38 protein-coding genes and 1 tRNA gene are annotated in these 43,020 nt (G+C 58.0%); 12 read left to right on the top strand and 27 right to left on the bottom strand.

What is annotated here, in order from left to right; genetic code table 11:
• Nucleotides 1-137: 137 nt before the first annotated feature.
• Entirely contained in the window at nt 138-920 is a 783-nt protein-coding gene (locus C6366_RS15720; RefSeq protein ID WP_199221535.1) for a hypothetical protein, read from the bottom strand.
• Nucleotides 921-960: 40 nt separating this feature from the next.
• A complete protein-coding gene (locus C6366_RS15715) occupies nt 961-1,314 on the bottom strand; it encodes a hypothetical protein (RefSeq protein WP_107739610.1) in 354 nt (117 codons plus the stop codon).
• A 105-nt stretch (nt 1,315-1,419) separates the two neighbouring features.
• On the opposite strand from C6366_RS15715, the gene C6366_RS15710 reads away from it, so the two are divergent.
• Nucleotides 1,420-3,078, top strand: coding sequence for a GNAT family N-acetyltransferase (locus C6366_RS15710; protein ID WP_107739608.1), 1,659 nt, complete (start codon nt 1,420-1,422; stop codon nt 3,076-3,078).
• Between the two features lie 26 nt (nt 3,079-3,104).
• Here the strand turns inward: C6366_RS15710 and C6366_RS15705 are convergent, their stop codons facing one another.
• The 7 genes from C6366_RS15705 to yedF form a co-directional block, all read right to left on the bottom strand.
• Nucleotides 3,105-3,395: a type II toxin-antitoxin system RelE/ParE family toxin gene (locus tag C6366_RS15705; RefSeq protein ID WP_107739606.1), complete on the bottom strand. Its 291-nt coding sequence runs from the start codon at nt 3,393-3,395 to the stop codon at nt 3,105-3,107.
• Nucleotides 3,392-3,655 (bottom strand): type II toxin-antitoxin system Phd/YefM family antitoxin, encoded by a 264-nt coding sequence (locus C6366_RS15700; protein ID WP_107739620.1) that lies wholly within the window; start codon nt 3,653-3,655, stop codon nt 3,392-3,394. The genes C6366_RS15705 and C6366_RS15700 overlap by 4 nt, the downstream gene beginning before the upstream one ends.
• 341 nt (nt 3,656-3,996) lie before the next feature.
• The gene (locus tag C6366_RS15695; protein WP_107739604.1) at nt 3,997-5,046 is read right to left on the bottom strand and encodes an AbrB family transcriptional regulator; all 1,050 of its coding nucleotides are present in this window, start codon (nt 5,044-5,046) and stop codon (nt 3,997-3,999) included.
• A 138-nt stretch (nt 5,047-5,184) separates the two neighbouring features.
• Nucleotides 5,185-5,517 (bottom strand): hypothetical protein, encoded by a 333-nt coding sequence (locus C6366_RS15690; protein ID WP_107739602.1) that lies wholly within the window; start codon nt 5,515-5,517, stop codon nt 5,185-5,187.
• Nucleotides 5,518-5,979: 462 nt separating this feature from the next.
• Entirely contained in the window at nt 5,980-6,144 is a 165-nt protein-coding gene (locus C6366_RS19710; protein ID WP_158269820.1) for a hypothetical protein, read from the bottom strand.
• Nucleotides 6,145-6,277: 133 nt separating this feature from the next.
• Nucleotides 6,278-6,354: transfer RNA gene (locus C6366_RS15685), tRNA-Met, on the bottom strand.
• A gap of 197 nt (nt 6,355-6,551) precedes the next feature.
• Nucleotides 6,552-7,163 carry a sulfurtransferase-like selenium metabolism protein YedF gene (gene yedF, locus C6366_RS15680; protein WP_107739600.1) on the bottom strand — a complete coding sequence of 204 codons (612 nt, stop codon included), beginning with the start codon at nt 7,161-7,163 and terminating at the stop codon, nt 6,552-6,554.
• Between the two features lie 167 nt (nt 7,164-7,330).
• Here yedF and C6366_RS15675 point away from each other — a divergent pair, with 167 nt between their 5' ends.
• From C6366_RS15675 to cobI, 3 genes are read left to right on the top strand one after another with little or no spacing between them, the layout of a single operon-like run.
• Nucleotides 7,331-7,960, top strand: a complete 630-nt coding sequence (locus C6366_RS15675) for a lysophospholipid acyltransferase family protein (RefSeq protein ID WP_107739598.1) — start codon at nt 7,331-7,333, stop codon at nt 7,958-7,960.
• 39 nt (nt 7,961-7,999) lie between these two features.
• Nucleotides 8,000-8,797: an undecaprenyl-diphosphate phosphatase gene (locus tag C6366_RS15670; protein WP_107739596.1), complete on the top strand. Its 798-nt coding sequence runs from the start codon at nt 8,000-8,002 to the stop codon at nt 8,795-8,797.
• 58 nt (nt 8,798-8,855) lie between these two features.
• Nucleotides 8,856-9,566, top strand: coding sequence for a precorrin-2 C(20)-methyltransferase (gene cobI, locus C6366_RS15665; RefSeq protein ID WP_107739594.1), 711 nt, complete (start codon nt 8,856-8,858; stop codon nt 9,564-9,566).
• A gap of 21 nt (nt 9,567-9,587) precedes the next feature.
• Here cobI and C6366_RS15660 read toward each other — a convergent pair whose 3' ends face one another.
• From C6366_RS15660 to C6366_RS15625, 8 genes are all read right to left on the bottom strand, one after another.
• The gene (locus C6366_RS15660) at nt 9,588-10,697 is read right to left on the bottom strand and encodes an ABC transporter ATP-binding protein (RefSeq protein WP_107739592.1); all 1,110 of its coding nucleotides are present in this window, start codon (nt 10,695-10,697) and stop codon (nt 9,588-9,590) included.
• Between the two features lie 60 nt (nt 10,698-10,757).
• On the bottom strand, nt 10,758-12,380 hold the full coding sequence (locus tag C6366_RS15655) for an iron ABC transporter permease (RefSeq protein ID WP_199221534.1): 1,623 nt from the start codon (nt 12,378-12,380) through the stop codon (nt 10,758-10,760).
• A 170-nt stretch (nt 12,381-12,550) separates the two neighbouring features.
• Nucleotides 12,551-13,594, bottom strand: a complete 1,044-nt coding sequence (locus tag C6366_RS15650; RefSeq protein WP_107739590.1) for a Fe(3+) ABC transporter substrate-binding protein — start codon at nt 13,592-13,594, stop codon at nt 12,551-12,553.
• A 245-nt stretch (nt 13,595-13,839) separates the two neighbouring features.
• On the bottom strand, nt 13,840-14,280 hold the full coding sequence (locus C6366_RS15645) for a hypothetical protein (protein WP_107739588.1): 441 nt from the start codon (nt 14,278-14,280) through the stop codon (nt 13,840-13,842).
• A gap of 69 nt (nt 14,281-14,349) precedes the next feature.
• On the bottom strand, nt 14,350-15,456 hold the full coding sequence (locus C6366_RS15640; protein WP_107739586.1) for an OmpA family protein: 1,107 nt from the start codon (nt 15,454-15,456) through the stop codon (nt 14,350-14,352).
• Between the two features lie 188 nt (nt 15,457-15,644).
• Entirely contained in the window at nt 15,645-17,096 is a 1,452-nt protein-coding gene (locus C6366_RS15635; protein ID WP_107739584.1) for a sensor histidine kinase KdpD, read from the bottom strand.
• Between the two features lie 77 nt (nt 17,097-17,173).
• On the bottom strand, nt 17,174-18,895 hold the full coding sequence (locus C6366_RS15630; RefSeq protein ID WP_107739582.1) for a 4Fe-4S binding protein: 1,722 nt from the start codon (nt 18,893-18,895) through the stop codon (nt 17,174-17,176).
• Nucleotides 18,892-19,890 carry a DUF362 domain-containing protein gene (locus C6366_RS15625; protein WP_107739580.1) on the bottom strand — a complete coding sequence of 333 codons (999 nt, stop codon included), beginning with the start codon at nt 19,888-19,890 and terminating at the stop codon, nt 18,892-18,894. The genes C6366_RS15630 and C6366_RS15625 overlap by 4 nt, the downstream gene beginning before the upstream one ends.
• 117 nt (nt 19,891-20,007) lie before the next feature.
• Between C6366_RS15625 and nadC the strand changes: the two genes are divergently transcribed.
• From nadC to C6366_RS15605, 4 genes are read left to right on the top strand one after another with little or no spacing between them, the layout of a single operon-like run.
• Entirely contained in the window at nt 20,008-20,886 is an 879-nt protein-coding gene (gene nadC, locus C6366_RS15620) for a carboxylating nicotinate-nucleotide diphosphorylase (protein WP_107739617.1), read from the top strand.
• A 7-nt stretch (nt 20,887-20,893) separates the two neighbouring features.
• Nucleotides 20,894-21,952 (top strand): quinolinate synthase NadA, encoded by a 1,059-nt coding sequence (gene nadA, locus C6366_RS15615; protein ID WP_255412106.1) that lies wholly within the window; start codon nt 20,894-20,896, stop codon nt 21,950-21,952.
• Nucleotides 21,949-23,532 carry an L-aspartate oxidase gene (gene nadB, locus C6366_RS15610; protein ID WP_107739576.1) on the top strand — a complete coding sequence of 528 codons (1,584 nt, stop codon included), beginning with the start codon at nt 21,949-21,951 and terminating at the stop codon, nt 23,530-23,532. Before nadA ends, nadB begins: the two co-directional genes overlap by 4 nt.
• The gene (locus tag C6366_RS15605) at nt 23,529-24,287 is read left to right on the top strand and encodes a UPF0280 family protein (RefSeq protein WP_233248534.1); all 759 of its coding nucleotides are present in this window, start codon (nt 23,529-23,531) and stop codon (nt 24,285-24,287) included. Before nadB ends, C6366_RS15605 begins: the two co-directional genes overlap by 4 nt.
• Nucleotides 24,288-24,350: 63 nt before the next feature.
• Here the strand turns inward: C6366_RS15605 and C6366_RS15600 are convergent, their stop codons facing one another.
• From C6366_RS15600 to C6366_RS15555, 9 genes are all read right to left on the bottom strand, one after another.
• Complete coding sequence (locus C6366_RS15600; protein ID WP_031385402.1) at nt 24,351-24,725, bottom strand: type II toxin-antitoxin system VapC family toxin; 375 nt, start codon at nt 24,723-24,725, stop codon at nt 24,351-24,353.
• Nucleotides 24,722-24,928 carry an AbrB/MazE/SpoVT family DNA-binding domain-containing protein gene (locus tag C6366_RS15595; protein ID WP_107739615.1) on the bottom strand — a complete coding sequence of 69 codons (207 nt, stop codon included), beginning with the start codon at nt 24,926-24,928 and terminating at the stop codon, nt 24,722-24,724. Before C6366_RS15595 ends, C6366_RS15600 begins: the two co-directional genes overlap by 4 nt.
• A 117-nt stretch (nt 24,929-25,045) precedes the next feature.
• On the bottom strand, nt 25,046-26,788 hold the full coding sequence (locus C6366_RS15590; protein ID WP_107739572.1) for a glycosyltransferase family 4 protein: 1,743 nt from the start codon (nt 26,786-26,788) through the stop codon (nt 25,046-25,048).
• A 17-nt stretch (nt 26,789-26,805) separates the two neighbouring features.
• On the bottom strand, nt 26,806-28,470 hold the full coding sequence (locus tag C6366_RS15585; protein WP_107739613.1) for an AMP-binding protein: 1,665 nt from the start codon (nt 28,468-28,470) through the stop codon (nt 26,806-26,808).
• Nucleotides 28,471-28,487: 17 nt separating this feature from the next.
• Nucleotides 28,488-29,057: a helix-turn-helix domain-containing protein gene (locus tag C6366_RS15580; RefSeq protein WP_107739570.1), complete on the bottom strand. Its 570-nt coding sequence runs from the start codon at nt 29,055-29,057 to the stop codon at nt 28,488-28,490.
• A 170-nt stretch (nt 29,058-29,227) separates the two neighbouring features.
• Complete coding sequence (gene pdxA / locus C6366_RS15570; RefSeq protein WP_233248533.1) at nt 29,228-30,301, bottom strand: 4-hydroxythreonine-4-phosphate dehydrogenase PdxA; 1,074 nt, start codon at nt 30,299-30,301, stop codon at nt 29,228-29,230.
• 3 nt (nt 30,302-30,304) lie between these two features.
• On the bottom strand, nt 30,305-30,514 hold the full coding sequence (locus tag C6366_RS15565) for an SAP domain-containing protein (protein WP_107739566.1): 210 nt from the start codon (nt 30,512-30,514) through the stop codon (nt 30,305-30,307).
• Between the two features lie 51 nt (nt 30,515-30,565).
• Nucleotides 30,566-32,032 (bottom strand): glycogen synthase GlgA, encoded by a 1,467-nt coding sequence (gene glgA, locus C6366_RS15560; RefSeq protein WP_107739564.1) that lies wholly within the window; start codon nt 32,030-32,032, stop codon nt 30,566-30,568.
• A 10-nt stretch (nt 32,033-32,042) separates the two neighbouring features.
• Nucleotides 32,043-32,549, bottom strand: coding sequence for an NUDIX hydrolase (locus tag C6366_RS15555; protein WP_107739562.1), 507 nt, complete (start codon nt 32,547-32,549; stop codon nt 32,043-32,045).
• A 1,268-nt stretch (nt 32,550-33,817) separates the two neighbouring features.
• On the opposite strand from C6366_RS15555, the gene C6366_RS15550 reads away from it, so the two are divergent.
• The 3 genes from C6366_RS15550 (at nt 33,818) to C6366_RS15530 (ending at nt 42,052) form a co-directional block, all read left to right on the top strand.
• Nucleotides 33,818-35,611, top strand: a complete 1,794-nt coding sequence (locus C6366_RS15550; RefSeq protein ID WP_107739559.1) for a GLUG motif-containing protein — start codon at nt 33,818-33,820, stop codon at nt 35,609-35,611.
• An 830-nt stretch (nt 35,612-36,441) separates the two neighbouring features.
• Nucleotides 36,442-41,013: a hypothetical protein gene (locus C6366_RS19385; protein ID WP_146164883.1), complete on the top strand. Its 4,572-nt coding sequence runs from the start codon at nt 36,442-36,444 to the stop codon at nt 41,011-41,013.
• Nucleotides 41,014-41,029: 16 nt separating this feature from the next.
• The gene (locus tag C6366_RS15530; protein ID WP_107739551.1) at nt 41,030-42,052 is read left to right on the top strand and encodes a hypothetical protein; all 1,023 of its coding nucleotides are present in this window, start codon (nt 41,030-41,032) and stop codon (nt 42,050-42,052) included.
• A 91-nt stretch (nt 42,053-42,143) separates the two neighbouring features.
• Here the strand turns inward: C6366_RS15530 and C6366_RS15525 are convergent, their stop codons facing one another.
• Nucleotides 42,144-42,536, bottom strand: a complete 393-nt coding sequence (locus C6366_RS15525) for a hypothetical protein (protein ID WP_107739549.1) — start codon at nt 42,534-42,536, stop codon at nt 42,144-42,146.
• Here C6366_RS15525 and C6366_RS15520 point away from each other — a divergent pair.
• Nucleotides 42,535-42,918, top strand: coding sequence for a hypothetical protein (locus tag C6366_RS15520; RefSeq protein ID WP_107739547.1), 384 nt, complete (start codon nt 42,535-42,537; stop codon nt 42,916-42,918). The genes C6366_RS15525 and C6366_RS15520 overlap by 2 nt on opposite strands.
• Nucleotides 42,919-43,020: the final 102 nt, after the last annotated feature.

Genomic DNA, 43,020 nt, shown 5'->3' with positions numbered 1-43,020 from the left:
TTTTAAGCGTGAACATCTTTGAACGAAATCCATTATTACAGATAGTTGGAAATTACAGCTACGAAAACGAAGTTCGGTCAAACACTAACCAGTTGAGTTTCTTTGATTAAACGTTGGGACACTAGTGCAAAAAAACATCAATTCAGATAATCCACGGTGGTTCGGACCGACCGGACGCCCACGGTGGAACCCGGCCAGATCACGAACTCGCTGAGTCCGATGTCGCAGCCCCGTCCGTGATACCAGTCGCAGGTATAACCCAGACGGGTCCAGGGATAAGGCGGGCTTCCACCATAGCTGGAAGCCCGATTGGCCTCGAACCATTGCCGGTATTCCGAGGACAGTTCCTGGAAGCGAGCTGGAGGGAAGTCCAGTTCGCAAACCGTGTCCGTGATCTCCGGATCCGGGCAGGGGCGGACCAGGTCGTTGGGGTTGACCCAGACCTCGACGAACTTGATGTTCTCCGTGTCCGGAGGCATGCCCAGGAGCTGTTCGACCCTGCGTTTCAGGATCGTCTCGCTGGAAGAGGGCCTGGGCGCGAAAAAAGCCTGGATTTCCGGCACCGCCGTCACCCAGAGCCGCAGCCAGCCAGGAAGGGTGTACTCCCGCCCCACGGAATCGTCGTAGTAGTCGCCGTCCACCCAGGAAACCATCAGCACCCGCGACGCACCCGGCTCCCCTTCCCAGATCAGGTCGGTATTGTACCCGACGATGGGGGTCAGCGAGGTCACGATCTCCGCGGGCTCGGCCACCATGGCGTCCGCCACGGCCCGCTGATACGCGGCCTGGGGATCGCCGCCGCCTGAACCGCCCCCTGAACCATCCGATGACCCGCCGCCACAGGCAGCCAGAAAAAGGAGCATTGCAAAAACAAGGGTGAACTTCATTCCTCTGCCTGATGGAAAGCTCTTGGGGGCCATGGTTGTTTCTCCTGTTCTTCGCCGGTTTCCCGGCATGATTTTACTCTGCTGAGCCAAGTTTTCCCAGTAGGGCCAAGGATACGCACAAACCAATCTGGATCACGAATTCGATGCCGATCCGATGGAATGTAAGCGCCGGGAACAAAATTGCCCTGGGCGCCGTGGTGAAGGTTCTTGTCATAGTCGCGCCGCGGATATATCCGCAATCTGGATCGCCCGCCAGTCCGGTCTTTGTTCTCGATCCTCGGGCGCTATCCGGATCGGTATCGAAATCGAAATCGTGATCGTGATCGAAATCGATTTCTGATATATTTCCGATTTCGATAGCGATTTCGATTTCGACTGATACTGGCCCACTCTGGAGACACACCTTGAACACCAAGGCGTCTATCATTCTTGGATTATTGCTTTTTTACAGATAACAAATTTGCTCCCGGCAACGGGATCACCACAAATCCAACCATGACCTTCAACACTTGCCCTCGTAGCAGATCCAACCATGCGCACGACACCGCACACGCAGCTCAGAGTTCCGGCGGAGGTACGTTTTCTTGTTCTTGTGCAGGGCCATGTCCGCGACGTGGCGCGCATTGCGGGCTTTCCGGCCAAGGACGTCCTGGCTCTGGAACTGGCGACTGAAGAGGCCTTTCAGAACATCTGCGCCCATGCCTATCCGGACGGAACCCCGGGGGACATGCTCGTAAACGGCGAACTGCTGGAAGGCGAGCTGCGCCTGGAGTTCATCGATGAAGGCCTGCCTTTTGACCCGGCATTGCTCCATCGCCAACCCAGGCAGGCGGAAAGCGAAACTGCCGGCCTGGGACTGAAGCTCATCCATCATGCGGTGGACGAGGTCCGGTGGGTGAATCGCGGTCGCCAGGGCAAGGCCTTGTGCCTGGTCAAACAGCTGCCCCGGGACGATAGGCCGGGAGGCGGGAGCGACACCTTCATCGCCCAGCCCGCGGTGCACCTCGATACAGAGGCCCACGCGGATCACGCTGCCGGGCGATCCCGGACATCCCAGAGTTCGGGGGCATCCCATGGAGCGCGAACCCCGGAGGTCTCGGAGGCCAATGGACATTCCATTGAAATCCGCCCGCTCCAGCCCGAGGAGGCCCTGGATGTGGCCCGGCTGTTCTGGCTGACCTACGGGTACTCCTACAAGAACGAGGCCTTCTACAGGCCCGAGGGGCTTCTGGATCTGGTCGCCCGGGGCGTCCTCGCCAGCTACGTGGCCGTAACCAGTGACGGCGAAGTGGTCGGCCATGCCGGGCTGTTGCGACCCGAGCCCGTGCCCATGGCCGAGATGGCCCTGCTGGTGGTCTCTCCGGCGTACCGGGGTCGCGGCCTGATGAAGCAGTTCTTCTCCGCCCTCTCGAACCGGGCCCGCGAGATGGGCCTGTTCGGCCTTTCCCTCAATCCGGTCACCAGTCATCCCGTCAGCCAACGCAACGTCATCAACATGGGCGGACGGCCCTGCGGTCTGGACCTCGCGGCCTGCCCTCCGCGTCAGTTCAAGGCCATGGGCCTGGAAGACGGCCCCGGTCATCGGGAATCCTATTTGCACTGCTTTATGTATTTGGCTGATACGCCTTCGGTCCTTGCTCCGGCCTTGGCCCCAGCCTTGGCTTTTGTCCCGGAACGGCATCGGCGCATCACGGAGCGCATCTACGAAAACCTGGAGCGACCTTTGATCCCGGCCCCGGCCCCAGCCAAGGACGCGGTGGAAGCCGACCAGGATTCGGGGGAAAAGCCCAGCGGCGTCTATACGGTGTCCTTTGATCGCGGCCTGTTGAAAGGCGTGGTCCGGGTCTCGACCGCCGATGCGCGGCAATGGCCGGAAATTTTGCGAGCGGGCACGGACCTTCTGGACATCGCCGGGGCCGAGGTGGTGCATATCGATCTGCCTCTGGCCCAGCGAGCCACGGCCTTGCTTTGCGAATTGGCCGAGGCCGAGGGTTTCTTCTTCGCCGGGGTCTGGCCTCATGCGGCGGAGGACGGCGACATGCTGCGGCTCAGCCGTCCGGCCGCTCCACTGGACATGAATCTGCTGCGTCTGCACTCGGATTTTGCCCAGGAGCTGGCGGAGTACGTGGGGACGGAGATGAAGAGGGCAGCCACGATATACGATTCTCATCGACGTGACCTGGAACACTGAATTCTCGAAGCATCCCCCCAGGAATCTCATTCTCTCTTCTCAATGCGCGCCGTTTCCTCATAAATCCGGTCACGGGGGCCGATGGCAATGATCTGGATTTCTCTCTTTTCCGTCAGGCTGTAGATGATCCGGAATCTGCTGACGCGAAAACTTCGCAGGCCCTCCAGTTCCCGCTTCAAGGGCTTCCCCAGTGTCGGATTCTCCACGATCAGCGCAAGCGCCTCGCGGACTTTTCGTTTCAGCTCAGGATGCAGACCGCGAATCAGTACAGCCAGATCGTCCGAGACGCGCAGTCGATACAAAGGACTTCGGCTCATTCGGCGAAAAGTTCGTCAATGGTGTACAGGCCGGCCTTGTTTTCCTTCATATCCCGCATTCCAGAGGCAATTTCCTCCAAAAGCCGGGGATCGGCCTGGATGAGCAAGGTTTCCGACCAGCTTGAAAACTCGTCAGGGCTGACCAAAACCGCGGCTGGTCGCCCATTTTTTGTGATGACGACTTCCTGGCCCGTGGCGTTGACCCTGTCCACGAGATGGCTGAACTTCATTTTCGCCTCAGAGAGGGAAAGGATTTCCATGATTCGGACCTCCATTCTGGTTGACCTGAATTCAGGTCAGAATTTCATGACATCGGTTTGATTGTCAAGCGCATCATGCGCCGTCATCCCGCATATTTCGTGCAGTGCTTTAGCTGAGTGTTGGAAAAGTCCGAACTCGACAGACCGTTCAAAAACCCCAAGTGCAAGGAGCAAGAAAAGCTACCGGACACGTCCTGTGTCCGGCCCTCACGGGCTGTGGCTTCGCCACATTTTCGATTTGCCGTCCTGGCAATCGAATCAAAATCGAAGCGTATTTATTCATACGTGAGAGTTTGAACTTTTCGCGGCGACGCAGCAATTGGGAGTTTTTCAAGGGGCTGTCAGCTGACCCGGCAAATCAGCCGGGCAATCAGCGGGCCGGTGAGCACCACGGCGAACAGACGCAGGGTTTGCAGGGAGAGCACGAAGGCCACGTCGCAGCCGCTGTCCGCGGCGATGATCGCCACGATGTCCAGGCCGCCGGGGCTGGTGGCCAAGTAGGCGCTCAGCGGGTCCACGCCGGCCCAGACGGTCAGGGTCCAGGCAGCGACGCCGCACAGGGCCATCAAAACGACGATGGCCAGCAGGATCTGGGGCAGGGCCCGCAGGGCGTAGCGCAGGGTCCGGGGCGTGAAGCGCAGGCCGATGTACCAGCCCAGGGAGGCGTAGGCGCTCCAGAGCAGCCAGGGCGGCAGGGTGATGTGCATCAGCCCCAGGGAGTTGAGCACGGCTCCGGCCGCCATGGGCAGCAGCAGCGCTCCGCCCGGGATGCCCGCCCAACGACCAAGGACCACGCCCGCGATCACCAGGGCCAGAGTCTGCGCCAGGGGAATCAACGGCGCATCAAGGCCGGGCGACCAGCCCGGCGCGGGGTGATCCGCGGCCTGTCCGCCCAGCAGGAGGTGCGCGACGGAAGATGCCGTGAGCACCACCACGAAGATCCGCAGGTACTGCATGAAGGCCACCATGCGGATGTCCGCGCCGTAGGATTCGGCCATGGCGGTCATGGCCGCGGCCCCACCCGGCGAGGTGCCCCAGGCCGCGGTGGTTCCCGGCAAAGTGCCGAAGCGCATCAACCCAAGCCCCACCACGGCCCCGAACACGATGACCTGAAAAATGGCCAGCAAAATTGCCGGCCAGTTGAGAGCCAGGGTGGCCAGCACGGCCGGGGTCATGCTCATCGCCACCATGCACCCCACCACGGACTGGGCCCCGGCAAAGGCCCAGCGAGACAGCTTCAGATCCGCCCCGCCCAAGGCGAAGACCACCCCGGCCAGAAGCGGGCCGAGCAAGGTGGCCGCTGGAAACGACGCCCACTGCAACCCCACGGCCAAGACGGCGGAGGCAGGGAGCAGCGCTGCCCACAGGCCGACATTTTTGAAGGAGGACATTATCTTGCTCCAACCGGGCATCCCCAATAACTTCAGACTGTCCGGTCGCTTGGCCAAAACCCGAAACAAATCCGAATATTCAAAGCTCCAAAGTGCCTTGCCGACTGGAGCGGACTTCAAAATAACGATGGCGAAAAATCAGTCTCGATAGTGGCAATTGGATGGATGGTTGCCGTTTCTGACATTCTGCCACATCCACATGCATCCGGACTTGCATGATTCCCGCTCCATGCCGACGTCGTACCATCCATCGCACGAGGCCCGGCACATGTTATAGGCGTCCCATAGCGAGTATTCACACGGAGGCGGTGCTGCCTGGGCATGGGATTCACGCGGCTGGAAGATCTCGAAAAGTGCCTGCAAACCAGAATCCTGGAACCTGTATGCACGTGTCTGGTCATGATACAAATCCGTCAGGAAGATTCCTGCTCCAAAACCAAGAAGGATAACTACCAGGGCTGCTTTTTTCATCTTTTCCTCCTAAGGATGATGATGTCACTGAAAAGGTCCAATGTCGACATTTGGGGTTCTTGCAGACGATCAGGTCGGGACAACCGTGGATGCAGTCAATATAGGAGCCGTGAGTGGCGGCATGAAGGTTGGGCGTTGCCACGATCAACAAGGGCAAGGGCCAGGGAAGGGGTCAGGAACAGTTTTCTCATTTCCAACCTCCTCCGCAAGTTGAAGGGTCGAAGACGGGCGGCGCACCGTTCGCCGATTACACTCCTGTAGCACGAAGCATGCCAAACTCGAATGTCTGTTTTATCAGTATGTTGAAAAAGCATTCCGTGGCGCTTGGCGACCACGTTTGCGCCAGTAACGTTGGCGATGCCCACGATGTTGGGGGAGGGTCAGGGCGGATTTGATCTTGTTCCTCCCCTGCGATCTGAATCGGTATCGAAATCGAACGTCATGCCCAAGAAGATAACGTGATCACAGGGTGATGCACAACATTGTTACGTTCCGATTCCGATTTTCCATCAGCTCCAGCCCGTCCATGCGTATCGCGCTCAGGGTGCAGGTCAGAAAGGCGGAATAGGAGCCCATGAGGAGCACGAACCCGCAGTCGATGCAACCCACCAGCAGGGTCTGAATCAAGGTGCCCAGGGCCGCGACCAGGATCGTGGCGAAGGTGACGAAGGCTTTACTTTAGATGGTTGGACAGGGGTTGGAGAAATTGCCCACAATAAAAAAGGGTTCCGGCCAACCGACCGGAACCCTTGATTTTGCTTGGTAGCGAGGGAGGGACTTGAACCCCCGACTCTGCGGATATGAGCCGCATGCTCTGACCACCTGAGCTACCTCGCCATTGGAGGATGTGCCTCCCGAACAAGAATTTGGTTACATATAGATTCGCGCTGCGCTTGGCAAGTGGTTATGGCCGAAAAATATTCGCGACAACTTTTTTCTCTTTCAATATATTGCAAATATTACACAAAAGGCCTCGATTTTCAACGTATAGATTTCGGATTTGGTCGAAATTGCGAATATGAGGTACCAATCCGTCAGGGCCGGATGACTTTTCCGGCCAGTTGGAGGCTGGTGACCACGTCCAGCATGTTGGTGGTCTGTCCCACGGCCTTTTTGTCCAGCAAGTCAAAGTGGGTCAGGCAGGTTCCGCAAACCAGGATGGTCACTCCGGCGGCTTCCAGTTTTTGGAGCGCTTCCAGGCACGGGCTGCCTTGTACGGCCAGCCGTACGGCACCGTTGACCAGGATAATCCGCCACAATTGGGGGCCCATTTCCGGCAGGGTGGCCAGGAAATTGAGCATCAGTTTTTCGCCCAGGACCGTATCACCTTCGCCAACACCTGGGGCCGTCAGGAAGATCAGTGTTTTGGGGTCCAGATGTGACGCGGCGGTCTGAGGGACCGGGGCATTTTCCGCCTGGGCGTCAGCTGCTCGTGCCGCCGTGACCCGCCATTCATTTTGGGCGGTTTGCACATTGCCGACTTGGTAACCTTGATTTTCCAGAAATCGAGTCACGTTTTGCAAGGCGGCCTCGTTGTCCACCGCGATGCTCACGGCTTCGGGCTGATGGACGTCGATATGCTGCTTGCACTGGAGAACCGGTTGCGGGCAGGGGAGACCTTTGCAGTCGAGATGCGTATTGTTCATGGGTGGGATTCCTATTGGGGTTGAGGTTCGGAATTGGAGCGTAAGAACAAGCACAGGCGGGAGGAAAAATCAAATTGATGATTTCTATCGGATGGGCTGGCGGTGATTTGTTTTTTCAATAGGACCCTGCCTTGTCTCCAACCTGTATCCGGTTTAGAAGCCTCGCCATGGGCTTTCGCGTCAATCCCCTTTGGTTCGTCCCTCCGGCTGTTTTGTTCACCAAAGTGCTGAGTCGGACTTTGCGGTTTTCCCAGGAAGGGTTGGAAGATGTTGAAGGGATGCGGCGAGAAGTGCCCATGGTCGTGCCGATCTGGCATGACGAGTTGTTCCCTTTGATCTATTTGCACCGCAACCAGGGCGCCGTGGCCGTGGTCAGTCAGAGTCGGGACGGGGAGTTTTTGTCCCAGGTCCTGACTCGTTTCGGCATTCAGCTCGCTCGGGGCTCCAGCCGTCGGGGCGGGGTGGCCGCGCTGATCGCGGCTCGCAAGGAGATGCGCGTGCGCAACGCTGACGTGGTGGTTACCGTGGACGGCCCGCGCGGCCCCCGGCACAAAGTCAAGGAGGGGGCCGTGTATCTGGCCGCCAAGACGGGTGCGCCCCTGATTCCCTTGCGGGTATTCATGTCCCGGTCCTTTGTCTTCCAGAAAGCCTGGGACAAGTTCCAGCTTCCCTGGCCCGGCGCTCGGTGCCGGGTGGTCTACGGGCGGCCGTACCGGGTTCAGGCGGAGATGACCGCCGAGGAAATGGCCCGGGAGTGTTCGCGCTTGGAAGGCCTGCTCAACGCCCTGGGCACGTAGCCCTTCAGCAATTCCAGAATAGCAAATCCCGGAGCAGTCATGGATTTTTTTCAAGCCGTCGTCCTGGCCCTGGTCCAGGGGCTGACGGAATTCCTGCCCATTTCCAGTTCCGCCCACCTGATTCTGGTATCCGTGTTCACGGGCTGGGAAGACCAAGGGCTGACCTTTGATGTGGCTGTGCATATGGGAACCCTGGCGGCCGTGGTCTGGTATTTTCGCCGGGATCTGCTGGTAATGGCCCGGGATTTTATTCGTTCCTTGACCGGCAAGGGGAGCGGTCCTGGGGCACGACTGGCCTGGGCCGTGATCCTGGGTACGGTTCCGGTGGGGCTGGCCGGACTGGCTTTTCGGGACGTGGTAGCCACACATCTGCGCGACCCATTGATTCTGGCCTTTGGGCTGATGTTTTTCGGGCTGCTTCTGGGCTGGGCGGATTGGCGGCACAAAGGGGGTCGCAACGAGCATGGCCTGACTTGGCTGGACATCCTCATCATCGGTTGCGCTCAAGCCGTGGCCCTGATTCCCGGTACGTCCCGCTCCGGAGCAACCATGACCGCCGGTCTATTTCTGGGCCTGAGCCGGGAGGCCGCGGCCCGGTTTTCCTTCCTGCTGTCCATTCCGGTGATTTTCCTGGCCGGGGCCCTGGAGGCCAGGCAGCTTTTCGGCCAGCCGGAGCCCACACAGTGGGGGATGATCATCGTGGCCACGGTGCTGGCCGGGATCAGCGCCTATCTCTGCATCCATTTCTTTCTTAAATTTATCCGAACGGTGGGGATGCAGCCCTTTGTGGTTTACCGGCTTTTACTGGGGTTGTTGTTGGCTTGGCTGTATTGGTAGCGGACGCCGGAAAGCGACTGAATCATCTCTATGTTACAAGGAAAATTGGAATATCTTGATGCAAAACGGCATATTGTACGGAATCGGCGTCGGCCCTGGGGATCCTGGATTGCTTACTTTGGCGGCGGTCAAGGCTCTGTCCGAGGTGGACGTGGTTTTTGCCCCGGCTTCGACCAAGAATGATTTTTCCGTGGCCCTGGACATCATCCGACCGCATTTACGGGCGGATGTGGAAATCCAGCGGTTGGACTTTCCCATGACCAGGGACGATGTCGTGCGCACTGCGGCCCGGGGAAAAAACGCCGAGGCCGTGCTGAAGTGCCTGCATGGCGGACGTCATGCAGCGTTCATTACCTTGGGCGACCCGCTGATCTACAGTACCTTCGGGCACTTGCTCCGGGAACTGCGGGCTCGTGACGATCAAGCGGAGGTGCGGATCATTCCGGGCATCACCTCCTTCCAGGCGGCCGCGGCCCGGCTGGAGCAGACGTTGGTGGAGGGCGACGAGAGTTTGGTGGTGGCCACGGGCAACAGCAACCTGGATCGACTGGCAAAGCTGCTGGACGCGGCGGATGCCGCCGTGGTCCTGAAGCCGGCCAAGCGTTTCCCCGCGCTCAAGGCGGCCCTGCAAGAGCGCGGACTGGCGGACCGGGCCAGACTGATCGAGCGATGCGGCCTGGATGGGGAGGCCGTGTACGAGAACCTGGATCAGGTCCCGGAAAAGTTGTCTTACTTTTCCCTGCTGCATGTCGCGCGCAAGGGCGCTTGAGCTATCAGAACACGAACTCAGTCAGGAAGATTCCGCCGGAAAGACGTAGACTTGGTCCATGGGAACATGGACCTGGACGCGCGCACCCTCGGGCATGGGGAAGAGGCAGGGGACCCGGGCATGCAGGTGGATGCCCTCTCCGGCGTTGTCAGGAGTGTGACCGGGTTTCTCCGGGGTCCCGTGCGCATGCGACGCAATACGCAGGTGGACCAGGGTCGCTCCGGGCAGGAGCCGGGTGGCCAGCACTTCCCCCGGTACACTGGATGCCGGCGGAGTCGTGTCCGCCTCGAATATCTGGACCGTTTCCGGTCGAAACATGATTTCAACCTCGGCCCCGTCCTGAAACCCGGCGGAGGCTACCCGTCCAAGCGGGGTGGCGACCTGTCCGCCCTGAACCATTCCCCTGATCACGTTCACATCACTGAAAAAGGTCGTCACGAAGGCGTTCACCGGCTTGGAGTACAGTTCCACGGGGGTGCCGGTCTGAACGATCCGGCCCTGGTGCATGAGCACGATCCGGTCGCCCATGAACATGGCTTCCTCGGGGTCGTGGGTGACCATGACCGTGGCCACGCCGCTGGACTTGAGCACGTGCAGGGTCTGGTCGCGGATCTGGACCCGGAGCCGGGCGTCCAGGCTGGAAAACGGCTCGTCCAGGAGGATGATCCGCGGGCTGGGAGCCAGGGCCCGGGCCAAGGCCACGCGCTGTTGCTGGCCCCCGGAGAGTTCGTGCGGGTAGACCGTCGCGAAATCCCGCATGTTGACCTGCTCCAGGGCCTGAAGCGCCTTTTGTCGGCGGGTTTCCTTGGACGCGACGGCCGTCAGCCCGAACATGGTGTTTTCCAGGACCGTCAGGTGGGGAAAGAGGGCGAAGTCCTGGAACAGAAAGCCGGTGCCGCGCCGTTCCGGAAGCATCTGGCGATGCTGGTCCGCGATGACCTGGTCGTCGATCAGAATCCGGCCGTGTTGGAGTTCCTCCAGTCCGGCGATCAGCCGCAACAGAGTGGTCTTCCCACAGCCCGACGGTCCGAGCAGACAGACCACTTCACCGGGTTGGACTTCGAGGTTGATGTTTTGCAGGACGGTCTTGGGGCCGTATGCATGGCGAATATCGCCGAGGATCAGGGACATGGAAAGGGCCTTTCGCTGTTGTCGTGGGTTGGGGGAAAAAGCTGTTGCATGAGTCGGTGGTTACGTCTGACCGGGTCTGGATCTGGCGATCATCAGGCTGGCCAGAATCACGGGGATGATCCCGGCCAGGACAATGGCCAGGGATGAGCTGGACGACTCCTTGAGCAGGCCGTCCGAGGCCAGCTCGTAGGAGCGGATGGCCAGGGTGTTCAAACCAAAGGGGCGCATCATCAAGGTGGCCGGCAGTTCCTTCATTACGTCCACGAAAACCAGGACTCCCGCGGTGAGCAGGCTGGCGCGCATGATCGGCCCGTGCACCCGGCGCAGGGTCTGACCGGCGGACAGGCCCAGGGTCCTGGCCGCGCCGTCCATGTTGGGCGTGACCTTTTGCAGGCTGGCTTCGACGGTATTGGTGGACACGGCCAGGAAGCGGACCACGTAGGCGAAGATCAGCGCGGTCCAGGTGCCGGTAAGCAGCAGGCCCGTGGAGTAGCCGAAGAGCGTGCGGGCCAGATTGTCCACGGTGTTGTCCAGAAAGGCGAAGGGGATCATGATGCCCAGGGCGATGACCGCCCCAGGGATGGCGTAGCCCAGGGAAGCCGTTTGAACGGCAATCCCGGTGACCTTGCCCGGAACCAGCCTGCGACCGTAGGCCAGCAGGACCGCGGCCCCCACCGCCGCTACGGCGCTGATCCCGGCCAGGGAGAGGCTTGTTCCGGCCATGCGCAGATAGCGCGGATCGACGAAATTCCAGGTTTGCCATGTCCAGATAACCATCGCGCCCACCGGGAGAATGAATCCAAAGAATACCGGCAGAAAGCAGACCGTGAAGGCCAACCCGGCGGAGATGCCGGAAAGCTGGAACCGGGGCAGTTGCCGATAGTAGCCTGTGGTGTGGCTGACCCGTCCCCGCCTGGACCAGCGCTCCAGAAGAATCAGCCCTAGAATGAAGAACATCAGCACCGCGCCCAGCTGGGCGGCGATGGCCGGCTGTCCCAGTCCCAGCCAGGTCCGGTAGATTCCCGTGACGAACGTGTCCACGGCGAAGAAGTCCACTGTTCCGAAATCATTCAATGTCTCCATCAGGGCCAGGGCCAGGCCCCCGGCGACCGCGGGTCTGGCCAGGGGCAGGGCCACGCCGAAGAAGGTGCTCCAGGCGCCTCTGCCCAGGGTCCGGCTGGCGTCCAGGACGCAGACCGACTGCTCAAGGAACGCCGCCCGGGAGAGCATGTAGACATACGGATAGAAGACCAGGGTCATCATCACGATGGCCCCGGGCAGGGAACGAATTTGAGGGAACCAGTAGTCCGCCGCTGATCGCCAGCCGAAGGTCTCCCGCAGCAGCGTCTGCACAGGGCCGCCGTACTCCAGCAGGCCGGTATAGGTGAAGGCAATGACGTAGGCCGGGATGGCCAGGGGGATGATCAGACTCCACTCGAAAAAACGCCGCCAGGGGAAGCTGGTCATGCTCACCAGCCAGGCCGTGCTCACCCCCAGCACAAGGGTTCCCGCGCCCACGCCAAGCATCAGGCCCAGGGAATTGCCCACGTAGCGGGGCAGGACCGTGGTGGCCAAATGTTGCCACACTTCCAATGAAGGAACGAACAGGTGGGCCATAATCACCAGGATCGGCGCGGCCACAAGGGCGGCAAGGCCCAGAACCATGAACATCCAGATGCGCAAGCAGAGACTCCGGTGAATGGAATGAGCCCCGACGCGGTTAAGGAACCGCGCCAGGGCTGGGGTTGGGTGTATCAGTTGTCAGGGTCGAGGGCGAAATCAAATCGCGCCCCAGGGCGAGAAATGTTTACCTCAGAGGTTGTTTCCGGGCAAACGATGCTGAGGCGGAGGATTTAGCGCCAACCGGCGCGGTCCATGACCCGCACGGCCTCGGCATTGAATTTTTCGATCAGGGACAGATTCAGGTCGTCGGCCTTGAACTCGCCCATCCGGACCACCGGACCGCTGGGTCGGACCTGGGGATTGACCGGATACTCGTTATTGTCCCGGGCGTAGATGTCCTGGGCCTGCTGGCTGGAGAGAAACTCCAGGAGCTTCACGGCTTCGTCGATGTTCCGGGCGCTTTGCGTCACCCCGCCGCCGCTGAGGTTCATATGGGCTCCGCGATCATCCTGGTTGGGCCACATCACACTCACCTTGGCTGTAACGTCCTGGTCCGCCGGATCTTCGGAAGCTAGAAGGCGTCCAAAATAGTAGCTGTTGGCAATGCCCACGGCGCACTCGCCGGAGGCCACGGAACGGATCTGCGCGGTGTCGTTGTCTTGGGGCCGACGGGCGAAATTATTCACGAATCCCCGTACCCACGCTTCGGTTTGTTCCACGCCGTGGTGGGCGATCATCGAAGCCACCAGGGACTGGTTGTAGATGTTGGAGGAACTGCGCACGCAGATCACCTTGCCCAGTGCCGGGTCGGCGAGGGCTTCGTAAGTGGTGATCTTCGTGGAATCGATCCGTTCCGGGTCGTAGTAAATGATCCGGGCTCGCGAGGAGAGACCGTACCAATGCCCCTCGTCGTCGCGATACTGGGCCGGGATGTTCTCCTCCAGCACTGCGGAGCGGGTCGCCTGCAGGACGCCGGCCTGCTTCGCGGCCACCAGATTGCCGACGTCCACGGTGATCAGCACGTCCGCGGGGCTGTTGCGGCCTTCACTGCGCAGCCGTTCCAGAAGCGCGGGGCCCTCGCCGGTGAGCAGATTGGTGGTGATTCCGGTTTGGGCTGAAAACTCGTCCAGAAGCGGCTTGATCAGATGCTCCTGCCGCGCGGAATAGATGTTGACCTCCGCGGCATGCGCCGACTGGACCGCGGGAAAGATCAAGGACAGGACAAGCAAGGGCAGGGTGAGAAATATGGTTTTTGTTCCTTTCTGAAGCGACATGTTCAATGAACCTCCGGTTTGATATGAGAGTAAGGCAATCTTTTTGGTCAAGAAAAAGTGAGAAAGAAATTGATAGGCGCTTTCATGATTGTTGTCAATGTTGTTTTGCGCGGTGTTGAAAACAGGGACTTGTCGGCCCCGCCATGTCCTGGGGCGAGAATGTGTTGAGCGGTTTTCCCAAAAAAAAAGCGACTCGGTGTAACCGAGTCGCTTTTTTTTGGAGTATGGAAGGTTGTTTTAAGCTGCTATTCCAGCCACCGATTGGCGTGATACTGAAAAATTTCCGTGACCTTACGGCCATGGACCTGCACGAAGGGGCCCAGGGCGGCGGCGTCTCGGTTTTCGGCGGCGCATTCATAGGTCCATTCAATGTATTCCAGGACGCCGATGTAGTTGCCGGGGCCGGTGACCGCCTGCTTGACGGACCAGGCCACGGAATCCCGGTCCACCTGCATGTAGCGCCCGACATAGCCGGAGCCGTTGTTCACGAATTCGACGTTTCCGAGTCGGGAAATGAAATTGCGGTCGATCTTGTCGATCCAGTTTTGGGAAAACAGTGCGAATTGTTGTTCAATGTAAACAGCCTGCGAGGAGACGGGCAGGGCGTCGAATCCCGAGGCGGCCGCCGGTAGAGAGGCCGCCGGAAGCAGAACAGCCAGCAACAGGAGCATGCGAAGGTGTCGCATAGGTGTCTCGTGAGGGGTTGAAGGCCCCCTCCCCGGACGGGGAGGGGGAGAAGCAGAACTGGAGAGGTGTTATTCGAAGCGAATTTCCACGCGACGGTTCAGGGAGCGTCCTTCGCGGGTGTTGTTGTCGAAACGGGGCTGGGTCAAACCGAAGCCCTGAGTCGTGATGCGATCCGCGGGAACGCCTTCGTTGACCAGGAAGTTGCGGACCGAGGAGGCGCGGCGCTCGGAAAGGCCCATGTTGTAGGTGGCTGGGCCGATGTTGCAGGTGTGGCCGTCAACGACCACCCGCTTGCCTGGGCGAGCCTTGATGATTTCAGCGGCTTCCTTGAGCAGGGGCGCGAATTCAGGCTTGATGTTGAACTTGTCGAAGTCAAAGTTGACGTTGCGGAAGACGATGACTTCTTCAACCGGGGCTGGGGGCGCGGCCACCGGAGCGGCGGGGATGACTTCCACGTCGTAGAACACCTTGCGCACGAAGTCGGCGCGCTTGCCGTCGTCCAGCAGGTCCATGAGGTCCGCGGTGACCGTGCAGGGGTTGATGGCGGCGATCTGTTCCACCAGGGCCTTTTCAGCCGCGGTCTGGGCGAAGCTGATCACGTGGAAGCAGATATTGTCGCCGTATTTTGCGTACATGTCATGTACCACCGGCAGCGGCTTGGGGCCGATGTTGGACTCGCCGTCCGTGACCAGGATCACGGCGCGTCGGTTGGACAGACCGCCGACCACGGCGTCAAGGGACTTCAGGCCTAGGCCCATGGGGGTCAGGCGACCGAAGATGTCGTATTGGGTCTGCAGGTCGTCGATGCCCTGATTCAGGCGATCCTTGGAGTACGGGGAAGGGGCGATGTACTCTTGGAACGGTCCGTATGTGTACAGGCTGGCGTTGAAGGCGATGGCGGGAATATCATTATTAACGGCCTTCAGGACTTCCTTGGCCACCTCGATTTTTTCCTGCTTGTTCGGATCGTGGCGGGCGGCCAGGGAGCTTTGGGACTCGGAAGGGGCACTCATGGCCATGGATCCGGAGTGGTCGATGAAAAAGAGAAAATTCTCCGCCTTTGGGACGTTCCGTTCGGTTTGGGCGACGGCGGTCGTCGACACGCCTAGGCAGAGGGCCAACAGGCCCAGGAGGGCCAAGAGGGAAAACAGCGGCTTCAGAACATGTTTACGCATAACTTCAACTCCTTTTGCTAAAAAACTTAGTAAGTGGTGCAGGGCACGACGCCCGTGGTGTCACGGAAAAAACCGAAAAGAAATACGGTTGGGTTACAGAAATGTCGCGAAAAACGTCACCTCCTTACTCATGACGGCAACTAATCGTTACGGCATAGGTACTAGAATATCGCACTCAGTAAAAAAGCTCAAGAGCCGGGCGAGTGACTTGGTGAAGAGTTTGGCGAATAATCGCATTGGGAAATCAGCGGCGAAGCCGGGGGAGCTTCTTTGGGCAGGATGAAATAAAAATTGTTGCCCATGGGGGTCGGCTCATAGCCCATTCTGCCGCCGTGCAGTTCCACGATCTGGCGGATGAAGAACAGTCCATGACCCGTCCCGGGTTCCTGACCGGTGTTCCCGGCCCGGAACCCTTCCTCGAAAAGGCGATCCCGTTCCTCGCCGGTGATGTGCGGTCCGGTGGTGAAGACGTTCAGCTTAACCCCGTCCAGGCCGTTGCCGAAGAAATTAGGCATGTCCTCCCATCCATAAGACAGGAATTTGACCCACCGGCCCCGGGCGTCGCGAACCGGAGCGGCGTACTTCACGGCGTTGGAAAACAGGTTGGCGTAGACCTGGGTGATCAGGCCGATGTCCACCACCACCTCGATTTCCTTGTCCGGAACCCCGGCCCAGGCGATTTCGATGCCGCGATCCTCAAACTGGGTCATGAATCGGGCGATCTGCGGATCGATGATCTGGTTCTTGAAATTGCAAACCCGCTTCTCAAGGACGTACCGTCCCTGCTCAAAATGACTTCTGCGCAACAATGTTTCCAGGAACAGGCTGGTATTGTCGTAGTGGCGCTGAATTTCCCGGAACTGGTCCTGGAGCGCGTCCTGAACGTAGTCCATTCTGGCGATGAGTTGCTTCCATCGCACGTCGTCGCCGGACAGGCCGTCCGTCGGGGGGTGGTGCATGTCCTCGGCCAGTTCGCCCAGGGCGTTGATGGTGCTTTCCAGGCGACGGTAAAACAATCTGAAGTACATGTTGGGCACGATGACGTTGTGCCCGATGTCCTTGACCAGACTGCGGATGAACTGGATGTGTTCCTGGTTTTTCTGGCTGATCATCCGGTTGTGCAGTTGAAATCCGACTCGATTGGCGAATTTTTCCAGGAAAAGACGGTCGTGGTCGGAAAGGGCGTCCGCCGGATGGATGTCCAGGATGCCGATCAGATGATTCTCGGAGTCTCCCGGTATATGAGATTGAAGGTCCTTGTTGCCTTTGATCGGGAGATAATAATGGCCCTCGTGGATCGTGGGAATGGAGAAAAATGGAATGTTCGGCGCGGGGTTCGGTTTCCGGCCCCTTTCCGGGCAAATGACGACGTGATCGACGCGGTGATCCTGGATCAAGTACAGGGTGCAGTCCAGGTTGAAAAACACCTTGGGGATCAGGGCGCAGACGGACATCAGGTCTCGAGAGGAATCGAACTCCTGGGCTAGGTCGAAAAAAACGTTCAGGGCCGTGCTTTGCAGGGAGGAGAAGTTGTAGTCCGCGTAGTCGTCGATCTTTTCATGGATGCGTTTCTGGACGGACAGAGCCCTGGAGTATTCCAGGCAAAGCGAGGTGATATCCAAGGGGGTGGGGCTATGCATGGTCTGGTCCGAAATAATCGTCTCTTCGCAATCCGCTTCGAGTTTTTTCCGAGGTGAGGTGATCCATACCGCGATGGTCAGGGAGTGAAGCCGGGAGGCAGGGCGTCCTCTTCCGACACGGCGCCGGGAAGAGGAGCAAAGGCGGTTTCCGGCGTTTCCAGACCGAGAGGGGCTGACCCGGCTTGGTCCGGCGGGACGATGTGCAGCATCAGCCCCATTTCTTGGCCTTGGGCTTTGTGGGATCCAACGCCTATTCGCAGCGCTTCCATGGAATCCACGACAATGGCCGAAGCGGGCCGGACCGGGCAGTGGTATTCACAGAACCCGCATCCCGAACATTTACGGCCGTCCACGAATGGTACGGGATGTGAATGGGTCGCCACCCTTCGCAAATCAATGGCATCATACGGACAAACTTCGTCGCAAACAAGACATTTTTTGTTCCATTCCCAGGCTAGGCACTTATGACGCAGGATCATCGCGGTTCCGACCTTGGCCCAGGTTTTTTCGGTCAAGGGCAGGTCGCGGATGGCCCCGGTGGGGCAGACCCGGCCGCAGGCCGTGCATTCCGGTTCGCAAGGGCCCCGGCGGGGGGTCAGGCGAGGACTGAACAGGGCGATCACTCCGGCTTGGAACCAGATGGGCTGCAAGGTGTTGGTGGGGCAGGCCCGCATGCACAGCCCGCAGCGGATGCAGCGGGCCAGGAAGTCGCGCTCCGGCAGACTGCCCGGTGGGCGAAGCAGGTTTTCCGGAGAGATGTCCCCGGGAAGCATTTCGTCCCGGACTTCCAGCAGTCCGGTGTAGGTCAGGGTCGCGGTCCCGGCCCCGGCCAGCCCGGCCAGCAAGGCCTCGCGTCGTTGCGGGGAAAAGCGCGGCGACGTCCTGACGGCTCTTTTTGGTTCGTGGTATGGTTGGAACGTCACGGCCTGAACCGGACAGATCCGGACGCATTCCTGGCAGGTGATGCATTCTTCGTGGATGGTCCGCAATGGGTCCGCCGGAATGGCGGCCATGGGACAACGCCGTTGACAGGCTCCGCAGTCGGTGCAGGCTTCGGAGACGTTTCTGCGGATCAGCGGCCGTCGGCCCACAAGGGCCAGCAGGGCCCCCGAAGGACAGAGATATCGGCACCAGAAGCGGGGACTCCATCTGGCCAAGCTGAAAACAGCCAGGAAGAACAGCAGAAGGAACCATTGGGACGTGAATCTGGGCTGATGGAGTTCGGCGTAGGCGGCCCAGGTCCAGTCCAAATGCTGGGCCAGGGGACGTAGGGCGTGGAGCGCGGCGTCGCCGAGCAGGGCTGCCGCCGGGTGGATCAGAAGCGTATAGAAGCGGGTGATCAGGGACAGGGGCGACGCGAAAAACACCGCGGACACTTCCAGGACGGCGGCACCCATGATGAAGAACAGGACCAGGTATTTGACTCGGCGCAATCCGCTGGAAGGTTGGGACGGAGGCGGAAGGAGCGGAGCGGCGGGATCGTCCTGAGTCGAGCGCTTCCCGGCGGAACCCGGGAAGCGGGCCGGACCGTCGGTAATGTCCAGGGTGGTGCCCATGGGGCAGAGATAGCCGCAGAAAAAGCGGCCCAGCACCATGGTAAGGACCAGGATCAGGGCAGCCGGGGCCAGGGCGGCGACCCAGGCCCGGTCCGCCAGAGTCGTGCCCACCAGGACCAAGGGATCCAGGCGGAGGAAGGCGTCCACCGGGGCCCAGTCCGGCACGGGGAAGAGGGCTAGGCCGAGCAGGATCAGGAAGGCGGCCAGGCTCAGGGTTTGGGCGATGCGTTGCAGCGAGGTCATGCCGTGATTTCGTCGATGCGCAATCCGGACAGATCCATGCTGCCTAGACCGCGTTCATGGGCCAGCAGGATGTGCCGGACCTGGCGCGGTTCGAAGCGCCGACCGTACCATTCAAAGAGGCTGACGGCCATGGCGTCCGCGGCCACCACGTCCCGGGAGGCGATCACCGTGTCTTCCTGAAGCACCTTGCCGGGGCCGAACGGCCCGTTGGTGGAAAGCACACGGGTGGCGTCCACCACCGTGAGGTCGGGCATGAGCAGGGTGGTCAGGTCCACGATGGCCGTGTGCAGATCGAACCGGCGGTGCAGGACGCCCCGGTCCAGGATCAGCCCGAGCATGCCCTTCATGGCCAGGCTGACCCCGGTGGCGGAGTGGGATTTGGCCACCGGCGCGGCGATGAGCACGTCGGCGCCCAGCACGTCCTCCATGACCTGGGTTTCCCGGAGCTGTTCACCCAGGGGGATCGGGACGGAGCGGAAAAAGCGAGCCGCGCTCAGGGTGTGCACGGAAACGTCGGGCAAGGCCGCGCAGGCTTCCTGGATGCCGGACTGGACCAGACACATTTCCGCGTTTTGCAGGGGATGGTCCAGGACGCGCACCCTGGCGGCTCCGGCTTCCCGGCACATCACGGCCAATTCCCGGACCACGTCCGGGTGGGTGTTGGTGGCTCGCTCCGGCGGTTGGGCGAAACTCATGTTCGGTTTGATCACCACCCGCTGGCCGGGGCTGACAAAGGCCACCATCCCGCCCAGGGCCTCCACCGCGGCCCTGGTCGCCGGGCCGGGTTCGCCCCGGGCGACGGTTAGGTCCGGTGCTTCGTCAGCGCTTTGGGCAGCGGCGAGAGGCCGGGTACGCAGCAGGCCGTGGCCGCCGACGGCCAATAGCAGGGCCGCCTTGCCCTGGGCTTTCAAAAAATTCCGGCGAGAGACGCGGAGAGGGAGATGGGGGCCAAGTCCTGGGCCGGTCTTGTGGTCAGTGGGATGGCCAGTGGACATGAGGAACTCCTTGGCTTGGGGGGCGGGAAGAGGATCGGAACGCGCCTTTACAACGGCGGACGGGGTGGCGTAAAAAGTTGGTTTGTCGAATTCGGACCGGCAAAGCCGACGGCGAATATGGAAAATCATTCATTATTTCATTCTTTTTTTCAAGGCCGCGCCATGGAGTACCTGGAGCGACTGATCGACCTGGCATTGGAAGAGGATGGCCGGGACCTGACCTCTGAGGCGTTGTTCACGGAGAACGACCATGCCAAGGCCCGGATCCGGACCAAGCAGAACACCCGGATCGTCGGGCTACCGATTATCCCTTTGATTTTGAGTCGGTTTCCCGATGCGGTGCGCGTGAGCTTTTCCACGGAGGAAGGGGGCTTGGTTTCTTCGGGAACATATGTCGCCCATTTCCAGGGTCAAGCGCGGGCTCTGCTCAAGGCCGAGCGGGTCATTCTGAACTTCATCGGTCGGCTTTCCGGTATTGCCAACCTGACTCAGGCCTTTTGCGAACGGATTGCCGGGACCGGCGTGCGGTTGCTGGACACCCGCAAGACCACTCCCGGTCTGCGCTACCCGGAAAAGTACGCCGTGGCCGTGGTCGGCGGGTCCAACCATCGCTTGGACCTCAGCGAGATGCTGATGCTCAAGGACAACCATATCGATCGGGCCGGAGGGATCACCCCGGCCGTGCGACGCCTGCTGGCGGCCTACGCCCCCTGTCCGCCCATCGAGGTGGAATGCCGGACACTGGAGGAGGTTGCCGAAGCCGCGGCCCTGCCTGTGCAGCGAATCATGCTGGACAACATGCGGCCGGACGAGATGGCCCGTGCCCTGGCGATGATCCCCAAGACCGTGGAAACGGAAATCAGTGGCGGGGTCGCCCTGGACACCATCGCCGACTTGGCCGCACTTCGGCCCACCTTCATTTCCGCCGGAGCCCTGACCCATTCCGCGGCCTGCGCGGATTTGAGCATGAGCATCGACCTTACACCCGACATATAATCTTTCCATTTGTTTCAACAGCAAGGATTCCTCAATGTCCGACGACATCTCTCAACGCATCACGGCCCTGCGCCGCGAACTCGGATCATCCCTGGCCATTCTCGGCCACCATTACCAGAGCGACGACGTGATTCAACACGTGGACTTTCAGGGGGACTCCCTGGAACTGGCCCGCCGGATTCCGGGGCTGGACGCCCGGTACATCGTGTTCTGCGGCGTTTCCTTCATGGCCGAAACCGCTGCCCTGCTGGCCAAGCCCGAACAGACCGTGCTGATCCCCGACTCCAAGGCCCATTGCTGCATGGCCGGGACCGCGCCGGACCGCAGGGTGGCCGCCGTTCTGAAGCGGATCACCGCGGCGGGGCGCAAGGTTATTCCCCTGGCCTACGTGAACTCATCCGTGGGGGTTAAAGCCCTTTGCGGGCGGTACGGCGGCAGCGTCTGCACCTCGGCCAACGCCGCGATCATGCTAAAATGGGCCATGGAACAGGGCGACTGCGTCCTCTTCTTGCCGGACAAGAACCTGGGCATGAACACGGCGGATCTGCTGGGCATTCCCAATCAGGACCAGGCCGTTTTGAACGTGCGCGAAGAAAGCGCCTGGAACGAGGATATTCTGGCCCGGAGGCTGCTGTTCTGGCCCGGGGTCTGCGCCATCCATTTCCGGCTCAAGCCCGAGGACGTGCTTCTGGTGTTGGAGGACAAGCCTCGCCCCCTGGTTTTCGTGCATCCGGAATGCGATCCGGCGGTGGTGGCCCTGGCGGACGTCTCGGGCTCCACCTCGGGCATCATCCGGGCCGTGCGCGAGGCTCCGTCCGGAGCGACCATCTATATCGGCACCGAGGATAATCTGGTTTTGCGACTGGCCAGGCTGCATCAGGACAAACATATTTATCCTCTGGGTGCCGGGTATTGCAGCGCGATGCTGAAGATCACCGAACAGAAGCTGCTGGATACTCTGGAAAATCCGGACCGGCATGAATCGGTCCGGGTGGACCCGGAGGTGGCGCCCGACGCCCGCAAGGCCCTGGAAACCATGCTGGCCGTGATGGAAGGCACGAAATGACCGACACCATTGAAACCATGGCCCTGGTCATCGGTTCCGGCATCGCGGGCTGCGTCGCGGCGCTGACCATGGCCGAGGCCGGCCTGGAGGTCACCCTGATCTGCGCCGGGGATCAGCTTGACGACGGGAACACGGCCCTGGCCCAGGGGGGGATCGTCTACCGCGGCCTGGACGATTCGGCCAAGCTGATGGCCTCGGACATCTTTACCGCGGGCTGGGAAATGAATTCGCCTTCCGCGGTGCGTTTTTTGTGTCGCAAGGGGCCGGAGATATTGCACAAGGTATTTCTGGAAAAGCTGGCCGTACCCTTTGCCCGGGAAGAACTCGGCGACTACCATCTGACCATGGAAGGCGGGCACAGCCGGGCCAGGGTGCTGTACAGCGCGGATTTTACCGGCCGGGTGATCATGGACAGTCTGATCGTGGCCGTACGCAAGAGTCCGAATATCCGGGTAATGACCGGAATGACGGCGGTTGATCTCCTGACCACCCACCATCACAGCGGTTCGCTGGAAATCCGCTATCAAATCACCAACCAGTGCGCGGGGGCGTACATCCTGGAAAATTCCACCGGGATCATCCGCCGTTTCCTGGCCGACTACACGGTGCTGGCCACGGGCGGCATCGGACAGGTCTACCTGAACACCACCAATACCCCGGGCTCCCTGGGATCGGGCTTCGCCATGGCCCACCGGGCCGGGGCCCGACTCATGAACCAGGAGTACATCCAGTTCCATCCCACGTCCCTGTTCCATCGCGGCCCGCGCAAGTTCCTGGTCTCCGAGGCCGTGCGCGGCGAGGGCGCGCGGCTGATCAACATGGATGGCCGCGCCTTTATGGGCGACTATGACCCCAGGGCGGACCTGGCCCCCCGGGACATCGTGACCCGGGCCATCGTCGATGAGATGCTCAAGACCGGGGAAGACTTCGTCTACCTGGACGCGGCCACATATATCCGTAAAAACCTTGCCGCCCGCTTTCCCACCATCCACCAGCGCTGCCTGGAGTTGGGCGTGGACATGACCAGGGAGCCGATCCCCGTGGTTCCGGCGGCACACTATTTCTGCGGCGGCATTCTGGTGGACCAGCGAGGTAGGACAACCATTGAACGCCTCTACGCCGGGGGCGAATGCGCCTGCACCGGGGTGCACGGGGCCAACCGACTGGCCAGCACCTCCCTGCTGGAGGGACTGGTCTGGGGCTGGGCCATCGGCCGGGACGTGGCTTCCCGAATGAAGCGCGGCACCATGCTGAACGCCAAGTTGAAAGCATCCATCGCGCCATGGAGGGTCCTGGGCCAGCGCCAGAACGAGGACCCAGTCCTGGTGGCCCAGGACTGGGCGGCCATCAAGCACACCATGTGGAACTACGTGGGCATCAAGCGGACCACTCCGCGCCTGAAACGGGCTTTCGACGATCTGCGCGACCTCAACAAGCGCCTGCATTCCTTCTACAAGGAAACCAAGCTTTCCAAGCCGCTGGTGGATTTGTTCCACGGCTGTCAGACCGCCTACATCATCACCACAGCGGCCATGCGCAATACCCAGAGCAAAGGATGCCATTTTCGGGTGGACGAGTGAGGCGGCACGCCTCTCCCTGGCGGACCTATCGGGCGCGCTGTCGACCGGGACCGGGGGAGGTGGGATTTCAGGCCGTGGTGGAGCAGACGGATTTGTGGGTCGTGGCTCAACGGGATCTGCGGCGAGAAATGCTCCAGGCGGTGAACGCCTGTCGCGGGCTGCTCCAGGCGCACATCGCCCGGCACCCGGAGTTCGCGACCAGCCTGGAGCCGGTGGACGTGAGCCCTGATGCGGCCCGGATCGTCCAGGACATGGCCCGGGCCGGACGGATCTGCGGCGTGGGCCCCATGGCCGCGGTGGCCGGGGCCGTGGCCCAATGGGTGGCCGCCTGGATCGCCGGGCACTGCCCGGAGGTCGGCCCGACCTTGCTCGTGGAAAACGGGGGCGACCTTTATCTGCGGTCCGACCGGGAGCGGATCGTCGGTTTGCTGGCCATGCCGGAAAACGGGGCCGGCCTCGGTCTGCGCCTCACCCCGGACGATTTCCCCTGCTCCCTGTGCTCCTCCTCGGCCACCATCGGCCATTCCCTGAGCTTCGGCCAGGCCGACCTGGTGGCCGTCCGCTCCCGCGACGCCGCCCTGGCCGACGCCGCGGCCACGGCCCTGGCCAACCTGCTCCACGCCCCCGAAGACATGCCCCTGGTCATGCGCCGGGCCGAAGCCCTGGCCGAACACGGCCTGGACGGCGTCTTCGCCCAGTGCGGGGACCGGGTCGGGGTCTGGGGGCGGATGGATTTGGTCTGCCTGGAGGCGTGATTCGGGCTGTTTGAGGCGGTTGCGGAAACTGTTTGGAATTGACCTTCCGTGTTTGTATGGCCGCTAAGGTTTTGGAAAATACCTCACGTTGTCCAGCTCCTTGAAGTCCGCGTCCTGGGTCCAAATTACAGCCTCGTATTCATGCGCCGTGGCCAGAATAATGGAGTCCGCCATGGGCAGGGAGTGCCGTAGACTCAAGGATGCCGCGGACATCGCGCGTCGTGAAGTCAACTCCACCACTTGTCCGCGCTGCATGGCTGACGCAGCTTGCAGGGCGGCGTCTTCGCCCGCCTCGCGAAGAATCACCTTGAACACCTCGTAGATTGAGATGGTAGGCACGACAAGCGAACTTTGGTCAGAGAGCGGCGGAATATATTGAGAAGCGTTTTCGCCTCCAGCGAAATACTCCAGCCACCCGGATGAATCGACAATGTTCATACTCTGTCCTTCTCGCGCTCAAAAGATATGTCGATTCCTTTGACAAAGCCCATGAGTTCAGAAATATCCCGCTCAGGAATAAGCTCCACCCGTCCGGCATGCTCGAGCACCTGCATCCTTTGCCCAGGGCGGAGGCCGAGGCTTTTGCGTACGGGACGTGGTATGACAATTTGGAATTTTGGTGATAAGGTCACAGTCTGCATCTCAATCCCTCCATCGATTAGTTCGTAAAACGATATCGGCATCGATTGATCGTTGTCAATAATTCGAATTAACCCGTTACCACGGCGAGTTTGCGGGTTCTTTGCGCTTGACGACGGTCACGCCGGACTCTCCACAATCTCCAATAAATCATGCTTCACGGCCCAGTGTACGATAAACCGGATTTGTTCCGGGCTGGGGGAGGTGCAATCGGAAGACAGCAGGGTCATTTTGTGGATCAGGCGATCCAGGGGGATGGGGTTGCGGGCGAGGATGAGGAGGGGTTTGAGCAGGTTCGGGGAAATCAGGTGTTCCAGGCCGGCATAGATCACGGGAAAGTCTTGTCCGGCGGCGATGCGGTCTCCGGTTCGGGTGCGGACCAGCAGTGTTTGGGGAGGGACTCCGGCGCTGGGGTAGCAGCCGAAGATTTTGGAGAAGGGCAGTTCCAAGGGGCGCGGGGTGTCGTGGGATGGGTGGGAATCTCTGAAAGAATGGGGAGAGGTGCGTTCCCAGAGGTTCTGCCAGAGCGTCAGGTATTGCCCGATTACCCGGGACCAGGAGAAGGTGGTTCGGACGTGCTCGCGGGCTTGGGTCCCCAGGGTGGCGCATAACAATGGGTCGTCCAGCAATCGACGCAGCGCGGCGGCGAGGTCCGGTACGTGGACGGCGGTTTGCTGGGCCAGGAGGAATTGGACTTCGTAGTCCGGGATCAGGCCGGAGAGCATGTCGATGTGCGACGAGTCCGGCGGACCCCAGGTGGGCACCAGCAGACCGGTTTGATCGTGTTGGATGATGTCCCGGTAGCCGCTATAGTCAGCGGCGATGGTCGGCAGTCCGGCCAGCCCGGCTTCCAGGAGGGTCAGGCCGAAGGTCTCCTGGGGGTTGTCAGCCAGGGAGAGGAAGATGTCCGCCGCGGCGTAGAGGCGCTGCTTGCGGGCTTCGTCCGGGCTGGGGACGAGGCGGCAGGGCAGGCCCACGTTGCGGGCCAGGACCGTGAAGGCGCCGGGGAAATCGTCCTTGGGCTCGACCCAGCCGGCTACAACCAGAACCACATCCCGCTGGGTGTCGGAGCGCCCGGATCCGGATATCCGCTGCCAGGCCCGGAGCAGGGGCAGGATATCCATTTTTGAATGAGGGGTGATCCGGCCCAGGACGAGCAGCAGCCGGGTTTCGGGACCCACTTCCAGTTCGGCCCGGCCCTGCTTGCGCAACGCGGCTGGGTCAGGGTTCCAGGGTTCATCCATGCCCAGGGGGATCACCGCGGTCTCAGGCTGGGGGAAACGCTCTTGATCCAGGTTGTAGCTCGCGCGGAGATGGTCGAAATAGGCCAGCACAGCGTTTTGTCCGGCCGTGGAGGTTGCCACGATGCAGTCCCTGGGGGTGCAGCCCTGGTGGAGATGGTCCAGGAACCGGGCCGGGTAGCCGGGGTAGCTCAGGGAGTGGGTGACGCTGGTGATGGGAAAGGGCCGGGGGGCATGGGCGTTGCGCAGCCGGGCCAAAGCGGGTGGATGGTTGATGCAGTCCGAAAGGTGAAAGCAGTGATAGTCGGTGGATCGCAGGGCTGAAGGCAAGTCCTGGCGTAAAAAAAAGCGCAGCCGCCGGTCCGCGGCGAGCCGCGGGAATCGTACCTGGAAAAGCTGCTGAACCGCCTGGATTTCCTTGGGCGTGGGCAGGAAAAAGTGATACTCGTCAAAAGGATCCCGGCGCAGCAAGGCGGCCAGGAACTGCTCGTTGGCCACCTTGCGGCCCCAGACCGCGCCGGGTTCGAGAAAAGGGTCCAGCGTCGCCCAGAACCTGGGTGTCCGGGAGATCCGAGAGACGCGCGGGGAGGTAGGCGAGGGCATGGAGGGGGGGACGGGCAACGCCGGATCGGTGGTGATCAGCCTTGCCTCTCCTTGGTTTCGCGAAGATCCTTGGCGCGGATTTCGGCGCGCTTGATCTTGCCGCTGATGGTCTTGGGCAACTCGGCCACGTAGCTGATGATTCGGGGATATTTGTAGGGCGCGGTGAGGGACTTGACGTGATTCTGGAGTTCCTTGGTCAGTTCCTCGGAGCCGACGTAGCCCGGAGCCAGAACCACGGTGGCTTTGACCGTTTGTCCTCGATCCGGGTCCGGGACCCCGGTCACCGCGGCTTCGATTACCGCGGGGTGGGTGATCAGGACGCTTTCCACTTCAAAGGGGCCGATGCGGTAGCCCGAGCTTTTGATCAGATCGTCCACCCGACCCAGGAACCAGAGATAGCCTTCCTCATCCATCCAGGCCTTGTCCCCGGTATGGTAGACCCCGCCTTTGCGGGCCTGGGCCGTCTTGTCCGGTTCGTCCAGGTATCCGGCGAACAAACCTAACGGATCAGCGCCGTCCAGGCGGATGCATATCTCGCCCTCCTCGCCCGGAGCGCAGGGTTGATCGTCGTCGTTGAGCAGGACTATGTCCCAGCCGGGACAGGGCTTGCCGATGGAGCCGGGTTTGGGCGTCATGAATGGGAAGGTGGCCACTTGCAGTGTGGTTTCGGTCTGGCCGTACCCCTCGTAAATGGGCAGTCCGGTGGCGTCCTTCCACGCATGAAAAACCCCCTCGTTGAGCAGTTCTCCGGCCGTGGTGCAGTGGCGCAGGCTGGAGAGATCCAGGCCGGAGAAGTCCTGGCGGATCAGGAAGCGGTAGACCGTGGGCGGTCCGCAGAACGAGGTCACCTTGTGGTCGGCCAGCAGCTCGAGCAGTTTGGCCGGGTCGAACTTGCCCCGGAAGTCGTGGACAAAGACCACGGCCCGGGCCATCCACTGGCCGTAGAATTTGCCCCAGACCGCCTTGCCCCAGCCGGTGTCGGCCAGGGTCAGGTGGATGTCCCCGGGACGCAGGTCGTGCCAATGTACGCCGGTCACGTAGTGCCCCAGGGGGTAGGTGTGCAGGTGCTCGACCATCTTCGGAGGTCCGGTGGTCCCGGAAGAAAAAAAGATCAGCAGGCTGTCCCGGCCCCCGGCGTTTTCAGCCGGATCCTCGGGCCGGGGAAAAACGTCGGACGCCCGGGCCATGATCGCGGCGTAGTCGGTCCAGCCCGGCTTTGGGCCGTCCCCGCCGACCCGGATCAGCGTGCGCAGGCCGGGGCAGTCCGGCAGGGCGGCCAGGACCGCTGGCGCGACCCCGGCGTCCGTGATCACGGCCTTGATTCGGGCGAAATTGACCCGGTAAACGATATCCTTGGTGGTCAGCAGGGCCGGGGAGGGCACGGCCACCGCGCCCAGTTTGTGCAGGGCCAGCATGGCTACCCAGAATTCCACCCGGCGGTGCAGGATGAGCATCACCCGGTCGCCTTTTTTCAGGCCGAGTTGTTTCAAGGCATTGGCCAGTTTGTTGGATTCGGTCCGGAAAAAGCCCAGGGCGAAGTCCCGGCGGTTCCCGGCGTCGTCCACATGGATCATGGCCGGTCGGTTCGGTTCCCGCGCGGCATGGACGTCCAGAAAATCGTAGGCGAAATTGTAGTTGTCCGGAATCTTCAATTGAAACTTGCTCAGAAAGTCTTCGTGGGAATGGTAGGTTTGGTGCATGGTTGTCCGCATGGTCGTTAGATGATGACGTCGAGGAAAGTGGCCTCAGCCTGGTCCAGGCCCCGGAGGGCATGGGGCGTCCGGGAGCTGAAGTACAGGCTGTCTCCCGGTTCGAGGATCAGGGTCTGCTCTCCCAGGCGCAGTTCCAGACGACCGGAGAGCATGTAGATGAATTCCTGCCCCGCATGCTCGGTGAAGGTCAGTTCCTGTTCGTTTTTCGGCGGCACGGTGACCAGAAACGGTTCCATCCGACGGCCGATGAAGCTGTAGGCCAGGCTTTTGTAGGCGTAGTCCTTGCGACGATCCACGCTCATGCCCTTGCCCTTGCGGATCAGGGCGTGATTGTGCAAATGGGCCTCGCCGCCGGAAAGCAGCACGGTCAGGTCCACGCCGCAGCTTTTGGCTGTGTGAAAAAGGTGGCTGACCGGGATTTCCACGGTTCCGGATTCGTACAGGGCCACCTTGTCCGGGGTGGATTCGATCCGGGCGGCCATTTCCTCGAAGCTGAGGTCCAGGGCCTCGCGCAGACCGCGCAACCGCGGGGCGATCTGGGCGTAAGGCGGAGTCTCGGGGGAAATGTCAGGCATGGTGATCGTCCTGGGGTTGAGGTTTCGTTACTTAAGTGATGAAAAAGTCTTTGTCGACAGGCCGTTCAAAAACCCCAAGTGCAAGGAGCAAGAAAAGTTCAAGGTCGAAGCGTATGTGTTGATACGTAAGAGTTTGAACTTTTTGCGGCGACGCGGCAATTGGGCGTTTTTCATCGGACTGTGAGGGCGGCGGCCATGTCCAGGGCGTTGCGCAGGCTTTGGGCCGAGGCCTTGCCCTGGCCGACCAGGTCGTATCCGGTGCCGTGGTCCGGGCTGGTGCGGACGTAGGGCAGGCCGAGGGTGATCTGGACGCCATCGTGAAAGTGCAACAGCTTGAAGGCCGTCAGCCCCTGATCGTGGTACATGGCCAAAACCGCGGAGAAGTCGCCTTGGGCGGCCCGGTGGAAAATCGTGTCCGCGGCCAGCGGGCCGACCACGTTCCAGCCCCTGGCCGCGGCCTGGACCACGGCCGGGGCGATGACCCGCCGGTCTTCGCCACCGATCCGTCCGTCCTCTCCGGCGTGCGGGTTCAGGCCGCAGACCGCGACGGGAGCTCGGAGGTTCTGGGCGTGCATCGCGGCCATGGTCAGTTCCAGCTTGCGGAGAATCAGTTCGGTGGTGATCAACCCCGGCACCGCCCTCAACGGAGGGTGGGTGGTGGCCAGGCTGACCCGCAGCCGAGGCCCCCAAAAATGCATGCAGACGTCGTCCGGCTCTAATCCGGCCTTGGCGGCCAGAAACTCGGTGTGTCCGGCGAAATCGAATCCGGCCCGCTGGAGCGCGGCCTTGTTCAGCGGGCAGGTGGTCAGGGCCTGGACATGGCCGGATTGCAGCAGGGAGCACGCGGTTTCCAGGGCCAGTCCCGCGGCCCGGCCGCCCTCGACAGTGGCCGCGCCCGGCCGCATGGGAAAGGCGTCGAGGCCCGGAGGCGTGTAGAGATGGACGCTTGGCGGCTGGTCCGTTGATCGTTCCGACAACCGCTCCGACGGTTGGGTCGGATCGGACAGCCGATGCCAAAAGACAGGGCCGCCTGACGCCTGCTGATGGTGCGCCAGGGCCTGTTCCGGACCGATAATCAACACGGAGACCCCAGTCAGAGACTTGGGAAGGCCGTGCCGGAAAACACGACAAACCAGTTCCGGCCCCAGCCCGTTGGGGTCGCCCAGGGTCAGGCCCAGGGTCAGGCCCAGGGTCAGGCCCAGGGTCAGGCCCTGAATCTGGCCCTGGACGGAAGGTTCGGGCACGGCTTACCCGTTGTTTTGCTTCGGAGCCAAGGAAAGGCAATCCTCGCGGAAGATGCAGCCCTCCTGGTCGCAATAGCCGACTTCGGCCCGGGCGAAGCAGTCGAAGTTGCCCTCATCCAGTTGGATCGTGCGGACGGCATGAATCTTCGTGGTGCCGACGCCCAGTTTCAATCCGCGTGACTTGGCCATGGCTCGGATTTCCGTCATTTTCATGGAACTACCTCTTCTTTTTGAAGGATAAAGGCTCGTCGTCGGATTTGGCGGTCAGGTCGGGGACAGGTCCGCCCCGATGTCCGTATAGGCTTGGATATACTGCTTCGCCGCGCTTGACCAGGAATAGTCCTTGCGCATGGCTCTGATCCGCATGGTGTTCCACTCCGTCGGACGTTCCCAGACGTTCAGGGCCAGCTCGATGCTTTGCAGAAAGGTCCGGGCGTCGGGCGGGGTGAAGATGAAGCCCGTGGACTCCTGGTCGGGGTAACCGGTGATGGTGTCCAGAAGCCCGCCCAGGGCGGAAGCCACGGGCAGGCTGCCGTAGCGCAGACTGTACATCTGGGTCAGGCCGCAGGGCTCGTAGCGCGAGGGCATCAGGAAGAGATCGACCCCGGCCTGGATGCGGTGGGCCAGGTCTTCGGTGTAGCCGATGCGGGCCACGAGCCGCCCCGGGTAGGTCTCCATCATGTCCTGAATCTGGGCCTCAAACTGCAGATTGCCCTCGCCCAGGACCACCAGGCAGACGTCCTTGCGCATCAGTTCAGGCAGAATGTCCAGGAGCATGTCGATGCCCTTTTGCTCTCGGAGACGACCGACGAATCCGAGCAGAGGGCGGGACAGCAGTTCGGGGGCAAGGCAAAGTTCATGAAACAGGCTTTCCTTGCAGCGAGCTTTCCCCTGTAGCGACTCCGGCGAATAGGTGCTGGGCAAAAAGCGGTCCTGCCGGGGATCCCAGACCGCGTAGTCCGCGCCGTTGAGAATTCCCCGTAAGTCCGAGGCCCGGTGATTGAGAATGCCTTCCAGACCGCAGCCGAATTCCGGGGTCAGAATTTCCTTGGCATAGGTCGGGCTGACCGTGGTGACCAGATCCGCGTGGGAGATGCCGGACTTGAGCAGGTTGAAATCCCCGAAGAACTCAGCCCCGGAACTGTTCCAGGCCGCCGGGGGCAGCCCGGATTCCAGGAACAGGCGGTAGGCGAAGCGGCCCTGAAAGGCCAGATTGTGGATGGTGACCACGGACTTGGTCTTCTTCCAGAAGGTGTCCACCTTGCGTAAATAATGCAGATAGGCCGGAACCAGGGCCGCGTGCCAGTCGTGGGCGTGGATGATCTCCGGTGGGTTGGACAACCGTCTGGCCCATTCCATGGTCGCCCGGCAGAAAAAGATGAACCGCTCGCAGTTGTCGAAATAGTCGCCCTTGTGGGTGCAGTAAAGAAAGCGGCGGTCGAAATACTCGCCTCGGGAGATGAAATATACCGGCAGACCGTGATAATCGGCCAGAAAAATGTCCGCGGTGGTGTCCGGCCAGGGATAGCCCACAGGGCAGTCCTCGTAGATCAGCCGCAAGGGAAATTCGCTGCTGGCCAATCGCCCGTAGAACGGAGTGATCACCCCCACGCTTATCCCGCGGTGGGACAAGGCCAGGGGCAGGGCACCCATGACGTCCGCGAGGCCCCCGGTCTTGGAGAACGGGTACATTTCCGAGGCCACGAACAGGACCTGTGGATGGCTGTCCATGCTGATTCCTTTAGGCTTTGTCTTGCGTCGGAGAAAGGAACGATGAAGCGAACCCGGTTGGGTTCAGGGCCAGGTGACGCAGACGCAGTTCCTGGAGGATGCACCCGTGGTCAAAGGCCAGTTGCTCGGGCAGGGCGGTCAGGGGAAAGACGCGCACGGCCCCGGCGTCGTCTCCGGCCCGGAGTTGGTCCGGATTCTTGGCCTGGGCCGTGAAGATCGTGCTGATTGTGTGTTGGCGCGGGTCACGGCTCGGGTCGGAATAGACGCCGAAAAGCCCGGTCAGCTCCACCTCCAGCCCGGTTTCCTCCAGGGCCTCGCGCACCGCGGCCCGTTCCGCGGACTCGCCGTAATCGATGAACCCGCCGGGAATGGCCCAGCCAGGAGGCGGGTTGCGGCGTTCGATGAGGACGATTCCCCGGCCCGGAATAGTGATCAGAATGTCCACCGTGGGCACCGGGTTGGCATAGACGGTCAATGGTTTGGCGCAGTGGGGGCAGGGTTTTTGGAGTCCTGGCATGGTCGATTCGCTTCCATGGGGGCATACAGTCGGGAAAGAGAATGAAGATAAGGCGGTTGACTGCGAAAAACGGTCCTGAACGAGGTGCAGGCACCTTAGACGGACCCTGGGCAAAGGGCAACACCTCTGTCGGAGCGCGAGTCAAAACGGCATGGTCGACGAGGGCTTCGGGCCGGAAACGTCGAATGTCTTTATCGCCTGATCGAGCACAAGCCCTGGCTGTTCTCCCCCAAGGAGGTAAGGAAGTTTAAATACGCTCGCGGATCAATGGAAGCGGCAGGGAAAGGACGAAGGCAGGATTGAAAGCGAACTGAAAGGCGTTCGCTCAACCATTCTGGACCACATACTTGCCAGGTTTGATCACATCCCCATGGGCCTCACGGGCAGGCTCAGCGCCATTGAGGATACCGGCACGCTCAAGGGGCTTTCCGTCAGAAAATGGCTCACTATGCGTTTCGGACAGGTGCTCCGCCTGGGTATGATTTTGCCATCGGTTTATGTCCCAACCAGGCATTGTCCACTAGCCTGGGGTTGGACAGCCAAAGGCTGGACTATCCTGGGATAATTGAAAGATAAAGAAACAACCCCAACTGGGTTGCGTCAGGTACGGCCTCGTTCGTTACTGGCCGAGTTTTCATTTTTCGGACGCAACACCCTTTGGGGTTGGTAAAAAAACATGGAACTATTCCCAGGGTAGCGTCAGCGGCGGCGGTGCGCCGCAACCCTGGGCTATGAAACTGAATCCCGTTGTGATTCCCGGAGGAAGAAAACAGTCCGAAACGCATAATGAGCCATTTTAATTGTTGACATGATCTTGAAGATATGTTGGACCTCCTTTAAAAAGTGTAGAGTCAATTGCCGTGCGCGGGATGGTTTTCATGACATGCACGATGCCTGTGCGCGGCGGAATATGATGCCAATGTTGTTGACCATTTTTCCAAAAGCGCACGCCTTCCACCGGGCAGCCCATTGCCGGGCCTTCGCCCCGCCGGGTTCCGTCCGACTCCCCTCTTCAGACGAACCATGAAAACGCCCGTTTCCGGTTATCCGGAACGGGCGTTTTTGTTTTCACGTCCCTGTTTTGGGCAAAACGGGCTGTCGTCTCCTTGCCTGCTGAGCCTTCCACTCCTCTCCCCCCATTAACCGCCATCAAAACAGGAGTAACTCATGCACCACCTGACCAAGACCCTGACGGCCTTGGCCTTGTTTGCGGCCCTGACCCTGCAACAATCTCTTGCACGGCATGAGACAGCAAGCGAGGTACGCACATGAAGAAATTTCTTTTCCTTGTCCTTACGACAATGCTTTTCCTGACCCTGACCGGCGCGGCAATGGCTCTGTCGAGTTGTCCTGGCGACATGACTGGAGAAGGGACTCCTGGTGATCCTCCCTGTCAGGTCACCACACCAGAGCAACTCAATTCCATCAGGGGGGGATTTCTCGGGTTGTCATACAAGTTGATGAACGACATTGATTTGGATGTGGGCCCATACAATGTGGGTGAGGGGTGGGAGCCCATCAGCACGTTCACCGGAAATTTCGACGGCGACGGGCATACCATCAGCGGGCTGTTCATCAACCGGCCAGGGGCAGATCTTCTGGGCCTGTTCGGAGCCACTGAAGGCGCGACCATCAAAAACCTCGGCCTGACGAATGTGGCTATTACCGGCCAAAATCTTGTTGGTGGACTGGCTGGGAGCAGTAGTGACGGCGTCACACTAAGCAACTGCTACTCTACAGGCACTGTGTCCGGAAATAATGGTGTCGGCGGGCTGGTGGGAGGCAACATTGTTGCCGTCACTCCTGGCACCATAACCAGCTCCTATTCCACTGCCGCGATAAATGGAAACGAGTCTGTAGGCGGGCTGGTGGGAATGAATTCCGGTGCCGTGACTAACAGTTACGCCACCGGCAACGTGACTGGAACAGACGAGGTCGGCGGGCTGGTGGGACTTAATAGTGCCGGACCCGTAATCAGCAGCTACTCCACCGGGACGGTGACAGGAACAACGAATGTCGGCGGGCTGGTGGGATTACTTGCTGCTGCTCTCACCGTGACCGATTCCTTCTGGGACACCCAGACATCAGGCCAGACTTCAAGCGCGGCCGGTACGGGCAAGACCACGGCGCAGATGAAGAGTATTGTTACGTTTACGAACACAGGTACCGAGGGGCTGGATGATCCGTGGGATTTCAACGCCACTTGGACCATGGACGGAGACACCAACAGCGGATATCCGTATCTCAGGGGAGTTACTCCCACAGATTTTCCTTTGGTGACCACACAGGCCGTGGACGACATCACCCACAATTCAGCCACAGGGTATGGTAGCATTACCTATATGGGCGCTTCTAATCCCGAAGAGCATGGCGTGTGCTGGGCGACTACTGAAAACCCGACCACAGATGATGATTGCGCGGGCCTGGGGGCGGCCACGTCCACCGGGGCCTTTACGGCGAGCCTGACCGGTCTGATTTCCGGCACGACCCATTATGTTCGGGCTTATGCCACGAATACAGCAGGCACGGGCTATGGGGGCAACCAGCAATTCACAACAGATCCAACCTACATCGTGACCCCCACGGCCGGGACCGGCGGCACGGTCAGCGGTTCGGGAACCTATGCTCATGGCTCAACCGTCACGGTCTCGGCCACGCCCGACCATGGATATGTCTTTGTCAACTGGACCGAGGGCAGCACCGTGGTTTCCTGCGATGCGCAGTACTCGTTCAGGGTCACGGGCAACCGCACCCTGCGGGCCAATTTCAGCCCGGTGCGGAGCCAGTACACCATCGCAGGGGCGGCCAAGCCCGCGAGTTACGGGACTGTCAATGGTTCGGGCCCATACAACCACGGGGCCAACGTGACCATGACCGTCCTGCTGTCAAACCAGGGTGTTTTTTTGACCAATTGGATCGAAACCTGGCCGGGGCTTGCGGGTTATTGCGTGGTCTCAACGGATGAGCAGTTCGCCTTCACGGCCACCAGAAAACGCAACCTTACGGCCAATGTTCGGCCCAAGGTTCTGCCGATGGCGTTGATGCTGATTTTGGATGAGTAGTTCCGGCAAGTACCTCTCCAGTCACAAAACACATAAGGGGCGGTTCCATCGGGACCGCCCTTTCATTTTGGATAGCTTTTGGACCGCTCTGCCTGAACTTGTCCCTCGTGCGGCGTTTGCCAGGATGGCTTCTTCAGACGACGACGCAGACGGCGACGCATGGGTTGACCTGATCGCCAATAACTGCAAGAAAAACAAAAATTTTCTCAAGACTGCCGGAATCGAAATGAGGTAGAAGATAATCCCCAGTAGATAAGAGTTCTCGTGCCAATTCCTTCTTCCGTATATCATCTCCCTCCGCCACACGGTAATCGCAGCATGCGGCGGAACTTCCTATCAATCACCAAGGGAGAGGTTTCGACCATCAGCGCCCGCCATTGCCTAACACCCGGCAACGACGGGCGTTTTTTGTATTGATTCGAGCAATACGAGTAGAACACAAAGAAGAGGCGCTTTTTCAACCCGTCAGGACGCCGGGTTTCACGAAAGAGCATCGTTTCCGCGCTTTCGTGAATCTTTTCCTTGGCGGCCACTGGGCCTTTGCGTGAGGCAATCTGGACGCCTTGGCGAGAGACAACTTCTTCTGTCTTATGAGAGGAAAAAATGAAAACCGATATTGACGACCACAACCGCACCTGGCCGCCTCCGGGCTGAACCAGCCCGTTTGTAATGCGAGGGCATAACGACAGCATGAAAACAACGATTGTGATGAACAGCGCTCATTTTCGCCTGTATGGCGGGAATGGACGTTCGTTTTATAGATAAGATAAATGATAATTGTTCTTCGTTTTTAATCTTCTCTAGTAGTAAGATTTCTTTTGGAGGTTTTAATGAAAAAATATTTATTTATACTTTTACTGAGTTTTTTTATAGATATCAACACAGTACATGTTTATGCACAAACAAGTATTGCTCCAACAGTTATTTCTTTTATTGGCACTAGTTTGAGTATAACAGCTGAATATATTGAATATACATCTGATAATCATTCAACTGGGTACATAACAATTGATTCGGGAGATAAATTGTTATTTGATGAGAATGGCATTCATATAAATGGTCAAGTATATTATATAAATGAAATTTTTCCAAAGAAAACATCAAGTGATGGTTTTCCATTCTTCTTGAGCATGTTGTCAGTAATTGATATTCCTGGATTTTTAATGCACCAAGTTGCCAAATTTATTGGAAATGGGATGACAGGTTATGAGAAATTTCTTAATCTATGTCAAATTAATTATCCTACTACTGGGTGTAATATTTCTGGTTTAAATATTAGTTGGCACACAATTCCATTCACTGTAAACGGAACTGTAAATAGATTTTTAAGTAATGAACGTGAAGTTAGTGCTGATTTTAAGTTGCATGTCGGTTACAATTATTCATCTTTTTCAGACGATGTCTACATAGGGATACAGTCTATAATAAATAATGATATTACTTCCGCATCGATTACATCATTTGATGTTAAGGTGTCTATTTTAGACCCATTTCATTTCACATTCTCAAATCTCAAACCAGGTGATCAAAAAGTTTTTAAAATAAAAAAACAATACTTTGACATATATTTAAATGGTAATAATTACTACCCTCCGGATTCAAAAAAAGCAATAGTCGAGGCATACCAACGACCACCACTATTCTTTTTTATGATAAAAATGCACTCTGGAACTTTATCTAATTTGGACCAGCAGGTAAATGCATCAACATCTATCACCGATGTTTCTGCTGTGTATTTACCTTTAGCCAGTGCAGTTACAGTGAGCTGGGACACTGACAAATTGTCGACAGGATCATTTTATTGGGGATTAACCCCAGATGGCAATGAGTTGAATATAGATAAAACAAGCTATGCTGTTACTCATGATGTTGTCATCAACCTGAACCAAGATTGGCTAGATCATGGAGAGATGTATTACAATATCTACTCTCAAGGTCTGAATGGCGGCACTGACAGCGCCAGCGGTAAAGTCATCTTTGAGGATATTGTAGACCCTACTCCTCCGCAGATAACTATAACCTCTCCCGCATCCAATTCATCTTATACTGTTGGCACAACAATTCCTTTGAAATGGGGAAATGTCGGAAATGTTGGAAGTTATGTTAAAATCGAATTAAGTCGAGATGGAGGATCTAGTTGGTCTGTACTCAATCCTTCTTTTGCTAATAATGGATCATTCAACTGGAAAGCCGCATCCCCAGTATCAGTTAATTGCATTCTTCGTGTTACATCAACCTCTAACACTTCAATATCTGCTCAAAGCAATGTATTCTCAATAAAAGAACAATTACCACTGACAGATGACTTACATTTATGGGCATTTCCTGATTCTGTTTCAATATGTAACCATGAATCAATAACTCTCTATGCTGCCGTAGTTCAAGACAATGCCTTCATCGAAAACCGTGAAGTTTCTTTCGTAGATTTAGATAATGGGGGCTATTTTTCCCAAACGTCAAGCTATACAACTCCAGTATCCAATGTGCCTCCAGAAATAATATCTTCATCATATGGTGATCCTGCCATGGCTACAAGTACTTGGACGCCTAAAGGTCAAATTGGCCAGTATGATGTTGGTACAATTGCATCTGGATATTCAATGAAAATTGCTAGAGTTAATGTTGTGGATTGTGATGTTAAGATCAGCTATCCTTTTTCGCTTGGGAGTTGCAACCAAGATAGTTCAACTTATGAGATTAATGGACTTTTGAAGCTTATGAACGGTGATCCAGCTCAAAACAAAGACGTTAAAATTACCGTGAGATATAAATCGAATGGAAATTTATGGAATGGAGTTGTTAGAGATTGGGATAAAAGCGGAAATCCACTATCTACACGTTCGAACCATAGAGGCCAATTTCGAGTTTTTTTGGAAGTAGACCAAACAGCTGAATTATCAATATCGATTGAAAGCATGCAAAGTAATGTAACTTTTTTTCATCATGTTGTTGCAGGATGCCAACCAGCACTCAATATACAGCCGTTCACATCGATTTCTCATGCTATTCACTCAAACACACGGAAAGGGACAGGAAAGATTGCAATTTCTCCTGACGGAATGAGTTTAGCTTCGCTTGATGGCAATTATGTCAAGATTTATGATATTAGCAATACAATACTTCCTGAAACGTGGATACCAATAGCTGTTCTTCAACAATCTGCAACTAACACTAACAGAGCTATTAGTGTGTCTTGGTCACCTAACGGTGAATATTTAGCAGTTGGCTGGAGAGGATATTTCACAAGCACAAGGCCAGGTATTACAATTTTTAAAACAGGAGCAAACCAAAACGAGTATACTGTATACAATAAAAAAATGACGAATGATTCATATGAAGATCCATATAATATCATATGGAGCCATGATTCTCAATATATAATGACAGGCGAGGATTGGTACGATAGTATTGGCGGTAGGTCCAGAATATGGAGCATTTCGTCGTCGACTCCAGCAAATAATTTCTCAACATTCCAAACGGATATTTCATCTATCGCATGGTCTCCAACAAATTATAAAGCTGAAGCTCCGTATAGTTATGTTGAAAACCCTGTTGGACCTGTGTGGGAAGTCGATCCTATTGTTAAAATTTACAACAATAACAATATGTTAACTGGAACAATTTATCCTATTGAACGGGTTCAATCATTGTCGTTCAGCCCTGATGGTTCAAAATTAGCTGTTGGAACCGATCACTATGGCCTTTATGGACATACACCAATATTTATATATAATAATAATGGTCAAGAATTATACTCCTTTACCGGCCATGACCGGCATGTCGCAAGCCTCCATTGGCTCGAAGACGGTCGACTGATTTCTTCCAGCAAAGGAGATGGGATAAAAATATGGAACCAGGATGGCACACATTTGTCTTTTGGTATGAATACCAATTGGGTTGAAGCAATCAAACAGCCAGCAAAATCCCTAATATGGGCTGTGGACAACTCAGGCTCAGTAAAAGTTTTTTCTCCATGGGACACTGAAGGACCATCAATTTTTCTTAATAATCTTTCCGAAGGTAATGCAGTTCATGCATCTACTATAGAATTGTCAGGACGTGTCACTGACCCCAGTTATGTTTCAAGCGCTCGTATTCGTCTCAATTCAGGCGATTGGCAGTCGTTAAGTTTGGATGAAAACTCAGGTGCGTTTACAGTGCAGGTTAGTCCTGCAGTCGGGAATAATCAGCTTGAAATTGAAGCAGTAGACGGGCCAGGATATATCAGCAATAAAGTCATTAACTTTGAATACTCAATTCCAGTGCCAAGTTTCATTTTGCAGGTTACACCTAGCACGCTCTCTTTGAAAGCAGGAGAGACGGGCGCTTATCTTATTGATGTGATTCCCCAGAATGACTTCGATGCTTCTGTTACCTTGAGTCTGGAAAATCCGCCTCCAGGCATTGATGCCCATTTTTCTCCAAATTCTGTCCTACCAGGATCGCAGTCTATTTTGCAACTCACACCACAATCCAATATGAGTGTCGGCGATCATAGTTTTGCTCTCAAAGGATCCGGTGGAGAGATCAAAAGAACACATACTTTAGGACTTTTTAATATTCCAGCACGTATCCAGGGAAACGTTACAAATACCGATGGAGATCCATTATCAGGTGTTCACGTTACGGCTTCAAAGTGGTCCAGCGATCATCATCTTATATTTTCAAGAGATACATATACAGATATTCATGGTAATTACGAAATTGGTGACTTGCTGGGTGGCACATACTTCATTTCATTTCTGGATTTGTCTGACAAATATGAGCCTGCACTATTCAATGCTAAATCAATTTTTGAACTTCCTGACGAAGTAATCGTTATTTCTGGTGAGCCTCGAACCGGAATCAATGCTATACTGCTCTCCCCAGATAGTGAAGCCTACACCCTGACTGTTAATAATGGTACCGGCTCCGGCCAGTATGCCTCAGGAACCGTGGTACCCATCCAGGCCAACGCTCCGCCCGAGGGCCAGGTGTTCGAAAAGTGGACCGGGGACGTGGGCCATGTGGCCGAAGAGTACAATGCGTCCACCGCGGTGACCATGTCGGCAGCGAACGTATCGGTGACGGCAACCTATAAGAATCTGCCGCCGACAACCTACACTTTGACGGTAAGCTCTTTGGGCACATCCGGAGTTATAATCTTAGGCAGTCCAAGTGTCTACGGCGGGACGACCTACTACACCATGGCGGGCATTACTCCTGACACGTCCATAACCCTGACTGCGCCAGCCGTCAGTGGTGGAGCAATGTTTAACAGTTGGACCGGATGCAAATCCACTAACCATTCCGCCAGAACCTGCACCGTGACCATGAACGGCAACAGGACAGTCACAGCGCAATACGTTGGCGATTTGCCCAAGACCCTGCCCGGCGTGATGATGCTCCTGCTGGATGAATAAACAGGACAGGTGCCCTATGAAAAGACTGTTACTCTCCATTATCTCAATAGTTCTCGCCTTCTTTCAGCCTATCGTCTCACACGGAGCCGAACTGCTCTATCCCGTTGGTATTGCCGACGTCGAACAGCTTACCGGCAAGCCATTCAATCTGGATGCGTTGAAATCCGTCCCTCTATTCCTCTACATGGGGGCATTGGATGACAACGACATGGATACCCATACGGGTGATCGCTACCAGCCCGAGAAGGGCAACCTGACAACGCGAAACTATTTTGGCTCTGTCCCCATCGAAAGGTGGCCACGAGCCCGACAGATATACGACGCAGTTGGATGCGACAGCATGTTTGTGCTTTATCCTGGCGTGGGGCATGAAATAACCGAACAAATGCGCTTGGATGTCGTTCAATTCTTCAGAGAGAGCGGCAATCCCGGGAATGCATACGCCCAGGATTATCAAATCATTCGAATCACGCCGGAACAATCTTCCAGGAATTTTTACTGGCCCTACTATTTGCTGATCCCGGACAACCCTCGGCCATCGCAAGCGGTCCTGCTGGTTGAACCGAACAACACCGGATACCCTGACGATGATCCTACCGTACATGATCAAGTTGCACTTTCAATGATGTATGGGCTTAATTTCCACGCACGGGCGCTCGGCTCTCCGGTGTTGATGCCCGCATTCCCTCGCCCGTATCTCCATGATCTACCGATCAGGGACCTGTATACCCACGCCCTGAACTGGAACACCATGACCAGTACGATAGAAGGCCTTGAACGCATCGATCTGCAATTGATCGCAATGATCGACGATGCCAGAGAACGTCTGAGCACTATGGGCATTGCCACCGAAGACAAGGTTTTCATGATGGGCTATTCAGCTTCCGGGGCTTTTGCCAACCGTTTTACCATGCTCCATCCTGAACTGATAAAAGCCGCGGCCATCGGCGCACCGGGCGGCTTTCCGATTCTGCCGGTGGCCAGATGGCCTGAAACACAGTCTCTACCCGGCGTGCTGATGCTGCTACTGGATGAATAGCCTTTTGTGTTATTCAGTCATGCTGCAATATGCTAAAATGTTTAGATTATATTGGAAGCATGCTTGCAAAAGTACATTACAGTGTCTGGGTTCAGGTCTTGCTATTTGATGTATTTCGTTCTTTTTTGATGATTCCGCTGACAGTAGCGTAATGAAGGCCGAGATGCGCGGTGATCGACTGCCGGGAGCAACCGTGGTCAATGTGGGCTGCTGCGATGGCCTTGTTCCGGCTCGGCTTTGACTGCCGTTCCGGGAAATGAGTGTCTGGGGAAAGTCGCAGCGCAAAGCGTTGGAGCCGAGGAATTGCAGTGAATACGGTCATCTTCCGGAGAAATGGCCCCCGAGCAATCACATGATAGATGGTGCCAGGAAATTTAATCAATCCGAAGTAATCTTGCCATGTATCCAGCTTCCCTCGCAAGAAATCAAAATACACGACCTGACCCCAGACCGCATTTGAAAGCCTGGAGCCCAGGGAGGCCATGGAGTATATCGTCGTTTTCCTGACGTATCTCTCCAAGGCCACGGAACGGTTGAAACAAGAAGACTACGAACACGCCTTAACCATGCTTCCCCAAGGAGGTAAGGACATTATGAATACGCTCGCGGATCAATGGATGCGGCGGGGTTGGGATGAAGGCAAGATTGAAGGCAGGAGCGAAGGCCAGGTTGAGGGAGTCCGCTCAACCATCCTGGACCTTGTACTTGCCAAGTTCGATCACATCCCCATGGGGCTCACGGGTAAGCTCAGCGCTATCGAGGATCTCGGCGCCCTCAAGGGGCTTTCCGTCAGCCTGATCAAAGCCGATTCCCTGGAAGCCTTCCTGGCCCACCTGGACAAGGCCGCCAAGCCTGACACGCAGTAATCCTCAAGACACGGCAAGGACTTCCCGCTCAGGGCGAAGCCCTTGCTTTTCCACACTCGCCCCTCCACTCTCACTCCCCCGGACCATCCCCACCGACTCAGC

The sequence above is a fragment of the Desulfonatronum sp. SC1 genome (genome assembly GCF_003046795.1).
Lineage (GTDB): Bacteria > Desulfobacterota > Desulfovibrionia > Desulfovibrionales > Desulfonatronaceae > Desulfonatronum.
The sequence above is the reverse complement of the archived record's forward strand: the minus strand, read 5'-3'. Positions and strand labels throughout refer to the sequence as shown.

Bases quoted from the DNA above. Each gene is read 5' to 3' on its own strand.
- C6366_RS15580 (WP_107739570.1), bottom strand. From the start codon at position 29,057: ATGCCTGACATTTCCCCCGAGACTCCGCCTTACGCCCAGATCGCCCCG.
- C6366_RS15640 (WP_107739586.1), bottom strand. From the start codon at position 15,456: ATGCGTAAACATGTTCTGAAGCCGCTGTTTTCCCTCTTGGCCCTCCTG.
- C6366_RS15700 (WP_107739620.1), bottom strand. From the start codon at position 3,655: ATGGAAATCCTTTCCCTCTCTGAGGCGAAAATGAAGTTCAGCCATCTC.
- C6366_RS15710 (WP_107739608.1), top strand. From the start codon at position 1,420: ATGCGCACGACACCGCACACGCAGCTCAGAGTTCCGGCGGAGGTACGT.
- C6366_RS15715 (WP_107739610.1), bottom strand. From the start codon at position 1,314: ATGATAGACGCCTTGGTGTTCAAGGTGTGTCTCCAGAGTGGGCCAGTA.
- C6366_RS15525 (WP_107739549.1), bottom strand. From the start codon at position 42,536: ATGGCCTCCCTGGGCTCCAGGCTTTCAAATGCGGTCTGGGGTCAGGTC.
- C6366_RS15670 (WP_107739596.1), top strand. From the start codon at position 8,000: ATGGATTTTTTTCAAGCCGTCGTCCTGGCCCTGGTCCAGGGGCTGACG.
- C6366_RS15595 (WP_107739615.1), bottom strand. From the start codon at position 24,928: ATGCAGACTGTGACCTTATCACCAAAATTCCAAATTGTCATACCACGT.
- C6366_RS15585 (WP_107739613.1), bottom strand. From the start codon at position 28,470: ATGCACCAAACCTACCATTCCCACGAAGACTTTCTGAGCAAGTTTCAA.
- cobI (WP_107739594.1), top strand. From the start codon at position 8,856: ATGCAAAACGGCATATTGTACGGAATCGGCGTCGGCCCTGGGGATCCT.
- C6366_RS15625 (WP_107739580.1), bottom strand. From the start codon at position 19,890: ATGTCCACTGGCCATCCCACTGACCACAAGACCGGCCCAGGACTTGGC.
- C6366_RS15720 (WP_199221535.1), bottom strand. From the start codon at position 920: ATGGCCCCCAAGAGCTTTCCATCAGGCAGAGGAATGAAGTTCACCCTT.
- C6366_RS15530 (WP_107739551.1), top strand. From the start codon at position 41,030: ATGAAAAGACTGTTACTCTCCATTATCTCAATAGTTCTCGCCTTCTTT.
- C6366_RS15600 (WP_031385402.1), bottom strand. From the start codon at position 24,725: ATGAACATTGTCGATTCATCCGGGTGGCTGGAGTATTTCGCTGGAGGC.
- glgA (WP_107739564.1), bottom strand. From the start codon at position 32,032: ATGGACAGCCATCCACAGGTCCTGTTCGTGGCCTCGGAAATGTACCCG.
- C6366_RS15650 (WP_107739590.1), bottom strand. From the start codon at position 13,594: ATGTCGCTTCAGAAAGGAACAAAAACCATATTTCTCACCCTGCCCTTG.
- C6366_RS15630 (WP_107739582.1), bottom strand. From the start codon at position 18,895: ATGACCTCGCTGCAACGCATCGCCCAAACCCTGAGCCTGGCCGCCTTC.
- C6366_RS15635 (WP_107739584.1), bottom strand. From the start codon at position 17,096: ATGCATAGCCCCACCCCCTTGGATATCACCTCGCTTTGCCTGGAATAC.
- nadB (WP_107739576.1), top strand. From the start codon at position 21,949: ATGACCGACACCATTGAAACCATGGCCCTGGTCATCGGTTCCGGCATC.
- C6366_RS15705 (WP_107739606.1), bottom strand. From the start codon at position 3,395: ATGAGCCGAAGTCCTTTGTATCGACTGCGCGTCTCGGACGATCTGGCT.
- C6366_RS15645 (WP_107739588.1), bottom strand. From the start codon at position 14,280: ATGCGACACCTTCGCATGCTCCTGTTGCTGGCTGTTCTGCTTCCGGCG.
- C6366_RS15555 (WP_107739562.1), bottom strand. From the start codon at position 32,549: ATGCCAGGACTCCAAAAACCCTGCCCCCACTGCGCCAAACCATTGACC.
- nadC (WP_107739617.1), top strand. From the start codon at position 20,008: ATGGAAAATCATTCATTATTTCATTCTTTTTTTCAAGGCCGCGCCATG.
- C6366_RS19385 (WP_146164883.1), top strand. From the start codon at position 36,442: ATGAAAAAATATTTATTTATACTTTTACTGAGTTTTTTTATAGATATC.
- yedF (WP_107739600.1), bottom strand. From the start codon at position 7,163: ATGAACAATACGCATCTCGACTGCAAAGGTCTCCCCTGCCCGCAACCG.
- C6366_RS15565 (WP_107739566.1), bottom strand. From the start codon at position 30,514: ATGAAAATGACGGAAATCCGAGCCATGGCCAAGTCACGCGGATTGAAA.
- C6366_RS15690 (WP_107739602.1), bottom strand. From the start codon at position 5,517: ATGAAAAAAGCAGCCCTGGTAGTTATCCTTCTTGGTTTTGGAGCAGGA.
- C6366_RS15675 (WP_107739598.1), top strand. From the start codon at position 7,331: ATGGGCTTTCGCGTCAATCCCCTTTGGTTCGTCCCTCCGGCTGTTTTG.
- C6366_RS15520 (WP_107739547.1), top strand. From the start codon at position 42,535: ATGGAGTATATCGTCGTTTTCCTGACGTATCTCTCCAAGGCCACGGAA.
- C6366_RS15660 (WP_107739592.1), bottom strand. From the start codon at position 10,697: ATGTCCCTGATCCTCGGCGATATTCGCCATGCATACGGCCCCAAGACC.
- C6366_RS15550 (WP_107739559.1), top strand. From the start codon at position 33,818: ATGAAGAAATTTCTTTTCCTTGTCCTTACGACAATGCTTTTCCTGACC.
- C6366_RS15695 (WP_107739604.1), bottom strand. From the start codon at position 5,046: ATGTCCTCCTTCAAAAATGTCGGCCTGTGGGCAGCGCTGCTCCCTGCC.